The sequence below is a fragment of the Nonomuraea sp. NPDC049504 genome (genome assembly GCF_040676845.1).
Lineage (GTDB): Bacteria > Actinomycetota > Actinomycetes > Streptosporangiales > Streptosporangiaceae > Nonomuraea > Nonomuraea salmonea.
Window position 1 is genome coordinate 226887 of sequence record NZ_JBFAPT010000006.1, and the last position, 57671, is coordinate 284557.

The window sequence follows — 57671 nt, forward strand, 5'->3', positions numbered from 1 at the left end:
GGAAACTCGGGGATCGTGACCTACAGTGCTGTTGGGAGCGCTCCCATATCCCTTCTAGCCAGCCGGAGCAGCGTGCGATGAGCAGCAACCCGAGCAGAAAGAGGCCGGTGGTCGGTGCTGTGGTGGCCGCCCTCCTCGCCACGACCCTGACGGCGCCCTCCCCGGCGACGGCCGCTGTGATGGGCGCGGCCGCCCTGCCGTACCAGGATCCGAGCCTTCCTGTCGCCACCCGGGTCGACGACCTCATGGGCAGGATGTCGCTGGACGAGAAGCTGGGCCAGATGACGCAGGCCGAGCGCGGCTCGGTCAGCACGTCCGACGTCACCACGTACCGGCTCGGCTCGGTGCTGTCGGGCGGCGGCTCGGCCCCGTCGCCGAACACGGCCACCGGCTGGGCCGACATGTACGACAGGTTCCAGAACGCCGCCCTGGCCACCCCGCTCGGCATCCCGCTCGTCTACGGCGTGGACGCCGTGCACGGCCACAACAACGTGTACGGCGCCACGATCTTCCCCCACAACATCGGCCTGGGCGCCACCCGCGACCCCGATCTCGTCCAGCGCATCGGCCGCGCCACCGCCGAGGAGGTGGCCGGCACCGGCATCGACTGGAACTTCGCCCCCTGCCTGTGCGTGGCCCGCGACGACCGGTGGGGCCGCACGTACGAGTCGTACGGCGAGACCCCCGACCTGCCCTCGCAGATGGCCTCGATCATCACCGGCCTCCAGGGCGACACGCTGAACGGCCCCGCGTCCGTGCTCGCCACCGCCAAGCACTACCTCGCCGACGGCGGCACGCAAGGCGGCACCGACCAGGGCGACGCGCGCGTGTCCGAGTCCGAGCTGCGCGCGGTGCACCTGCCGCCGTTCGAGGCCGCCGTCGAGCGCGGCGTCGGCTCCGTGATGATCTCCTTCAGCAGCTGGAACGGCACCAAGCTGCACGGCCACCGCTACCTCATCACCGACGTGCTCAAGGGCGAGCTGGGCTTCGACGGCTTCGTGGTCTCCGACTGGAACGGCATCGACCAGATCGACGGCGCCCCCGGCACCTCGGCGCAGGACGTGCGCACCGCTGTGAACGCCGGGGTCGACATGGCGATGGTGCCCACCGAGTGGCGCCGCTTCATCGAGCTGCTGCGCGCCGAGGTGCAGGCAGGACGCGTCACCACCGCCCGGGTGGACGACGCCGTACGCCGGATCCTGACCAAGAAGTTCGAGCTCGGGCTGTTCGAGGAGCCGCTCACCGACCGGTCGTACACCTCGACCGTGGGCAGCGCCGCGCACCGGGCGCTGGCCCGCGAGGCGGTCGCCAAGTCGCAGGTCGTGCTGAAGAACGCGAACGACCTGCTGCCCCTCGCCAGGACCGGCGGCAAGATCTTCGTGGCCGGCAAGAGCGCCGACGACATCGGCAACCAGAGCGGCGGCTGGACGATCTCCTGGCAGGGCTCGTCCGGCGACATCACCCCCGGCACCACCATCCTCGAGGGCATCAGGGACACCGTCGGCTCCGGCGCCACCGTCACCTACAGCAGGGACGGCAGCGGCATCGACGGCTCCTACCGGGTGGCCGTCGCGGTCGTGGGCGAGACCCCGTACGCCGAGGGGCAGGGCGACCGGCCCGGCGGCCTCGGCCTCGACTCCACCGACCTCAACACGCTCGCCACCCTGCGGGCCTCCGGCGTGCCGCTCGTCGTGGTGCTCGTCTCGGGCCGGCCGCTCGACATCGCCGCGCAGCTGCCCGGCTGGGACGCCCTGGTCGCCGCCTGGCTGCCGGGCACCGAGGGGCAGGGAGTGGCGGACGTGCTGTTCGGCGCCGTCGAGCCGGCCGGGAAGCTGCCCATGACCTGGATGAGCAGCGCGTCCCAGCAGCCGATCAACGCCGGTGACGGCAAGACGCCGCTGTTCCCGCAGGGGTTCGGGCTGACGTACGAGCCGGGCGGCGAGGAGGACGACACCAGCCCGCCCACCGCGCCCGGCACGCCCGCCGCCTCCGGCGTCACCTCCACCTCGGCCACCCTCACCTGGGCCGCCGCCACCGACGACGTCGGCGTGACGGGGTACGACGTGGTCCGCTTACAGGGCTCCGCCGAGTCGCCGGCGGTCTCCGTGAGCACCACCTCCACCACCATCACCGGCCTGTCGCCGGACACCTCCTACACCTTCGCCGTCTACGCCAGGGACGCCGCGGGCAACCGCTCACCCCGCTCGGGCACGGTGACGCTGACGACGTCCGGCGGCGACACGGGCGGCGGTTGCTCGGTCACGCCGTCCACGCAGAGCCAGTGGGGCAACGGGTACGTCATCCAGGCCACCGTCACCAACGGCAGCGCCGCCAGGACCTCCTGGACCGCCACCTTCACCCTGCCCGCCGGGCACACGATCACCGGGTCGTGGAACGCCTCCGTGAGCGTCAGCGGCGGGACCGTCACGGCGCGCAACGCGCCGCACAACGGGACGCTGGGGGCGGGCGCGAGCACGTCCTTCGGCTTCCAGGCGAGCCGCCCCAACGGCGACGCCGCCCTCCCCTCCGGCTACACCTGCGACTGAACGCGAAGCCGCTCCCGCCTGACGGGGGAAGCGGCGGGGGAGGGGCGGCCCCGGTGGGCGGGGCCGCCCCTCCTGCCAAGGTCTCCGGCGCGCCACGGTCCCGGCGCCGGGCCGGGGGCGCCGCCCGGGTCAGCGGTTCACGTGGAGCGTGCCGAACTCGACCTGCGGGGTTGCGCCGGCGAAGTTGCGGTCCACCTCGGCGCGCTCGGCCGCGCTCGGGTTGGCGTTGCGGCAGCTCACCGGCGCGCTCGACCCGGACATCAGATCGGTGCAGCGGCCCGTGCGCCGGTCGGGCAGGCCGAGGATGTGGCCGATCTCGTGGGTGGCGATGCGCAGCGGGTAGTAGCCCTCGTTCACGGCCTGCCGTCCCATCCAGACCGTGCCGCGCCCGAGCCCGGTGGGCAGCGCGCGGGGCCAGCCGTTGTCGGCCAGCACGACGAAGTGCGCGGGCGTGCCGCGGACCAGCCGGACGTTCGACATGGCGGCGTTCCAGACCTGGGCCGCCTGGTCCACGGTGGCGCTGAACTCGGCGGCGCGGCTCGCGTCGTACCGGATGACCGTGACCAGGGCGGTGGCCTGGGCCGGCGCGGTGACGAGCAGGAACGCCAGGCTCAGGACGGCGGACAGGGCGATGCGAAGGCGTTTCGACACGGAGCCTCCTCCGGGGAAGTGGGGGTGTTTGTGACGGTATGCGCCCCACCAGCCCCGGAAGAGGTACCAGATTGCCCCTATCGCCGTGGTATGACCCTTCAGCAGATCGTCTGGCGGCTGTTGACCAGCGTGTTGTTCCTGAAGGTCGTGTTGGCGCCGCACGGGTTCTCGTTGATCGCGGAGTTGGTCACGGTGAGGTTCTGGATGATGACGTCGGAGGTGTTGGGGAACTCCGAGCGGGCCGCGAGCCTGATGTCGCCCGGCCCCTGCACGCTGCCGCCCTGGGCGGCGATGTTCACGTTGTAGCAGTTCTCGATGAGGATGGCGTTGCTGCCGGTCTGGGCGATGTCGACCCGGTTGATCACCGCGCCGCCGCTCTCCGAGACACAGAACACGCCCCGGCCGCCGCCCCGCGCGATGACCTGATCGACGCGGATGTTGGTGGGATAGCCCGACCCGATCCTGCCGTTCCTGTTGGCCATGCGGAAGGCGGCGTAACCCGTGCCGGTGCCCGCGTTCTGCGCGTCCACGGTGCCGACCGTGGCGTTGACGGTGTCGTTCAGGAGCAGGCCGGAGTGGCCGGTGTTCCTCGCCGTGACGGTGCCGACGGTGAGGCCGTCCACGCCGTACGTCTCCACGCCGTGCGTGCTGGTGCCCGAGACGTAGACGTTGTCGATGCGCACGTTCCTCGTCCGTACGCCGCGGTCGCCGTGGTTGTCGATGCGGATGCCGAGACCCCTGGACAGGCGCAGGTCGATCTGGCCGAGGGTGACGTTGACGCCGTTGCGGACGAAGATGCCGTACAGCGGGGCGCCGGTGACGTTGAGATGCTGGACCTCGACGTCGGTGACGCCTCTGGCGTACACGACGGCCTGGTCGCCCGACCCTGAGCCGGTCACGTTCACGGTGCCGCAGACGTCCAGCACCGTGTAGCTCGGCAGCGACAGGCGCGAGCCGGCGCTCATCGAGCCCGAGCCGCGCACGACGACGCGCTGCTTGGAGGTGCGGCCGGCGGTGAGGCTGTTCACGGCGGCCTGCATGGCCGACAGCATGCTGCCGCCGGTGTAGACGGTCCTGGAGCCGTTGCGCGCGGTCCAGGTGCCGCCGCTCAGCACGGCCTCGGCGTTGTACGAGCCGTCGCCGCAGGCCAGCGCCTTACTGGCGCGCGTCTCCGCGACGGCGGCCGGGCCGGACAGTGCGCTCGCCGCGAGCACGAGCGCGGCGAGACCGGTGAGAAGTTTTCTGCTGGACATACTCCGCTCCCATGAATCGATTCATGCGCATTTATGCAGTCGAAGGCGGGTGGAACGGGAGATGAATCGCACGGAGTATTACAACGTTCAAATCGGCCGTCAACCGGCGGTGAAACTTACATGACAAGTCCCCTGACCACCGTCGAACGCCTCACAAAAGCCGACCCTTGCCGCCACCGGAAACCGCCGGTGCCCGCGTGCACACTCAAAGCATGCAGAACGAGCCGCTCGACATCGGCGAACTCACCGTTCCCAATTGGAGCGCCCACACCGACAAGATGGCGGAGGTCGGCTTCCTGACCATCGCCAGACGGCTGCCCTCGCTCGTCGGCCAGGCGCTGCGCATGGCCTGGCAGGCGAGCCCCCGCGACACCCTGGCCACGGTCGCGCTCAGCCTGCTCGGCGGGCTGTTCACCGCGTTCGGCCTGCTGGCCACCACCGGCGTGCTGACCGCGCTGTTCAGCGAAGGCCCGACCCCCGACAGGGTCATGGCGGCGCTGCCCAGCCTCGCCCTCGTCGGCGCCGCCGCCGTGCTGCGCACCACCGTCCAGGCCGGGGCGGGCTGGGCGCAGTCCCGGCTCACCCCGCAGATCTCCCGGCTCACGGAAGAGCGCCTCTACGGCCTGACCAGCCAGGTCGAGCTCGTCGCCTACGACGACCCCGACTTCCACGACTCGCTCGAACGCGCCACCACGCGCGGCGTGACCGTGCCCGACTCCGTGGTCAGCTCGGCCGTCGACGTCGTCACCGCCGCCGTCGGCATCGCCGCCGCCGCGGGCGTGCTCGGCGTGCTGCACCCCGTTCTGCTCCCGCTGCTGCTGCTCGCCGTCCTGCCCGACGCCTGGGCGGCGGTGCGCACCGCCCGCATGCGCTACGCCGCCATGTACGCCCTGATCCCCGTACGCCGCCGCAAGTGGATCATGGCCGACCTGCTGGCCGAGCGCGAGTCAGCCGCCGAGGTGCGCTCGTTCACCATGCGCGGCTTCCTGCTGCGCCTCTACGACATCGTGGCCCGCTCCGAGCAGGACGTCATGCTCGGCCTCGCCCGCCGCCAGACCGTGGCCAGGCTGGTGGGCGAGGCGCTCGGCGGCATCGGCACCGCACTCGTCTACGTCGCGCTCGGCGTCCTGCTGGCCGTCGCCGCCATCCCGCTCGCCGTCGCCGGCACCGCCGTCCTCGCCATCCGCTCCGGCCAGAACTCCCTCGCCAACCTCATGTACGCCACCAACCGCCTCTACGAGCAGGGCCTCTACTTCACCGACTTCCTCGAGTTCTGCGCCGAGGCCGAGCGCCGCGTCACCCGCCCGCGCCCCCTTCCCGCCCCCGGCCGCTTCTCCTGCATCACCGCCGAACACGTCACCTTCACCTACCCCGGCGCCGACCGCCCGGCCCTGCGCGGGGTGTCGGTGGAGATCAAGCAGGGCGAAGTGATCGCGTTCGTCGGCGAGAACGGCTCGGGCAAGACCACCCTCGCCAAGATCCTGTCCGGCCTCTACGAGCCCGACACGGGCACCGTCCGCTGGGACGACGTCGACCTGCGCCAGGTCAGCCCCGACGACCTGCGGCTGCGCTCCGCCGTCATCGCCCAGGACCACACCCGCTGGCCGCTCGCCGCCCACTACAACATCACGATGGGCACCGACAAGGGCGAGGCCGCCCTCCGCGCCGCCGCCTCGGTCGCCGGCGCCGACGAGGTCATCGCCGAGCTGCCCCACGGCTACCGCACCCTGCTCGACCGCCGCTTCAAGGACGGCCACGAGCTGTCCGGCGGCCAGTGGCAGCGCATCGCCGTGGCGAGGGGCTTCCATCGGGACGCCGTCCTGCTCATCTGCGACGAACCCACCGCCGCCCTCGACGCCCGCGCCGAGCACGCCTTGTTCGAACGCGTCCGCTCCCACTCCGACGGCCGCACGGTCCTGCTCATCACCCACCGGCTGGCCAGCGTGCGTTACGCCGACCGCATCTACGTCCTCGACCACGGCGAGATCACGGAACAGGGCGACCACGACACCCTGATGACCCTGGACGGCCTGTACGCCGACCTCTACACCCTGCAGGCCACCGCCTACCGCTGACCTCAGGCCACGGTGACGTCAGGCCACGGTGACGTCAAGGAAGATGGGGCGCTTGTCGGCCATGAGCGGCGTGCCTTCCTTGTCGGTCATCTTCCAATAGATCTTGCAGCGGCCCGGCGCCTTGGCGGCCTTCACCCGTACGGTGATGTCCACCGACTCGCCCGGCCGCACCGGGCCGATCCCGACCCGCTTGGGGGCCTCGCAGGGGGTGTGTCGTTCATGCGGGTGAGTTGACGCGCTCCCCGGCCTGAAGAAGGCCGGGGATTCAGCCCGTGCCGCGTGTGCGGCACCTCTGTGGCTTCCTGTTTCACCGGGTCCTGCCCTCCGCTAGGCGGCGGGTCTTACGGTCCCTCCGCAGGCGTTTCGCCTCTCCGCCCGTCCGGCGGCGAGGATGTTGATCGCGGCGTTGACGTCCCGGTCGTGAACCGCCCCGCACGGGCAGGTCCACGACCGGACGTTCAGCGGCATGGACTCGGCGACCGCCCCGCATGCCGAGCACCGTTTGCTGCTGGGGAACCAGCGGTCGATCTTCACCAGGGTGCGGCCGTAGCGGGCGGCCTTGTACTCCAGCATGGTCACGAACGCCGACCATCCGGTGTCGTGCACACTCTTGGCCAGCTTCGTGCGGGCCAGGCCCTTCACCCACAGGTCCTCCACCATCACCGCTTGGGTCTCGCGGATGATCCGGGTGGAGAGCTTGTGGATGAAGTCCCGGCGCGCGTGGGCCACACGAGCGTGGGCGCGGGCGACCTTGACCACGGCCTTGGCGCGGTTGTTCGACCCTTTCGCCTTGCGGGACAGGGCCTGCTGCGCCTTCTTGAGCCGCTTCTCCGCCCGGCGCAGGAACCTTGGATTGCTGATCTTCCGGCCGTCCGACAGCACCGCGAAGTGCGTCAGCCCGAGATCGATGCCGATCTCGGCGGCCGTCTGCGGCAGCGGCTCGGCGGCGGCCTCGACCACGAACGAGGCGAAGTAGCGGCTCGCCGCGTCCTTGACCACCGTCACGCTGGACGGCTCGGACGGCAGAGGGCGCGACCAGCGCACCGTGACGTCGCCGATCTTCGGCAGGCGCAGTTTCCCGCCCGCCGTGACCTGGAAGCGGGCGTTGCGGGTGAAGCGGATCGCCTGCCGGTTGTCCTTGCGGGACCGGAACCGGGGCGGGGCGAGCTTCGGCCCTTTCCGCTTGCCGGACACCGACGCGAAGAAGTTGCGGTAGGCGGTGTTCAGGTCGGCCAGCGCCTGCTGGAGCACGACCGCCGACACCTCGCCCAGCCAGGCCCGCTCAGGGGTCTTCTTCGCCTCGGTGATGATGCGCTTGGACAACTCGCCGTCCGAGACGTACGGCAGGTCGTTCTCGTGGGCTTGCTGCCGTGCGCGCAGCCCGTCGTTGAACACCACCCGGGCGCACCCGAACGCCCGCGCCAGCGCGCTCTGCTGGCCCGGGGTCGGGTAGAGGCGGTAGTTGTACCGGAGCTGCACGCTCCGATCATACCCAACCTGGCACTACAATGGTGTCATGATCAGGATTACGCTCCGGCTTCCCGAGAACGTGCACGCCCAGGTGGTCGCCCGCGCCGAGACCGAGCGGCGATCCCTGAATTCTCAGATCGTGCACCTGCTTGAGATCGCGCTCACCGCCGACCAGGCATACGATGAATCGTCTTGACGGCGATTCACCCCTCCCTGCCCCGCTACGCGGGACGGCCCGCTTCACCCCCCCCGGCCTGACAGCCGGAGCACTGCGGGCATCATCGGTAGCGGTCGCGCCAGTGCACGCTGCCCGTGTTCCTGATCCGCCACGTCTTGTCGAACCTCTCGCCCGCCGGTACGACGGTGCCGTCGGGGTAGGTCACGTCCCGCTCGAACACCGAGTCATCCTGCGGCAAGGTGGTCGGGCCGGGTCCGGGGGTGGTGGCTTGTTCCCAGAGGGTGCGCCATTTGTGGCGGGTTTCCTCCTGGTCGTGGCCGAGGCGAAAGCTCGCAAAAGCACAAGCCGGTCCGGAAGCGGCCCCCCGGACGCTTCCGGACCGGCGACGGGCGCTCGTCGGCCGCAGTGCCTCGTCACCCACAGTGCGCTCGTCACATGACGATGTCCCCGGTTGTCATGTTCCTTCCGCCATTCACCATGCCGGCTAATCGGAAATGCGCCATGAGATGACCGTCCAGCAATTGTCCGGGCATTGTCCACATGGCCATCTGGACCATTGCTGAGGCAGGGAGGAAGGTCAGACCACCGCGTTCGCCGGTCCCGTCACCATCGTGACGCCGGCGCCGGCGAAATTGGCCAGATCGGCGACCGCCGCCTTGCCCTCCTCGCCCGCCATTCCCGCGTTGTAGGCGTCCTCGTCGTCGAACGTCAGGACGGCGATCAGGTGGTACGGCGGGCGCTCCCCGCGCACGGGGGCGGGCCGCATGACCGTGTACGAGCGCAGCCCCGGCAGGCGGGCGGCGATCGGGGCGTGGACCGAGTCGTAGTGCTCGTCGAACGCCGTGACGTCCTCGGGGTGGTGGTACATGACGATGAGCTGGAAAGCCATGGGTGATCCTTTCTGGTTGTGGAATGCCCTCCGATCCAACCGGGATCCGCCGCCGCGCGACAGGGGGCACGCGGCGGCGGCACCGGACCATCGCGCGGGTCAGCCGAGCCAGCCGGGCGCCACCAGCACCGCCCACGCCGCGAGCGGCCCGGCCAGCACGATCGCGCCCCCGTACGCCAGCAGCCCGCGGTAGAAGTCGTCCCTCGGCATGCCCCGCACGTTGGCGACCAGCAGCGCGCCGGTCGTGGAGAACGGGCTGACGTCCACGATCGCCGACGACACCGACAGCGCGGCGATCATCGCGATGGGGCCGAGCGTGCCCTGCGACAGCAGCGGCACGGCCAGCGGCACCAGCGCGCCCAGGATGCCGACCGTCGAGGCGAACGCCGACACCACGCCGCCCACGTAGCAGATGAGCAGCGCCACCAGCAGCGGGACGCCGATCGCGGCCACCGTGGCCCCGACGTAGTCGACGGTGCCGATCTCCTGGAGGACGCCGACGTACGTGACGACGCCGCAGATCAGCAGCACCGTCGGCCAGGCCACCCGCTCCACCGCGCCCTTGTCGGACTTGGGCGAGGTGAGGGAGAGCACGACGGCCACGGTGACGGCGGTCAGGCCGACGTCCAGCTTGAAGGCGAGGACGGCCACGCAGAGCGCGACGATGCCGGTCAGCGTGAGCGCCTGGTGCGCGGTCAGCCGCAGCCCGCCCCCGTCGCCGCCCGTGCCTCCGGCGGCCGGCGCCCCCGGGCTCTCGTCACCGGCGGGCGCCTCCGGCACGTACGTCCCGCGCCGGATCAGCTCCCGCCCGCCGAACAGGAAGAACACGATGAGGGCGGCGGCCGCGTTGAAGGCGAAGCTGGCCAGGAACAGCACGAGATGGTCCATGGGCAGCCCGGCGTCCTTGGCGACCCCGTTCACGATCCCGCCGAGCACGCTGATCGGCGAGAACGCGCCCGCCTGTGTCCCGTGCGCCACCATCAGCCCGATCAGCAGCGCGTGGATGCGGTACTCGGCGGCGAAGCCGAACGCGATCGGCGCGAGGATGGCCGCCACGGCGGGCGCCGGCGCGCCGACCGCCGTCAGCAGCGCCGAGATGACGAAGACGACGGGCGGGATGGCGGCCAGCCGCCCCCGTACGAGGTGCACGGCGGCCCGGACGAGCCAGTCCACGGTCCCGTTGTTGGTGGCGATGGCGAACAGCAGCGTCACCCCGACGAGGATCACGAACAGGCTGCCGGGGAACGCGCCGAGGATGTCGTCGGTGCTCATGCCGGCGGCCAGCGTCCCGACCAGGAAGGCGCCGACGAGGGCCAGCGCCCCGAGGTTCACGGGGAACATCGTGGCCACGACGAACATGAGGATGAGGGCGAGAATGGACAGGAGCTCTGCGGACACTGCTGACTCCGATCTCCCCCGAGCGTCAGGTCGGACCGGCCGCCTCGTGGACGAGCTCGACCGGGTGGCGCGCCGTGCGTCCCGCGCCGTGAGCGATCTGCTGGCGGCACGAGACCCCCGTGGCCGCGAGCAGGGTGTCGGGCGACGATGCGGCGATCGCCGGGAAGAGCCGGAGAGCGCCGATCTTCATGGACAGGTCGTAGTGCTCGGCCTCGAAGCCGAACGATCCGGCCATTCCGCAGCAGCCGGCGTCGATCTCGGTCACCTCCGCTCCTGGGATCCTGGACAGCAGCGCGCGGGTGGCGGCCGTGCCGGTGACGGCCTTCTCGTGGCAGTGGCCGTGCAGCAGGATCTCGCGCCCGCGCAGCGCGTCGCCGAGCACCAGCCGGCCGTCGTCGATGGCCTCGGTGAGCAGTTCGGGGACGAGCCTGGCGCGCGCCGCGACGCCCGCCACCCGGGGGTCCCCGGGGAGCAGGGCGGCGTACTCGTCCTTGAGCGTGAGCAGGCAGGACGGCTCGAGCCCGACGATCGGCGCGTCCGAGCCGGCCAGGCGGCCCACCATGTCGGCGGCCATCGTGCGGGCCCGGTCGAGCAGCCCCTTGGAGATGCTGGAGCGGCCGCAGCAGCCGGAGGCTTCCAGCCGTACCCGGTGACCGGCCCGCTCCAGCAGCTCGACGGCGGCGCGGCCGATGGCGGGCTCGGTGAAGCTGGTGAACGAGTCGGCCAGCAGGATCACGTCCCTGCCGTCAGCGGGCTTGCGGCGGGCGAACCAGCGCGGCAGGGTGTCGCGGCGGAACCGGGGGAGCGGGCGGCGCCGGCTCAGGCCGAGCGGGCCGCGTACGGCGCCGGCCAGCCAGTTCGACAGCGGCGCGGTGGCCGAGCCGAGCCGGTTGAGCGTCCTGATCGCGCCGAACGCGCGGGCGCGCAGCGGCACGCCGTGCTCGCTCTGGTACTGGTGCAGGAACTCGCTCTTCAGCGCCGCCATGTCCACGCCGAGCGGGCACTCCGACTGGCACGCCTTGCACTCCAGGCACAGGTCGAGTATGTCGTGCAGCCGCTCGTCGCCGAGCGCCCGCCGGGGGTCGGGCGACGACAGCGCCTTGACCAGCGCGTTGGCGCGGCCCCTGGTGGAGTGCTCCTCCTCCCTGGTCGCCATGTACGACGGGCACATGACGCCGGTGTCGTCCTTGCGGCACACACCCACGTTCATGCACCGGTCGGCCGCGGCGTGCATGCCGCCCTCGAACGCCAGCGTGGTGGCCAGCGGGCGCGGCTCCGGCAGGTTCGGGTCGCGCAGGTGCTCGGTCATCGGGGGCGCGTCCACGATCTTGCCGGGGTTCAGCCGCCCTTCGGGGTCGAAGATCCGCTTGACCTGCCGCATCGCCTCGTAGACGCGGTCGCCGAACAGGTGCCGGTTGAACTCGGAGCGGGCCAGGCCGTCGCCGTGCTCGCTGGAGTTGACGCCGCCGTAGCGGGCGGCGAGGTCGGCGACCTCCTCGGCGACGGCCCGCATCGTGGCGATCTCGCCGGGGACCCGCAGGTCGACGAACGGGCGGATGTGCAGGCACCCCACCGAGCAGTGGCCGTAGAAGCCGGCCTTCAGCCCGTGCCGGTCGAGGACGTGGGCGAACTCCTCGACGTACGGCAGCAGCCGCTCCGGCGGCACGGCGGTGTCCTCGACGAACGCCAGCGGCCTGCGGCTGCCCACACTGGACGCCATGAGCAGGCCGAGCCCCGCCTTGCGGACCTTCAGCACGGCCTCCTGCCCGGCCTTGGTGACCGCCTTGAGCGTGTGGTAGCCGTGCCCGCCGGCCTGCCACGTCATGGCCAGCTCGTCCACCCGGCCGGCCACCTCGGCCGGGCTGTCGCCGAAGAACTCCACGAACAGCAGCGCATCGGGGTCGCCCTCCAGGATGCCGGCCAGCGCCGCGTAGTCGACCCGCCGCCTGGACAGGTCGAGGATGGCCTTGTCCAGCAGCTCGACCGAGGCGGCGCCGGACGACAGCGCGTCGGCGGTGGCCGCGACGGCCGCCGCCGTCGAGGCGAAGTGGCCCACCGCGATGGCCTTCGCGCGCGGCAGCGGCACCAGCCCGACCGTGGCCTCGGTGACCACGGCCAGCGTGCCCTCCGAGCCGACGACCAGCTTCGTCAGGTCGAGCCCGCCGCCCGCCGTGGCCGCGTCCAGCCGGTAGCCGCCGGCGTGCCGCCAGAAGCGCGGGAAACCCGACAGATCGACGCCGTCCAGCACCTCGCCGACCGCCGCCCGCAGCCGGGCGTCAGTGGCGAGGTCGGGCGTGGTGGCGTCGGCGAGCACCACCTTCAGCGCCTGGACGTGGTCGATGGTGGAGCCGTACAGGACGGAGTGGCTGCCGGCCGAGTTGTTGCCGATCATGCCGCCGATCGTGGCCCTGTCGCTCGTGGAGGTGTCGGGGCCGAACATCAGGCCGTGCTTGCGCGCGGCCCTGTTGAGCTGGTCCTGCACCACGCCGGGCTGCACCCGGGCGGTGTCGCCGTCGATCTCCAGGATGCGGTTCATGTGCCGGGAGAAGTCCACGATCACCGCGGCGCCGACCGTCTGCCCGGCCAGGCTGGTGCCGGCGCCGCGCGGCAGCACCGGCACGCCCAGCTCGCCGCAGGCCGCCACCAGCGCCTGCACGTCGTCGGCGTGCCGGGGGAAGGCGACGGCCAGCGGCTCGATGGCGTACATGCTGGCGTCGGAGGAGTAGAGGTGCCGGGTGTACGGGTCGTCCCTGACGTCGCCGGCCAGCAGCGGGGCCAGCGTGCGTGCCAGGCTCACTCGGCGCCCTCCCCGCCCTCCGCGCCTACACTGCCCTCCGCGCCCTCCCTGCCCCTCATGCCCTCCAGGTAGGTCAGCGCCGCCCGCGTCCCGCCCTCCTTGATCGGCACCCCGGCCGCCGCCAGGCCCATCTCGACGCCGCTCAGCGTGCCGGCGAGCATCAGGTCGTTGAAGTGGCCGAGATGCCCGATGCGGAACACGCGGCCCGCCAGCCGGCCGAGCCCGGTGCCGAGCGACATGTCGTACCGGTCGAGGATCAGCTCCCTGACCGCGTCGGCGTCGTGGCCCGCGGGCAGCACCACGGCGGTGAGCGAGCTGGAGTACGCGCGCTCGTCCGCGCACAGCACCTCCAGGCCCCACCCGCGCACGGCCCGCCTGGTCGCCTCCGCGTGCCGGTCGTGGCGGGCGAACACCGCGTCCAGGCCCTCCTCCTCCAGCATGATCAGCGCCTCGCGCAGGCCGTACAGGAGATTGGTGGGCGGCGTGTACGGGAAGAAGCCGCGCCGGTTGGCGGCGATGACCGGCTCCCAGTCCCAGTAGGAGCGCGGCAGCCGCCCCCGGTGCGCCAGCGCCTTCTCACTGACCGCGTTGAACCCGAGGCCGGGCGGCAGCATCAGCCCCTTCTGCGAGCAGCCGACGGTGACGTCGACGCCCCAGTCGTCGTGGCGGTACTCCATCGAGCCGAGCGACGAGATCGTGTCCACCAGCAGCAGCGCGGGATGCCCCGCCCGGTCGATGGCGTCGCGGATCTCCGGCACCGGGCTGCGCACGCCGGTCGAGGTCTCGTTGTGCACCACCATGACCGCGGCCACGTCGGGGGTGAGCCGGTCGGCGAGCGCGGCGGGGTCGGCGGCGTGCCGCCAGTCGCCGGGCACGACGTCCACGACGAGGCCCAGCTTGGTGGCCATCTCGCACCACAGCGAGGAGAAGTGCCCGGTCTCGAACGCCACCACCTTGTCACCCGGCGACAGCGTGTTGACCAGCGCCGCCTCCCACGCGCCCGTACCGGACGAGGGGTAGCAGACCACCGGGCCCGACGTCCTGAACACGCCCCGCAGCCGCTCCAGCACCTCGCCCGCGAGCCGGGCGAACGCGGGCCCCCGATGGTCGATCGTGGGCTGCGCGATCGCGCGCAGCACCCGGTCGGGGACGTTGGTCGGCCCTGGGATCTGCAGGAAGTGCCGGCCCACTGATGGATCACCTCCGTGCCGCTAGACGGCACGGTGTGCCGCTTGACGGTTCATTAACATTAAGATCGGCCCGCAGAGGAGTCAATGCATGCAGAACGTGGTCAACGCCCTCCGAGCCCTCGAAGCGGTCGCCGCGCGCCAGCCCATCGGCGTCGGCGAGCTCTCCCGCGCGCTGGGGCTGCCCAAGAGCACCGTGCAGCGGTCGTTGCGGACACTGCACGACGCCGGGTGGATCAGGCGGGCGGGAGGCGAGGTCACGCGCTGGCAGGTGACGAGCAAGGTCTTACAGATCGCGCGGACGACCGAGCTGGGCCTGCGCGACGCGGCCATGCCCGTCATGGAGGAGCTGCGCCAGCGCACCGGCGAGACCATCCACCTGATGGTGCCCGAGGGCGACGGCGTCGTCCTGATCGAACGCCTGGAGACCGACAAGCCGCTGCGCATCGTGCTGCCGCTCGGCATCAGGCTCCCCCTCCACGCCTCCGCCAACGGCAAGGCCGTCCTCGCCCACCTCGACCGGCCACTCGGCGAGCTGCCCGGCTACACCGCCACCACCATCACCGACCCGGCCGCGCTGCGGGCCGAGCTGGAGCAGGTCCGCGCCCGTGGCTACGCCGACAACCGGGGCGAGTGGCGCTCCGACATCGCGGCCGTCGCCGCCGCCGTACTCGGCCCTGCCGGGCCCGTCGCCAGCCTCAGCATCTCCACCCCGGCCAGCCGCATGCCGGACGACCTGCGCGCCGAATACGGCGAGCTGGTCACGCGGGCGGCCGCCGCGCTCTCCGAGCACTCAGCCCGTCGGTGACGGGCTGCCGCTGATCGTGTCAGGGCTCGTCGGAGCCGTGGGCGGCGCGGTGGCGGGCGGCGAGGCCGACGGCGGCGCCGTCGGGGTGGTCGGCAGGTTCGCGTACTGGCCGGTCCGCGCCATGACCGGCACCATCACCCGCATCTTCGAACGGTCCTGGAACGTGAACGTCATCGGCACCGACGTGCCGCGCGCGCCCGAGACCGTGCCGATCGGCTGGTTGCCGGTGCCGATCGCATGGTCGGGCGGGATCTCGACGGGCCCGGCCAGCCGCACCTGGCCGCCGCCCTCGATCGTGACGTTCTCCAGCCGGTTCGCCCGGCTCGAGCTGTTGACCAGCACCACGAAGAGCGCCTGCTCGGGCGCCGGCGACGCCGGGTCGGCGCTGCCCAGCAGGAAGGCGTTGCGCAACTGCAGGCTCTGCCCCACGTTGGCGTTGGCCCCGTCGTTCTGCGGCGCCTGGTTCGCCCAGTCCTTCTCCGTCTTCGTGCAGCCCGTGACCACCAGGCCCACGACCACGGCGGCGATGATCGAACGACGCATCGCGCCGCCCCCCTTCCGGCATGTCCCCCTCGTGGTCCTCCCGCTACCCCGCGTGACCGGCCCGGAACCCGCCCGGTTCATGGAAAGCCGGGACCCCCGGCGAATCCGGCTGATGACCATCGATCAGCGTTCATGTACCGTCGCGGGAGACGCCAGACCTCCCCCAGGAGCGGCAGATGGTTGAGCAGCAAGGACTCGACGCATCAGGTCAGCTGAGAAGACGGCAACTGGTCCGTGCGGTGGTCGCCTCCGCCGTCGGCACCTCGATCGAGTGGTACGACTTCTTCCTCTACGGCTTCGCCGCCAGCACGTTGTTCGCGGAGCTCTTCTTCCCCACCAGCGACCCCACCACAGGACTCCTGCTCGCCCTCGGCACCTACTTCGGCGGGTTCGCCGCCCGGCCCATCGGCGCCGCCATCTTCGGCCACTACGGCGACCGCATCGGCCGCAAGGCCGCCCTCATCACCACGCTCGTCACCATGGGCGTGGCCACCGCCCTCGTCGGGCTCGTGCCCACGTACGAGCAGATCGGCATCTGGGGCGGCATCCTGCTCACGCTGCTGCGCCTGCTCCAGGGCATCAGCGTCGGCGGCGAATGGGGCGGATCCGTGCTCCTCGCCACCGAATGGGGCAAGACGCGCGGGGGCAAGCGCGGGTTCCTGGGCAGCTGGCCGCAGTTCGGTGTGCCCGTCGGGCTCGTGCTCGGCTACCTGGCGCTGCAGATCTTCGAGCCGCTGCACCCGTACTGGGGGTGGCGCATCCCGTTCCTGCTCAGCATCGTGATGGCCGCCGTCGGCCTCTACATCAGGCTCGGCATCCTCGAGACGCCCGTCTTCGCCAAGGTCATGAAGGAGAACAAGGTCGAGCGGGTGCCCGTCAAGGAGGTGCTGGTCAAGAACTGGCGGGAGATCGTGCTCAGCGCGCTGCTGCGCACCGGGCAGCAGGCGCCGTTCTACATCTTCACCGTCTTCATCCTCACCTACGCAACGACGGCGCTGGGGTTCGAGGCGAGCGACGTCTACACGTACGTGATCGTCGCCGGCCTCGTCTCCCTGGTCACCGTGCCGTTCTGGGGGTACATCTCGGACCTGGTCGGGCGGCGGCGCCTCTACATCGTCGGTGCCGCGCTCATGGTCGTCTGGTCGTTCGTCTACTGGCCGCTGCTCGACACCCGCGTGCCCGCCCTGGTCTTCCTCGCCATCGTGCTGGCCGCGCCCATCCACGACATCCAGTACGGGCCGCAGGCCACGTTCATCGCGGAGAGCTTCACCGGGCGGCTGCGCTACAGCGGCGCGTCCCTCGGCTACCAGCTCGCCTCTTTGACGGCGGGCGGGCCCGCGCCGCTGATCGCGGTGTGGCTGTACGCGACGTACAAGAGCTCGTTCGCCATCGCCGTGTACATGGCGATCTGCGCCGCGATCAGCGTGGTGGCGGCGTGGGCGTTGAAGGACCGCTCACAACAGGACTACGCCATCGAGTACGACGACCCGAAGGCGACGTCCTAGCCTTTCGCGGGGCTTTCCGCGGGCTCTTCGTGGGGCTTTTCGTGGGGCGCCTGGTGAGGAGGTCGCGGATCGCCTTGACCACCTTCGCCGGCGCCTCCTCGGCCATGAAGTGGCCGCTGGAGACCGTACGGTGATCCAGGTCGTCCGCCCACGCCCGCCACCGCCCCGCCGCGTCGAACCCCAGCGCCGAGCCCCAGTCCTGCTGCAGGACCGTGACCGGCATCCGCAACCGGCGGCCCGCCCGCCGGTCGGCCTCGTCGTGCTCGACGTCGATCGTGGCGGTGGCGCGGTAGTCGGCCACGATCGACGGCACGGCCGCTCGCGACGCCTCCAGGTAGGCGTCCCGCACGTCCTGCGGGATCGCGTCCCGGCTGGAGGCCCACAGGTCGAGGAAGTAGCCGAAGAACGCGTCCGCCGTCGCCTCGATCATCGCCTCGGGAAGTCCCTTGGGCTGCGCCATCAGGAACAGGTGGAACCCCACGGCGGCGGAGCGCCCCTGCATGACCTCCCACGAGTCCAGCGTCGGCAGCACGTCGAGGGCCGCCACGTGCGTGATCCGATCCGGGTGATCGAGCCCCGCCCTGACCGCGACCAGCGCGCCCCGGTCGTGGCCCACGAGCGCGAACCGCTCGAACCCGAGCGCCTCCGCCAGCGCCACGACGTCATTGCCCATCGTCCGCTTGGAGTAGGTCTCGCCGTCCACGTCCCCCGGCTTGTCACTGGCGCCGTAGCCGCGCAGGTCGGGGCAGATGACGGTGTGATCGGCCGCCAGGTCGGCGGCGACATGCCGCCACATGAGATGGGTCTGTGGGAACCCGTGCAGCAACACGACGGGATCCCCACTCCCACCGACGGCCACATTGAGCGCCACCCCATCGGCGACGGGGACGCGCCGCTCAGCGAATCCGGGAATCTCGGGAGCCATAAGGGCTCACCTCCTTGAGAGTTAGGTGTCATGACGTTCCGGGTGCCGGGTGCCGGGTGCCGGGTGCCGGGTGCCGGGCTCCGGGCTCTGGGCTCCCCGCTCCCGGCTCCCGGGCTCGGGGTCTCGGCTCCGAGCTCCGGGGCTCGGGCCTCGGGGTCCGGGGTTCGGGAACGGCCCCACCATGCCGTCCGCCGATCAGCAGTCACTCAGCGCTCACTCAGCAGTCCGATCAGCAGTCCGATCAGCGGCCGGATCAGCGGCCGGATCAGCGGCCGACTCGGCGGTCGGATCAGCGCGCCGGATCAACGCGGTTGATCGGCGTGTCGGGTCGGCGGCCGGATCAGCGGTATCCCTCAAGGGACCCCACCCCGTCGCGCCCCGTCGCGCCCCGTCCTACGTGGGGCGGGGCAGGCGGTCATGCCTGGTCAGAGGCCGGTTGAGGGGGAGCGGTCCCAGTCCGGTCCTGAGGGCGCATAGGTTGGGTGGCGCCATGGTGAGTTTCGGTGTGCTCGGCCCGTTGACGGCCGCCGGCGAGCGCGGCCCGATCCCGCTCAAGGGGCCGCGTCACCGGGCGGTCCTGGCCCGGCTGCTGGTCGCCAGGGGACGGGTCGTGCCGGTGTCATGGCTGGTCGGCGACCTGTGGGAGGAGCCGGGGCAGGGCGCGGTGGGGGCCGTGCAGACGTTCGTCGGGGCACTCAGGAAGGCACTCGAACCGGACCGCCCGCCCCGCACGCCGTCCCGCCTCCTGGTCACCTCACCCCCGGGTTACGCCCTGCGCGCCGAGCCGGACGCGGTGGACGCCTGGCGCTTCGAGTCCGCGCTCACCGACGCCACAAGCCGCCCGGCCGCCGAGGCGTACCGGCTGCTCGACGCGGCTCTGAAGTTGTGGCGCGGGCCCGCGTACGCGGAGTTCGCCGATCAGGACTGGGCGCGTGGCGAGGCCGCCCGCCTGGACGAGCTCCGCCTGCTCGCCGTGGAACGCCGCGCCAAGGCCGGCCTGGCCGCTGGGCTGGCCGCCGAGTGCGTCGCCGACCTGGAGGCTCATGTCGCCGCCCACCCCCTCCGCGAGGACGGCTGGCACCTGCTGGCCCGCAGCCTGTACGCGACAGGACGCCAGGGCGACGCTTTGGGAACGCTGCGCCGCGCGAGAAACACTCTGCTGACGGAACTGGGCGTGGACCCGGGGGAGCCCCTCCGCACCCTCGAATCCGACATCCTCTCCCAAGCCCCCCACCTCACCCCGCCCCCGGCGAAGAGACCCACCGGCCCTTCTGAACGAGCGGAGAAGACGTCCCGAAAGACACCGGCGATGGAGACGGCGGCGATGGAGGCCGAAGTGACGGCTCTGCCAGTGGCGCGCCTCGCGGCGGGGAAGACTGCGGCACCGGAAGCTCAAGCGACGGGCCTGGCCGCGGCGCACCTCGCGGCGGCGGAGCACCCCTTCGTGGGCCGGCACGCGGAACTGGCCGAGCTGGAACGTGCGGCGGCATCCGTCACCACGTCCGGCCGCCCGCGACTCGTCCTGATCTCGGGTGCGGCAGGCGCGGGGAAAACCGCCCTGGTGGACGCCTTGGCCCGCCGCCTGCGAGCAACCGGCTGGCAGACAGCCCGGCCCACCAGCGAAACCCACCAGACGGTGGTGGTCGCTGCGCGTGAGGCGCCGGTGTTGCTGGTGTTCGACGATCTGCACGAGGTTGACGAGGAGACGCTGGCCGTGTTCGCCAGGCTGGCGACCGGGCTCGGGCCCGCGCGCGTGCTGATCGTCGGCACGTACCGCTCCACCGACCTCACCGTCCCCCTCACCGAGGCCCTGGGCAGGGCGGCGCGGGCCGAGCCGGTGCGGGTGTACCTGGGCGGGCTGACTCAGTCCGAGGTGCGCGAGCTGGTGAGCGCCCTAGCCACCCGAGAGCCGGCCGACGCCCACATTAAGACGATTCAAAGGCGCAGCGCCGGAAACCCGTTCTTCGTCCGCGAGCTGACCCGCCTGTGGGAGAGCGACGGCGACGCCGCCCTGCACACCGTCCCCGCCGGGGTGCGGGACGTCATCCGGCACCGGCTGGCCGGGCTGCCCGGCGCGGCGCGTACGCACCTGCGCCAGGCCGCCGTCATCGGCCAGGAGGTCGATCTCGACGTGCTGACGGAGCTGGCCGGGGACGAGGACGCCGTCCTGGACTCGGTCGAGTTTGCCCTGCTCGCGGGCTTTCTCGTCGAGCGGGACGCCGACCGGCTCGGGTTCGCGCACGCGCTCGTCCAGGAGACCCTGTACGACGACGTCGCCCGTGCCCGCCGCGCCCGCTGGCACGCCGCCGTGGCCGGCATCGTGGAGCGGACACGTCCCGGCGACGTGGACACCATCGCCCACCATTGCGTGCGCTCCGAGGGCCGGGCCGGCGACCTCCGTACCGCCCGCTACGCCCGCGCGGCGGCCGAACGCGCCGAACGCCGCTCCGCCCCCCACGAGGCCGCCCGCCTCTGGCACGCCGCCCTCACCGCCCTCGACCGCGCCATCACGAAAACACCCACCCCTTCCCGCACCACCCCAGCCGTCCCTGGCAGGGATGCCGCCGGTGGGATGCCTTCGGCTCCAGCCGGCCCCGACCGGGATGCCGCCGGTCGCATGTCCTCGGACCGTGCGGCCCGCGACGAGGCCGGCGGCTCGGGGCTCGCTCGTCCGTCCGGGTGGGAGGAGACGGCATCCTCTGATGGCCCGGCCTCGGGCGGCGGGACGGTGGTCGCGCCCCACCCGGACGGGGCGGAGGGGACGCTGCTTGAGGAGCGGCTGGTGGCCGTCATGGGGCTCGGGCGGGCGTTGGCGGTGACCGGGCGGTTGCAGGAGTCGCGCCGGTTGCGGGCCGAGGCGGTGGATGCGGCGGAAGCGCTCGGCGACCCGCTGCTGACGGCCACCGTCATCGGCTCGTTCGACGTGCCGGCCAACTGGACCACCAACGACGACCCGGCCCTGTCAGAACGCCTGGTCGCCGCCGCCGAACGCACCCTCGCCGTCCTCCCCGACGACACCACGCCCACGTCCCTGGGGCGGTATGCGGCCGAGCGCGCCCGCCTGCTCATCACCGTCGCCATGGAACGCCGCGCCGACCCCGGCCGCCGCGCCGACCAGGCGGCCCGGGAGGCGGAGAGCATCGCGCGGCGGCTGGGCGACCGCACACTGCTGGCCTACGCCCTCAACGGCCGCGCCCTCCAAACCTTCCACCGAGCCGGCCTGGCGCCGGAACGAGCCGCGATCGGCGAGGAACTCCTGGCCCTCGCCGCCCCAGCCCCAACCCCAGCCCCAGCGAACGCCACGGCCCCGGATACGCGCGGGGGCGCGGGTGTGGGCCCGCGCAGGAGTGTGTGCGGGGGCGTGGGACCCACGGGTGCGGGTGCCGGTGAGGAGGCGGAGCGCGCGAATGCCACGGGTGCGGGCGCGCGCGGGGGCTTGGGCGCGGGGGCGGCGGAGTGCGTGGGCGCCACGGGTGCGGGTGCGGGGACGGCAGAGTGCGCGAATGCCACGGGTGCGGGCGCACGCGGGGGCGTGGGCGCGGGGGCGGGGGAACGTGCGGGGGCCGGGGTGGGGGAGGGCATGGTGACGTTTGCGGTGCTGGGGCATCTCATTTTGCTCCAGGCCAGGGCTGGGATGGGGGATCTCGCCACGGCCGACCGGCATGCTGCCGCTGCTGACCGGCTGGCGGAACAGTACGACCTGCCGCTTGTCGGCGTTTTCACCACCTGGTACGCCGCGCTCCGCCTGGCCATCACCTCCGGCGATCGGGACGCGGCCCGAGCTGCTTACCGGGCGGCCGCCGGCCGTCTCGATGGCGTGAGCATGCCCGGCGTCGAGCAGGGGCTGCTGCCTCTGGCTCTGGTGACGCTGGACGTCATCGATGCCGGGTCAGTCAAGCCCGGTCAAGCCCCGCCCGTCCCCACTCGACCGGGTCCCGCGCAGGGCGGTCTGGAATGGGGGCCGTACGAGGCGTGGGTGCGGCCGTTGGTGCTGCTGGCGGAGGGCCGTTCCGAGCAGGCTCGCGAGGCCGTGCGGATGGTGCCCGAGTCGCCGCGCGACCTGCTGTACGAGCTGAGGACCTGCCTGCACGCCACGGCGGCGCTGGCGGCCGGCGTGACCGATCACCTCCAAGACCTGTACGACCGCCTGCTCCCAGCCCGGGACGAGCTGGCCGGAGCAGGCAGCGGGCTGGTCACCCTTGGGCCGGTGGCGCTCTACCTCGGCCGCCTGGCCGCCGCGCTGGACCGGCCGGATCTGGCCGAGGAGCACTTCCGCCAGGCCACCGCCCTCGCGGCCCGCGCAGAATCCCCGCACTGGGCCGCCACTGCGCAGAGCGCCGTCACCGCGTCAGAAAGGGGGCAGGCCGGGCGGTGATGGGCGCTGACAGGTAAGAGGGGTGGTTGTAACCTTCTTGTCAAAACGGGCGGTCAGGAGCGCGGCCGTGGTGGGGCGGGATCGTGGCGAGGCGCCCTTCGCGCCCTTTGTCTTTCCGAAAGTTTCGGGCAACTTGTCGCCGGATGAAGCCGTCGCGAGGCCCGGAGCTCGCCGGGCGCGATAACCGGCTGGACCGGCAACACAGCAGTTGGCGGCACTCTTGACACGATTCAACCGGCCCCCTTATGTTGCCGCAATATTAACCGGAACTGCTTGAAACTTTCGGCGTCACTTTCGCGTAACACCCCGCTAGCGCTCGCGGGACGGCGCCGGCATAAGGGCATGGGCGAAGGGACGGCATGAGGGGCCACGAACCAGATGACACGCGCTCGGCGGAGTCCGGCGAGCGCGAGCAGTGGCGGGACACGCGGTTGACCCCCGCCCAGCGGGCCGAGGCCCTCATCCCTCTGATGACTCTGGAAGAGAAGGTCGCCCAGCTCGTCGGGGTGTGGGTCGGCGCCGACGCCTCGGGGGGCGGCGTCGCCCCGCACCAGACGGACATGGGCGGCGGCCCCGAGTGGCCCGAGGCCATCAGCCAGGGCCTGGGTCAGCTGACCAGGCCGTTCGGCACCGCGCCGGTGGACCCGGTGGCGGGCGCTCGCTCGCTCGCGGCCTCGCAGGAGGAGATCGTGCGGGCCAGCAGGTTCGGCATCCCGGCGCAGGTCCACGAGGAGTGCCTGACGGGCTTCGCGGCGTGGCGGGCGACGGTTTACCCGGCGCCGCTGAGCTGGGGCGCCTCGTTCGACCCCGAGCTGGTCGAGCAGGTGGCGGCCAGGATCGGCCGCTCGATGCGCGCGGCGGGCATCCACCAGGGCCTCGCGCCGGTGGTGGACGTGACCAGGGACTACCGCTGGGGACGCACCGAGGAGACGATCGGCGAGGACCCGTACCTGGTGGGGACGGTCGGCGCCGCCTACGTCCGCGGCCTGGAGGGCGCCGGTCTGGTGGCCACGCTCAAGCACTTCGCCGGCTACTCCGCCTCCAGGGGCGGCAGGAACCTCGCGCCGGTCCCGATGGGCGCCAGGGAGCTGGCGGACGTGGTGCTGCCGCCGTTCGAGATGGCGCTGCGGCTCGGCGGGGCGCGTTCGGTGATGAACTCGTACGCCGAGATCGACGGCGTCCCGGTGGCGGCCGACGAGAGCCTGCTCACCGGCCTGCTGCGGGACGAGTGGGGCTTCGACGGCACGGTGGTCGCCGACTACTTCGCCGTCCGGTTCCTGGAGCGGCTGCACGGCGTGGCCGCCGACGGCGGGCAGGCGGCGGGGCTCGCGCTGCGGGCGGGCATCGACGTGGAGTTGCCGACGGTGGACACGTTCGGCGCCCCGCTGGTGGACGCGGTCAAGGCGGGCGCCGTGGACGAGGCACTGATCGACCGGGCGCTGCGCCGCGTGCTGACGCAGAAGGCGGAGCTCGGCCTGCTCGACCCGGACTGGCAGCCGCTGCCCGGCCCGGCCGACGAGGTGCGGCTGGACGACGAGGAGAGCCAGGAGCTGGCGCTACGACTGGCGCGCGAGGCGATCGTGCTGCTGCGCAACGACGACGCCGTCCTGCCCCTGCGAACGGGACAAACCGGACGGGCGGCGGCGCACGCGGGCCAGGCCGCACAGGCGGCGGTGCAGGCGGGCGAGGCCGGACAGGCGGCAGGGCAGCGGGTGGCGCTGGTCGGACCGGTGGCCGACGATCCGATGGCGATGCTCGGCTGCTACGCCTTCCCCGCGCACGTCGGCCCGCACCCCGAGCACGGGCTGGGCCTGGAGATCCCGTCCCTGCGCGAGGCGCTCGCCGGACTGGTGCCCGATCTCGCCTACGCCCCCGGCTGCGACATCAGCGGCGCCGACACCTCCGGCATCGCCGAGGCGGTGGCGCTGGCCGAGGACAGCGACGTGTGCGTGGTGGCCGTCGGCGACCGCGCAGGGCTGTTCGGGCGGGGCACGTCGGGCGAGGGCTGCGATGCCACCGACCTGCGGCTGCCCGGCGTGCAGGCGGAGCTGGTCCAAGCGGTGCTGGCGACCGGTACGCCGGTCGTGCTGGTGCTGCTCGCGGGCCGCCCGTACGCGCTGGGCGAGGAGACGGACGCGGCCAAGGCCGTGCTGTTCGGCTTCTTCCCCGGCCAGCGCGGCGGCCAGGCGCTGGCCGAGGTGCTGACCGGCGCGGTGAACCCGACCGGCCGCCTGCCGGTCAGCGTCCCGCGCGACGCGGGCGGGCTGCCCGCCACCTATCTCGCGCCGCCGCTCGGCCGCCGCACCCAGGTGTCGTCGGTGGACCCGACGCCCGCCTACCCGTTCGGCCACGGCGTGGGCTACACCACGTACGAGTGGAGCGAGGCTCAGGTCGGCGACGGCGTCACGGACTGGCCGGTGGACGGCGAGGTGCGGGTCGAGGTCACCGTGCGCAACAGCGGCGACCGGGCCGGCGCCGAGGTCGTCCAACTCTACCTGCACGACCCCGTGGCGCAGACCACCAGGCCCGTGGTCCGCCTGATCGGTTACGCGCGCGTCCCGCTGGAGGCGGGGGAGAGCGCGCGGGTGAGCTTCACCGTGCCGGCCGACGCGACGTCCTTCACCGGGACGCACGGCCGGCGCATCGTCGAGCCGGGCGACGTCGAGCTGCGGCTCGGCCGCTCGTGCGCCGAGACCGTGGCGACCCTGCCGCTGCGCCTCACCGGCGACGTACGCGACATCGGCCACGGCCGCCGGCTCCAGGCGCCGGCGCAGATCGATCGCAACCCCCCGGAGGGCCGAGGATGAGCACACCCGACACGCTGAGTCCGGCCAGGCCGCAGCCGGCCAAGGAGAAACCCGCGCCGGGCCGCCGCCGCCGCGAGAAGAGCGGCTCGTGGCGGCGGGCGCTGCGCCGCGACTGGCAGCTCTACACGCTGGCGATCCTGCCCCTGCTGTTCTTCCTGATCTTCCGGTACGCGCCGATGATCGGCAACGTCATCGCGTTCAGGAAGTTCGAGCCGGGCGGCAGCATCTTCGGCGAGGAGTGGGTGGGCCTGCGCTACGTGAAGCTGTTCCTGAACGACCCCACGTTCTGGAACGTCTTCACCAACACCCTCGTCCTCGGCGCGCTGACGCTGATCTTCTGCTTCCCGCTGCCGATCGTGCTGGCGCTGCTGCTCAACGAGGTCAGGCGGCGCACGCTGAAGCGGTTCCTGCAGTCGGTGACCTACCTGCCGCACTTCCTGTCGATGGTGATCGTGGCCGGTCTGGTCATGCAGATCACCGCGCTGGACGGGCCGATCAACGCCTTCCTCGACTTCGTCGGCAGCGAGAAGGTCTCCTTCATGCAGGACCCCGACTGGTTCAGGACGATCTACGTCGGCTCGGAGGTCTGGCAGACGGTCGGGTGGGGCACGATCCTCTACCTCGCCGCGCTGACCACCATCGACGACCAGCTCTACGAGGCGGCCAGGATCGACGGCGCCGGCCGCATGCGGCAGATCTGGCACGTGACGCTGCCCGGCATCCGGCCGACGGCGGTCACGCTGCTGATCCTCAACATCGGCACGTTCATGGCGGTGGGCTTCGAGAAGGTCTTCCTGCTCTACAACCCGCTGACCTATCCGACGGCCGACGTCATCTCGACGTACCTGTACCGGATGGGCCTCGAGGCCAGCAACTTCAGCTACGCGGCGGCGATCGGCCTGTTCGAGGCGCTGGTCGGCCTGGTGCTGATCCTCTCGGCCAATGTGATCTCCCGTCGCACAGTTGGGACGAGCCTGTGGTGACTACGCACGACCTGACCCGGGGCTACCGCGTCTTCCAGTGGTTCAACGCTCTCATCCTGACCGTCGTCGTGATCGTGACGCTCTATCCGTTCGTCAACATCCTGGCGCGCTCGTTCAGCAGCCAGAGCGCGATCAGCGCGGGCGAGGTGAACCTGCTGCCCAAGGGGTTCAACCTGACCACGTACAAGATCGTCGCCTCTGACCCGATGTTCTGGACGAACTACCGCAACACGATCGTCTACACGGTCGTCGCGACGTTCATCGCGATCGTGATGACCACCTGTTACGCGTACGTGCTGTCCAAGAAACACCTCAAGGGCCGGACGTTCCTCATCGGCGTCGCGGTCTTCACCATGTTCTTCACCGGCGGCCTGATCCCCAACTACGTGCTGATCACCAGCCTCGGCATGAAGAACTCGATCTGGGCCATCGTGCTGCCCAACGCGATCAGCGTGTTCAACCTCCTGGTCATGAAGGCGTTCTTCGAGAACCTGCCCCAGGACCTGGAGGAGGCCGCCGCGATCGACGGCCTGAACACGTACGGCATCCTGTGGAAGATCGTGCTGCCGCTGTCGAAGGCGGTGATCGCCACGATGATCCTGTTCTACGCGGTCTCGTTCTGGAACTCCTGGTTCCCCGCGTTCCTCTACATGAACGAGTCCGAGCTGTTCCCGGTCACCGTCTACCTGCGCAACCTCATCGCGGGCGCGACCGGCGCCGACTCCTATGGAGCGGTGGCGAGCGACGTGACCCAGGCGGCGGCCAACATCCAGGCGGTGACGATCGTGCTCACCGTCCTGCCCATCCTCCTGATCTACCCGTTCGTCCAGCGGTACTTCGTCTCCGGCGTCATGCTCGGCGCGGTCAAGGGCTGACGTCCCCGCCCCCCTCTACCCAGCAGAATCACGGGAAGGAATCCCCCCAATGCGCGACATCTCGCGGCGTCAGGCGATCATCGGTCTCGGTGCCTTCGCCTCCCTCGCCCTGACGGCCTGCGGCAGCGACGGCGAGACCCCGGCGAAGGGCGCGGAAACGGCGGCCAACAAGGCCGGCTCGATGGCGGGCTTCGCCGTCGGCCAGCAGTTCAAGGCCACCGAACCGGTGTCGTTCAGCATGCTCTACAACAACCATCCGTTCTACCCGCTCAAGAACGACTGGCTGTTCTGGCAGGAGCTCACCAAACGCACGAACGTCACCATCCAGCCGACGACCGTGCCGCTCAGCGACTACGAGAAGAAGCGCAGCCTGATCATCGGGGCCGGCGACGCCCCGCTGATCATCCCGAAGACCTATCACCCGCAGGAGGAGGCATTCGTCTCCTCCGGCGCGATCCTGCCGGTCAGCGAGTACTTCGACCTCATGCCGAACTTCCAGGACAAGGTCGCCAAGTGGCAGCTCCAGCCGGAGCTCAACTCGATCATGCAGTCGGACGGCCGCATCTACCTGCTGCCCGGCCTGCACGAGGCGGCCTGGGCCGACTACTCCTTCGCGGTGCGCACCGACATCCTGGAGAAGCTCAAGCTCGAGGTCCCGAAGACGCTCGACGACTTCTACAACATGCTCAAGGCGATGAAGGCGGAGTACCCCGACCTCTACCCGATGACGGACCGGTGGGGCGTGCCGAACCCGGGCGGCAACCTGATCAAACTGATCGCCCAGGCGTACGGCAGCAAGGGCGGCTGGGAGTACCAGCACGCCACGTTCGACCAGGCGCAGGGCAAGTTCGTCTACACCGGCACCATGCCGGGCTACAAGCAGACGATCGAGTACCTGAACAAGCTGGTCAAGGAGAAGCTGCTCGACCCCGAGAGCTTCACCCAGCAGGACGACGCGGCCAAGCAGAAGTTCGTCTCCGGCAAGTCGTTCGTGATCAGCACCAATGCGCAGACGCTGATCAACGACTACCGCGGCCCGCTGGTCGAGAACATCCCCGACGCCAAGATCGTCAAGATCCCGGTCCCGGTGGGCCCCATCGGCGAGTACAAGATCGCCACCCGGCTGGAGAACGGCATCATGATCTCCAAGAAGGCCGTGGAGAACAAGAACTTCGTCGCCATGATGCAGTTCATCGACTGGCTCTGGTACTCCGACGCCGGCCAGGAGTTCGCCAAGTGGGGCGTCGAGGGCGTCACCTTCACCAAGGAGTCCGGCAAGTACAAGCTCGCCAAGGACGTCGACTACGTCGGGCTCAACGCCGGCGCGCCCAAGCACCTGCAGAAGGACTTCGGCTTCGGCAACGGCGTCTTCGCCTACGGCGGCGCCACCCAGCTCCTGCAGTCCACGTTCTCCGATGAGGAGATCGAGTTCCAGAACGTGATGAACGCCAGGAAGCCCTGGCCGGTCGAGCCCGCCGCGCCGCTCACCGAGGAGGAGCGCGAGCAGGCCTCCCTGTGGGAGACGCCGCTGAAGGACCACGTCACCCAGAACACGCTCAAGTTCATCCTCGGCCAGCGCGACCTCAGCGAGTGGGACGCCTACGTCAAGGAGGTCGAGGGCAAGGGCGCCACCCAGTACGTCACGCTGGTCAACGGCGCGTACGAGCGGTTCAAGAAGGAGCACGGCAGCTGACGCGGCCGACCTCCCCGCCGGCCGGGCCGTCCGCACCGCACCAGGACGGCCCGGCCACCCCCGCTCCCGCGCCCGCTCCCGGACGCCCGGCCACCCCCGCTCCCGGACGGCCCGGTTGCCCGGGCGCGAGCGCCGGGGCGGTCCCGGCCGCCCGCGCGCCCGAATCCGGAGGGATCGGTATCCTCCGGGAAAGTCTCGCCTCGGAGGACCACACGCGATGAGCGACCTGACGACCTCGCGGAAGTTCGGCACCGGCCCGCTGTCGCGCGGCTCCGCGCTGATCTACACGCTGCTGATCGTCGAGCTGCTCGTCCTGCTCACCGCCGTCCCAGGACTGGTGGCGCTGGTGCTGCTCGACCGCGACGCCAGCAACGTCCCGCTGATGGCGGCCTGCCTGCTGCCCGCGGGCCCCGCGCTGTCCGCCGCCCTCTACGCCCTGCGCCACCGCAGCGGCGACCTCGCCGAGCTGAGCCCGGCCACCGCGTTCTGGCGCGGCTACAGGCTCAACTTCGGCGCCGCGCTCAAGATCTGGGTGCCCTGGCTGCTCGTGCTGGCCCTGGCCGGCACCAACCTGGCCAACTTCGCCGCCGCCGGGGTGCCCGGCTGGTGGGGCGCCCTGCTGATCGTGCTCGCCGCCGGCGGCACGCTGTGGGTGGCCAACGCGCTGGTCATCACCTCGCTGTTCGCCTTCAGGGCGGTGGACGTCGCCAAGCTCGCGGCGTACGCCCTCGGCCGCTTCCCCGCCGCCACCCTCGCCAACGCCTGCCTGCTCATCGTGGCGGGCGGCGTGGTGCTGGTCGCGTCGGAGGCGGTGCTGGCGCTGCTGGCCTCGGTGCTCACCGCGACGCTCCTGTGGAACAGCCGCGCCATGATCACCGAGGTGCGACAGCGCTTCACCCGCCCCTAGGAGCCAGCCCTTAGGAGCCAGCCCCTAGGAGCCCGCCCTAGTGGATCGTCCTGCCGTGCGCGTCGGGCACGCCCGACTTGCGGAAGAAGTAGGTGTTGATCTGGTCGCGCCACTCCTCCGCCGAGCGCACCTGCTCGTCCAGCCGCTCGCGTACGCGGGCGTACAGCGCGGGATCCACCACGTCGTCGCCCTCCAGCTTCGCCCACAGCGCCCTGACCTCGGCGGCCTCCTCGGCGCCGGCGAAGTGGGTGTCGTAGATGTGCTGGATGACCGTGGTGCCGCTCTGCAGCACGTGCTCGTACGGCACGTGGTGGAAGAACAGCAGCAGCTCGTCGGGGCACTCAGCGCGTGACTCGTACACCTGCGACCACGGCGCGGGATACTGGCCGGTGTAGCCGGTGCCGGTGGACCTGGTGCGGTCGACGCCGACGCCGTCGCGGTCGGCGAAGTGGTAGGTGCCCCACGGCGTGTACTCGTAGCCGTCCACGTCAGGGCCGTAATGGTGGCCTGGCCTGACCATGAAGCCGACGCCCAGCGGCGCGGTGTAGCGCTCGTACGTGCGCCACGAGCCGTCCATCATGCCGTGCAGCGTCTCCCGCAGCCCTTCGCCGCCCTCGGGGAACGTGAGCCCGATCCACTCGTCCAGGATCGCCGCCGGGTCGAGGCCGGGGTTCCAGGCCAGGCGGCCGAAGGCGTACAGGTTGGCCTGGGCCAGCGGATGCCCGGTCCAGTAAGGGTCGTCGCCCACGTTCGACACCGCGACGAGACCGCCGCTCGTCGTCACGTCAGCCACCGCCCGCTCGCCGGGGCCCCAGAAGCGGAACCCGAGCACCTCGCTCCACATCGGCGCGAGATAGCAGACGTGCCGCTGCTGGCCGGTGTACTCCTGCGTCACCTGCAGCTCCACCGCGAGCTTCGTGGCCGGCATGGCGGCGATCACCGGGGAGATCGGCTCGCGCGTCTGGAAGTCGATCGGGCCGTACTTGACCTGGAGGATCGCGTTGTCCCTGAACCGGCCGTCGAGCGGCGAGAAGTGGTCGTGGGCGGCGCGGGCGCGGTCGGTCTTCCGGTCGCGCCAGTCCTGGCGGTGGTTGTAGACGAAGGCCCGCCAGTGCACCACGCCGCCGTGCGGGGCGAGGGCGTCGGCCAGCATGTTCGCGCCGTCGGCGTGGTCGCGCCCGTACGCGAACGGTCCGGGCTGGCCCTCCGAGTCGGCCTTGACCACGTAACCGCCGAAGTCGGGGATCGTCTCGTAGACCCGCTCCGTCGTCCGCGCCCACCACGCGCGCACGTCCTCCTCCACCGGGTTCGCCGTCTCCAGGCCGCCGAGCACGATGGGGGAGGCGAAGGTGACCGACAGGTGCACGCGGATGCCGTACGCGCGGAACTCGGCCGCCAGCGCGGCCACCTCGCCGAGCCGGTCGGTCAGCAGGCGGGCCTCGGTGGCGTGCACGTTGACGTTGTTGACCGCGACCGCGTTGACGCCGGTGGCCGCCAGCAGCCGGGCGTAGGCGCGTACCCGGGTCAGGTCCTCGCGCAGGACGCCCTCATGCCAGAAGATCGAGCCGCCCGAGTAGCCGCGTTCCACCTGGCCCATCACGGGGTGCACGCCGATGTTGTCCCAGTGGTCGAGCATGCGCCTGGCCAGCGCGGGCCGGTGCGTTTCGGCCGGGCGGTCGCCCTCGAACGCCGCCTCGCCGAGCCTGACCACCGCGAAGAACCCGTACAGCAGGCCCGCCGGCTGATCTGCCAGCACCACGGTCACGCCGCCGGAGCGGGCCAGCAGGAAGCCCTCAGCACCCGGTTCGGGGCCCTTGACCGCCTGCGCGGCCGCGGGCAGCGAGCCGTCGGAGGTCAGCGCGAGCACGAGGTCGTACGGCTCGCCCGGCGCGGCCACGGCGCCGCCGTGCCGCGCGCAGGCGTCCGCCACCTCGGCCCGGACGGTCTCCGCGACCTCCGAGGCGTCGGCGAGCACGAGCACGCGGCGCGCGCCGAGCGCACGGAACGCCTCGGGGGGCAGCCAGGCCGGATGGACGTCATCGACATGGGGAACGGTCACGGGGGGCTCCTTAGGTCAAACTCCAAGGAGCGAATCTATCGCCGCCCCGCGAACCGCCCTCAGGCAGCGTCGTTGAAGGGCGTCAGCCGGAGCCTGATCGCGGTGGGCGCGGTGTCCTCGATGTAGGTGGAGCCGTCGGCCACGTCGTCGTAGGGGTAGCCGTACGCCTTGCCGCTGCGGGTGTTGGCGTGCAGGACGCGGGCGTAGTGGTTGGTGAGCGAGGTGCGGTAGTACTGCGACCGGTCGGTGACCGGCTGGTCGGGGTGGCTGAGCAGGGTCGTGCGGTTGAACGCGGCCCCGAGGATCGCCGCGATCGGCCCCGAGATCCCCTCGGAGTGCAGGGCGCCGTTGCAGTAGAACACGTCGCGGGTGCTCGGCCTGGCGAACGAGCGGATGCCCCTGTCGAAGACGAACTGCCCGCCCTGCACCCGCCCGGTGTAGGTGACGCCGTTGGCCACCACGCGCAGGTTCCTGCCGGTGTAGGAGTTCCACACGTCGTTGATGTACGGGTCCAGGTAACTGCCGGAGAACAGGCCCGAGTCGATGCCGTGGCCCGGCGCGATCACCCGCAGGTCGCCCACGACGAGGTTGCGGAACGCCGGCTGCGCCGCCACGCCCGCGAAGATCTGGTCGCGGCCGTTCGGCACGAGCGTGCCGGAGACCTGGCTGGTGCGGCCGTCCAGCTTGAGCTCCATCGGGATGGAGAACATGTCGACCATGGTCGTGTTGCAGAACATGCCGCCGCTGTTGAAGGTGAACTCCATGAAGTCGTGGAGCACGTTGTAGCTGGGGTCAGAGCTGACCCAGCCGGCCGGGTGCTGGAGCGCGGGGCGGCCGTTGCCGTCGATGACGACCCTGAACCTGATCTTCTGGCCGATGGAGACGTACACGCGGCCGGACATCCAGGGCAGCGTGATGCGGGTGTCGCCGCCGGCGGCCAGCGGGATCGACAGGTCGGCGAAGCCGTCGGGGCCGTTGTGCGACAGCGAGACCGGCACCTTGGTGCCGTCGGCGCGGGCGAAGACCTGGTTGCCGGTGGCCTGGTCGGTGCCGACGACGTACAGCCAGATCTGGCTGTTGGCGTAGCGGAAGGTGTGGTTGACGACGGTCATGGGCAGCGACGTGGCCGCCTGGGCGGGCTTGGCGAGGGCCAGTACGGGAGTGGCCGCCGCGCCGGCCAGCAGCGCCCTTCTGGTGATCATCGTTCGACTCCTCGGGGGGTGCGCTTCGAGAGAGCGAAGGGTCGAGAGAGCGCTCTCTCGTTAGTTTCGGTTAAGTTTCTTTCCTGTAATGGCACACTGTCAAGACCGGCATGAAGGGTCGTCACCGATTCGCGGGGCCGCGCCCTGCTCCGCCCTCCGCCGGGCCTCCCGCCGGCCCGCGCTAGCGGCCGGCGGCGGGTGCTGCCTGGTGGCCCTGGACCAGGCCGGATGGGGCCTGGGTGCGCCACGGGCGCGGCGTCCTGGCCGGGCGGCGGCCGGCGACCAGCGGCGGCGTCTCAGGGGCCAGCACCGAGACCTCGCGGGGCGACGTACGCGCCGCACGCGGCGGCACCGCCTCGCCCTCGCGCGACCGCGGCCGGGCCGAGCCGCCGTCCCGCGTGGACGGCTTCGGGCCGGCGGTGGCGGGGGAGGACGGCGCTGATGTGATCGCGCCGATACGCGGGCCGCTTGTCGGGCCGCCGGTCGGGCCGCCGGTCGGGGCGCTCGTCGGGGCACCGTTCTGGCCGTCGCTGGGGGCGCCGCTGGGGGCGCCGCTGGGGGCGCTGGTCGGGGTGGCGATCGGGCGGGGGCTGAGGGCGGACAGCGGGCGCCGGCCGCGCGCGTCCTCCTCGTACGGGAACGTCAGCGGATCGAGCGTCGGCGAGCTGCCCGGGACGCCGATCAGCACCCCGGCCACCGCCAGTTGCAGCACGCCCGCCAGCAACGCCGAGACGCCCAGCACCCGCCGCCGCCGCGCACCGGCCGGACCGGGCCGCTCGCTCAGCACGGCGTACGCGTTCGTGCCATGAGTGTCCTCCGGGGGGTGGGGGGACGAACGGGTTTCTCGATCTAGGCACGAAAGATGATCGCGGTCAAGCGGGGACGAACGACGCAGGGGCCGTTCGGGGGTGCTGCGCTATGATCGCACCGACGACGGGCTCACGACCTGGAACGATCCGCACCGGCCCGGACACGTCGTTCAGGTCGCGGTTCAGGTCGCGCCGCTCACGGGACACGAGGAACGATGTCGAGCATCAAAGAGGTCGCCCGGCTCGCCGGGGTGTCCGTAGGTACCGTGAGCAACGTGCTCAACCGGCCCGACCTGGTCGCCCCCGACACCAGGCGCCGGGTGCAGGCGGCCATCGAGCGGCTCGGCTACGTCCGCAACGGCTCGGCCCGCCAGCTCCGCGCCGGCCGCAGCCGCACCATCGGGGTGGTCGCGCTCGACCTCGGCAACCCGTTCTTCATCGACGTCCTGCGCGGCGTCGAGACGGCGGCCCAGCAGTCCGACCTCACGGTCATGGTGTTCAACAGCAACAAGGACGCCTCCAGGGAGGCGGGGCTGCTCGACACGTTCGAGGAGCAGCGGCCGCTCGGCGTGCTGATCACGCCGGTCAACGACAGCGGCGAGGAGGAGCGGCTCGGCAGGCTCGTCGCGCGCGGCATCCCCGTGGTGCGCTTCGACAGCTCGGCCGGCCACGGCAACGGCTGCTCCGTCGCGGTGGACGACGTGCTCGGCGGGCGCCTGGCGGGCAACCACTTACGCGCGGCCGGCCATCGCCACATCGCCTTCGCCGGCGGCCCGTTCACCGTCCGCCAGGTGCGGGAGCGGCGCGACGGGCTGGCCGCCGCGCTCGGCCCCGGCGACACGCTCACCGAGATCCCGCTGCCCGACCTGACGGTCGCCACCGGCCGCACGGTCGGCCAGGAGATCGCCGCCCGGCCGCCCGCCGACCGGCCCACGGCGGTGTTCTGCGCCAACGACCTGGTCGCGATCGGCGTGCTGCAGGAGATGACGCTGCGCGGGCTGAAGGTCCCCGACGACCTGGCGATCATCGGCTACGACGACATCGACTTCGCGGCGGCGGCCGCCGTGCCGCTGTCGTCGGTCCGCCAGCCGCGCGAGCAGATCGGCCGCACGGCCGCCATGCTGCTGCTGGAGGAGGCCAACCGGCCGGGCGAGCACGAGCACCGCCAGGTCATCTTCCAGCCCGACCTGATGGCCCGCGCCTCCACCTCCGCGACCGCGCGCTAGCGGGCGCCCAGCCGGAGCGGGAGGGTGCGGGGGCCGCGTACCTGGCCGGTGGACCACGTCACCGCTGCCGGGTCGGCCAGTTCGAACGACGGGATGCGGGCCAGCCACACCTCCAGCGCGACCCGCAGTTCCATGCGGGCCAGGTGGGAGCCGACGCAGCGGTGGATGCCGAGGCCGAAGGCGGCGTGCCGGTTCGCCTCGCGGTCGATGACCACCTCGCCGGCCCGCTCGAACTGGGCCGGGTCGCGGTTGCCCGAGGGGAACGACAGCAGCACCCAGTCGTCGGCCCGCATGCGCACGCCGTTCCAGGTCATGTCCTCCTTGACCAGCCTGGCCATGGTGACCGGCGCGTACGCCCGCAGGAGCTCCTCCATCGCGGTCGGCAGCAGCTCGGGCTCGGCGACCAGCCGCTCGCGGTCGGCCGGCGTCCTCGCGAGGTGCCACAGCGAGGCGCCGATCGCGCTCCACGTCGTGTCGATGCCCGCGATGAGCAGCAGCGCCATCGTGCCGGCGACGTGCGCGGCCTCCAGCTTGTGCCCGCCCAGCTCGGCCTTCACCAGGTAGGTGGTCAGGTCGTCGCGCGGGTGGTCGACGTGGTCGCGGATCTGGTCGAGCAGGTAGTCGTACAACTCGTCCAGGGCCGCCGTACGCTCCTCGGCCGGCTTGTTGACGCCTTCGAGCACGTTCTCGATGAAGCGCCGGAACCGGGGCCCGTCCTCGGGCGGGAAGCCCAGCATGTCGGCGATCACCCGGACCGGGATGTGCTGGGCGTAGTCGCGGGCGGCGTCCACGACCGGCAGACCCTCCAGGGTGTCCACGAGGGCGTGGCAGTAGGCGCGCGTCGCGGCCTCCCGCCGGGCCACCGCCGACTTGGTGAACGCCGGCAGCAGCAGCTTCCTCGCGTGGTGGTGGAACGGCGGGTCGGACGAGATCGGCGGCGAGTCGCCCATCGGGGCCAGCTCGCGCGGCGGCCGGACGTTGCCCATGATGATCGCGCGCGAGGAGAACCGCTCGGTGTCGTACGCGACCGCGGCCACGTCCGCGTACCGCGTCGGCAGCCAGCCGCCGCCGAACCGCTCCGTGCGGGCGATCGGGCAGCGCTCGCGCAGGTCGTCCAGGATCGGGTACGGGTCGGCCGCCCATTCGGGCTCCAGGTGGGAGAAGTCGGTCGCCCAGTCGGAGACCGGGCCGGTGACGATCTCGCTCCGCGTGCCCTCAGGCACCTCGGACGCCTCCTGCGGGCCCGCCGTGAAGCGGTCGTCCACGGTCACCGTCAGGATCCCTCACCGGTGTCGATGGCGTGCTCGGGGCAGTTGGAGACGGCCAGGCGGGCCGCCCGCTCCTGCCCGGACGCCACCAGGCCGTCGCCGAGCACCGTGCCGTAGCCCTCGCCGTCCTCCCCGAACAGCTCGGGTGCGAGGTCGTAGCAGCGGCCGTGGCCCTGGCAGCGCTCCGGGTCGATGTGCAGTTTCACGGGGTGGCCTCCGTCTGTGGTGTCGGGTCGGTGGAGCCGGTCGGTGCGAGGGCGGCGATGATGCGGACGAGCAGCGCCGTCCACTCCTCGTCGTCCACGGGATGCAGGTCGGAGGTGACGAGCGCGCTGCCCATCGCGAGCAGGGTGCAGAAGTGGGCGAACGCGTCGGCGGAGACGCCGGGGTCGATCTCGTCGTCGGCCTGCGCCACGCGTACGAGGTCGGCGATCCAGCCCGCCCGCTCGCCGAGGTAGTCGCGCATCGAGGCGGCCACGTCGTCGTCCCTGCGGGCGGCGACCAGCGCCTCCACGATGAGGTTGCCCTGCGCGTCGCGGCGGCGCGGCAGGCCGCGCCCCAGGGCGAGCAGCAGGTCGGTGGCGGACCTGTCGGGGTCGGCGGCGAACAGCCCGGCCAGCATGCGCCGCCCGTGCGCGCGCAGCGCGGCCACCATCAGGTCGGCCTTCGAGCCGAAGTGGGCGTACAGGGCGCCGTTGCTGACGCCCGCCGCGGCGGAGATGTCGGCCACGCGGGTGCCGTCGTAGCCGCGCTCGGCGAAGGCGTCGGCGGCGGCGCGCAGCAGGCGCTCACGGGTCTCGGCGGCGGTCACTCCGGGGATGCGTCCCATGAACGAATTTAAAAAGTCGTTCATTTGCCGCGTCAAGTGCACCGGGGCCGGGGGTGGCCCGGGGTCCTGATCTCATCTACGCTGAACGCGGCGAGGGGAGTACTTCGCAAGAGTCGGCCCGGTCAGTACGGACGTCCGCGCGTCCCCGGGCGGCCACCCCCAGGGTGAAGGAGACCTCGAACGGGAGAAGTACGTTCGAGGGAGGTTTCCCATGTCCGCGGGGTTGTTCTCGCATGTCGTCGAGCTGCGCACCATCGCCTCACCGGCCCTATGGTCGATCACGGTGGCGGCCCTGGTGCTGCTGCTGGCGCTCGATCTCCTGCTGACCCGCAGGCCGCGCGAGGAGAGCGTGCGCGCGGCGGCCGGCTGGTCGGTGTTCTACCTGCTGCTGCCCGTGCTCTTCGGCTTCTACCTGTGGGCCGGTCACGGGGGCGGCGTGGCGGTGGAGTTCTTCACCGGGTTCGTGGTGGAGAAGTCGCTGTCGGTCGACAACCTGTTCGTGTTCATGCTGCTGCTGGCCGCCTTCGCGGTGCCGTCCGCGCTGGCCAGGCAGGTGCTGCTGTACGGCATCGTCGGCGCCCTCGTCCTGCGCGCGATCTTCATCGGGCTCGGCGCCGCCGCGCTGCAGAGCGGCACGTGGGCGTTCCTGCTGTTCGGCGGGATCCTCATCCTGACCGCCGGCAAGATCGTCAAGGACGTGATGGCGGGGGAGCAGCAGGAGGTGGACATCTCCTCCATGCGCACGGTCCGCCTGGTACGCCGGTTCGTCCCCGTCACCGAAGGCTACCGGGGCTCGCGCCTGGTCGTCCGGGAGAAGGGGCGCATGGCGCTGACCCCGCTCGCGCTGGCCGCGGTCGCCATCCTGGCCACCGACATCGTCTTCGCCGTGGACTCGGTGCCCGCGGTGTACGGCGTCACCGAAGACCCTTTCCTGGTGTTCGCCACCAACGCGTTCGCCCTGCTGGGCCTGCGCGCGCTGTACTTCGTGCTGCAGGGCGTGCTGGCCAAGCTGCGCCACCTCAACCACGGGCTGGCCGTCATCCTGGCCTTCATCGGGGTCAAGCTGATCCTGCACTGGGCGCACGGCGTCTGGCCCGGCGTGCCGGAGATCCCGACGCCGCTCTCGCTCGGCGTCATCGTCTGCGTCCTGGCCACGGTCACCGCGACCAGCCTGCTCGCCAACCGCCGCGAACGGCGGCGTGCGCCGCGGCAACCGCTCGAAGAGGCCGAGCGGCACGTCTAGGGGGCGGTCAGTGACCGGTTAGTGGGCGGCGCGGGCCTGGAGGAGGTCGGCGAGGAAGTGCAGCAGGGCCGCCGAGGTGGTGGCGGAGGTGATGGCCTGCTCCTCGATGAGCCCCTGCACGCGCAGCATCGGCACCCACTCGGCCCGCCCGCGCTCCTCGTCGCCCTCGCCCTTCTCCGGGCCGCCGGGCAGCTCGGTGGCCTGGTGGGCGGCGAACACGACGTGTTCGCAGTCGGCGACGTCGCCGGCCGGCCTGGTGCGGATCAGCGGCACCAGCGGGCCGGGCCGCCAGCCCGTCTGCTCCTCGACGTGGCGGGCCGCCGCCTCCGCAGACTCCTCGCCCGGGCCGACGTCGCCGAGCGGGATCTCCCAGCCGCGGGTGTCGGTGATGGGGCTGTGCCGCCACAGCAGCAGCACCCGCCCGTCGTGGAAGACGACCGCGCCGGCCGCCTGCGGCGTCCTGATGAAGGGCCGCTCGACGCGCTCACCACCGGTCAGCTCGACGTCGGCGACCCCGAGGCCGACCCCGTTCGCCGCGTAGAGCAATCGCTCCGACCGCCGTCGCATGGGATTCTCCTCACCGCTCACCGCTCCTATCCCCACTCTCCTCGTCGATACGCACCGGTAGGGCTAGAGCCGGGCGCTCGGGGGAAACGTCAGTGGGGGAGGCTACCCTGGGCTGCGCCGTTTCGCGGAGGGGCGGCACGGGGGTCCGGGGCGTCCCGGCGTCCGACCGGAGGGGAAGCGATCGTGGGGTCATGCGCAGGCGGAGGGCTGCCACCTGACGAGGTCGTCGTCACGGCCCTGCGCGCGGGCGACGAGGCGATGTTCGCGGTGCTGCTCGACACCTGGTCACGGGGCATGCTCCGGGTCGCCAGGTCCTACGTGTCCACCGACCACTCGGCGGAGGAGGTCGTCCAGGACACGTGGCTGGCGATCATCGACGGCATCGACGGGTTCGAGCAGCGGTCGTCGGTGAAGACGTGGGTCTACCGCATCCTCGTCAACACCGCGAAGAAGCGCGGGGTGCGGGAGAGCCGCACGCTGCCGTGGAGCACGTTCGGGGCCGACGGCGAGCCCTATGAGCCTGGGGCGTTCGGGCCCGGGCCGCTGCCCGGCGGCTGGGGCGACCCGGGCTGGTGGCCGACGCCCGAGGGCGAGGCGCTGGCCGCCGAGGTGCGCACGCTGATCGCGGAGGCCCTGGCGCGGCTGCCGCCGCGGCAGCGGGTGGTCATCACGTTGCGCGACGTCGAGGGGTGCACCTCCGACGAGGTCTGCGAGATCCTGGAGATCTCCGCGGCCAACCAGCGGGTGCTGCTGCACCGCGCCCGCACGGCCGTACGCGGCTGGCTGGCCGACTACTACGACTCGGTCAAGCAACCGGAATGACGTCGCCTGTCCCATCTGGCGCGAAGAGCGGCGACAATGAAGTGAAGCGGTTCATCTCAATGACAAGGGCGGTCCACGTCGTGAAGCGGTTCACCTGCGACGAGCTGGCGGAACTCCTCACCGCCTACCTTGACGGGGCCCTCGATCGGCTCGCCCGCGACGGCATCAAGGCCCATCTGGCCGGGTGCGAGTGGTGCGAGCGCTACTTCGAGCAGTTCCGCGCCACCATCAGGGCGCTCGGCGACCAGCCGCCGGAGAAGCTGTCGGCCGGGGTCCGCGACCGTCTCATGGTCGCCTTCCGCGAGCGCCGCGGCGTCTAGCGGGATTTCGTTCGCGCTCGCGGGCGAATCCGGCGTGCAGGGCGGCGAGCACGGCCGGGGTGAGCGTGCCGGCGCGCAGGCAGCCGAGCGCGGCGATCGTGGCGCGCAGCTGGTCGAGCCGGCGCGCGCAGCCGGGGCAGGCGTTCAGGTGCCGCATCACGGCGCGGTGCCGGGCCGGCGGGAGCGCACCTTCCAAGTAGTCGGTCAGCGAGGCGAGCACGTGCTCGCACGTCCGCGTTCCTCCTCCTCGCCGTCGCTTCATGCCCATGTGACCTAGTTCTCAGCCCGCTTTATCCGTTACACCCCGATTTGTGCGTAACGTTCTCGCGCCTCGCGGATCTGTAGCTCCGTACTGACCGGCGAGGGGAGGACGATGATCGGTGTCACGGCCGAGAGCGCACCGTTGCGGGACGCCTCAGAGGTGGCCGACTTCGCGCGCAACAGCTTCCGTCCATCGGCGGGTGACCGCGTGGGCGTGGAACTCGAGTTCCTGGTCTTCGACCGTACGGACGTCACGGGGCAGGTGCCGGTGTCCAGGGTCGAGCGGGCCCTGCCGGCCCGGCTGCCGGGCGGGAGCAAGGTGACGTTCGAACCCGGCGGCCAGCTTGAGCTGTCCGGGCCCGCGGGATCGCTCCCGCTGATGCTGACCGCGCTGGCCGCCGACGTGGCGGCGGTCCGCGACGCCCTCGACGCCGAAGGGCTGGCGCTGGCCGGGGTCGGGCTCGACCCGGTGCGCCCGGCCCGCCGCCAGCTCACGCTCCCCAGGTACGACGCCATGGCGGAGTTCCTCGGCCGCCCGTACGGGGCGCTGATGATGTGCTCGACCGCCTCCATCCAGGTCAACCTGGACCTGGGGGACCGCCCCGCCGCTCGCTGGGAGCGTGCCCATGCGCTCGGCCCGATGCTGCTCGCCGCCTTCGCCAACTCGCCGCTGAGCGACGGACGGCCCAGCGGCTGGATGTCCGGCCGCCAGGCGGTCTGGGACAACCTCGACCCCACCAGGACCGCCCCCGTCCCCAGAACCGGCGACCCCGCGGCCGACTGGGCGGAATACCTGCTCGACGCCCGCCTCATGCTGGTACGCGAGGGCGACGACCACTACCGCACGATCCGCGACGGCTCCACGTTCCGCGACTGGCTGGACGGCGCCGGCCCCCGCCGCCCCACGGCCGAGGACCTCGCCTACCACGCCACCACCGTCTTCCCCCCGGTACGCCCCCGGGGCTGGCTGGAGATCCGCTACCTCGACGCGCAGCACCCGTCGGCCTGGCCGGTGTGCGCGGCGGTGACGTACGCGCTCGTCACCGACGACAGGGCCGCCGACACCGCGATGGCCGCCGTCGAGCCGCACCGGCAGGCGTGGGAGGCGGCGGCGCGGTGCGGGCTGGCGGACTCGCGCATCGGCCGGGCCGCCGAGACCTGCTTCAGGGCCGCGCTGGAGGCCCTGCCCCGGCTCGGCGCGGACGCCGCCCTGGCCGGCGCGGTGGCCGCGTTCGCCGACCGGCACGTGACGACCGGCCGCTCGCCGGCGGCCGACCTGACCCTCGAAGGACTGCTATGACCGACGCCAAGGAACGCATCGCCGCGCAACTCCTCGCGGTCCGCGACCGCTCGCTCGCCTACACCGAGGCCGACGACGACCTGCTCGTCCGCCAGCACTCCCCGCTGATGTCGCCGCTCGTCTGGGACCTCGCGCACGTGGGCAACTACGAGGAGCTGTGGGTGCTGCGGGCCGCCGGCGGCATCACGCCGCTGCGCCCCGAGATCGACGACATCTACGACGCGTTCAAGACCCCGCGCAAGGACCGCCCGAGCCTGCCCTTCCTGGGCCCCGCCGAGGCCCGCCGCTACATCGAGGGCGTGCGCGGGCGCGTCCTCGACGTGCTGGACGCCATCGACCTGGACGACCCCAGCCCGCTCAACCGCGACGGCTTCGTCTTCGGCCTGGTCATCCAGCACGAGCACCAGCACGACGAGACGATGCTGGCCACCCTGCAGTTGTCCGGGCAGCCCGGCCTCGTCCAGGACGGCGAGCTGCCCAAGGGACGTGCGGGCGGGCCCGAGGAGGTGCACGTGCCGGCCGGGCCGTTCCTCATGGGCACCGACACGCTGCCCTGGGCCTACGACAACGAGCGCCCCGCCACCTGGGTGGACCTGCCCGGCTACTGGATCGACCGGCTGCCCGTCGGCAACCGCGCGTACGCCGACTTCATCGAGGACGGCGGCTACGACGACCCCCGCTGGTGGACCCCCGAGGGCTGGCACTGGCGGCAGACCAGCGGCGCCACCGGGCCGCTCTTCTGGACCAGGGACGGCGGCACCTGGTACCGCAACCGCTTCGGCCGCACCGAGCCGCTCCCCATGGACGAGCCCGTCCAGCACGTCTGCTGGTACGAGGCCGACGCCTACGCCCGCTGGGCGGGCAAGCGGCTGCCCACCGAGGCCGAGTGGGAGAAGGCGTGCGGCTGGGACCCCGAGCGGCGGCGCTCCCGGCGCTACCCGTGGGGCGAGACCGAGCCCACGCCCGCCCTCGCGAACCTCGGCCACCGCGCCTCCCACCCCGCACCGCTCGGAGCCTACCCGGGCGGAGCCTCGGCGTACGGGGTGGAGCAGATGGTGGGGGACGTGTGGGAGTGGACCGGGTCCTGGTTCAACGGCTACCCGGGGTTCCGCAGTTTTCCGTACAAGGAGTACAGCGAGGTGTTCTTCGGCGAGGAGTACCGGGTGCTGCGGGGCGGCTCGTGGGCGGCCGACCCGGCGGCGGTGCGGACCACGTTCAGGAACTGGGACTACCCGATCCGCCGGCAGATCTTCACCGGCTTCCGCTGCGCCAGGCCGGAGACCTGAGGTGTGCAGGCACGCCGCCTGGCTGGGCGCCGCACGGCCGCTCACCTCGCTCATCCACCAGCCGCCGCACGGGCTGCTCACCCAGTCGTACGCGCCGCGCCGGCAGCGGCACGGCACGATCAACGCGGACGGCTACGGCATGGGCTGGTACGACCCGGCCCGCGCCGAGCCCGTCCGCTACCGGCGGTCCGTCCCCATGTGGACCGACGCCAACCTGACCGCGCTCGCCGAGATCGCCCGCTCGACCTGCCTGCTCGCGGCCGTCCGCTCGGCCACCGTGGGCATGCCGATCGAGGAGAGCGCCACCGCGCCGTTCGCCGACCGCAGGTGGCTGCTCAGCCACAACGGCCGGGTCGACCGCGACGCGGTCAAGGACCTCGCCGACGGCGCCGAGTCCACCTGTGACGCCGCCTGGCTCGCCGCCGCCGTGTTCCAGCGCGGCCGGGCGGGGGCCGGGCTGGGCGAGGCGCTGGCCGACGTCGTCGTACGGGCGGGGGAGAAGGACCCCGCCGCCCGGCTCAACCTGCTCGCCTGCGACGGCGCGTCCATCGCCGCGACCGTGTGGGGCGACACCCTGTTCCATCACCGACTCCACGACGGCGTGCTGGTCGCCAGCGAGCCGCTCGACGACTCGCCGGGCTGGCAGGCCCTGCCCGACCGCGTCCTGCTGACCGTGTCAGGCGACGACGTCCAGGTCCAGCCGTTGTGAACTCACCTCAGGAGGCCTCGTGCCCGCCACCCAGTCAACCGTCCGCCTGATCAACCACCTTGACCGCGACTACCTGCGCCAGGCGCTCGAGACCGATGTCAGGAACGGCCTGACGGCCACGCCGAAGTGGCTGCCGCCCAAGTGGTTCTACGACGCCAGGGGCAGCGAGCTGTTCTCGGAGATCACCCGGTTGCCCGAGTACTACCCGACCCGCCGCGAGCTGACGATCCTGCGGGCGCGGGCCAAGGACCTCGCCGCGGCGGGCCGCGCCGACACGCTGGTCGAGCTGGGCTCCGGCACCAGCGAGAAGACCGTGCTGCTGCTCGACGCGCTGGCCGCGGCCGGCACGCTGCGCGGCTACACGCCGGTGGACGTGGACGCGGTCACCCTGGAGAGCGCCGCCAGGCGGCTGGCCGCGCGCTATCCCGGGCTGGCCGTGCAGGCGGTGTGCGCCGACTTCGAGCGGCATCTGGTGCTGCTGCCCCGCGACGGGCGGCGGATGGTCGCCTTCCTCGGCGGCACCATCGGCAACCTCGAACCGGGGGCGCGGGCCGCGTTCCTCGCCGGGCTGCGCGAGACGCTGCGGCCGGGGGAGACGTTCCTGCTCGGGGCCGACCTGGTGAAGGACACCGGGCGGCTGGTGGCGGCGTACGACGACGCGGCCGGGGTGACGGCGGAGTTCAACAGGAACGTGCTGCGGGTCATCAACAGGGAGCTGGACGCCGACTTCGAGCCCGAGTCGTTCGCGCACGTCGCCCGCTACGACGGGGAGCACGACTGGATCGAGATGCGGCTGCGGGCCACGCGCGCCATGCGGGTGCGGGTCGGCGGGCTCGGCCTGTCCGTGGACTTCGCCGAGGGGGAGGAGATGCGCACGGAGATCAGCGCCAAGTTCCGCCTCGAAGGGCTGCGCGCCGAACTGGAGACGGCCGGCTTCACCCCGCTCCGCGACCACACCGACCCGGCCGGCGACTTCGCCCTCCTCTTGGCCGGCGCATGACAACCGACCTCGTCGAAGGGCGCCGGTCGTCCGTCGGGGAGGTGTGGCGGGCGGGGCGGTCCGTGATGCCGGGCGGGCACCTCGACGCGGCGGGGTGCAACGTGCCCGCTGACCGGGTGCTCGACGCGATGGCCGCCCACCTGGCGCTGGAGCGCGAGCGCGGCGGGTACGGCGCAGTCCCCGACCTCACCGGGCCGCGGCGGGCGCTGGCCGCGCTGGTGGGGGCGGGGCCGCGGGACGTGGCGTTCCTGGAGAGCGGCACGGCGGCGATGGCGGCCCTGCTCGGCGGCTGGCGGCTCGGCCCCGGCGCCCGGGTGGGGCGGGCCCGCACCGAGTACGGGAGCACGCTCATGCTCCTGCACCGCCTCGCCGAACGGAACGGCTGGCGGCTGGTGGACCTGCCGGTCGGTGGCGACACCAGGATCGACCCCGACGGGCTCAGGGTGGCGCTGGCGGCCGGGCTCGACCTGGTCGTCGTCTCCCACATCGCCTCCCACCGGGGCGTCGTGCAGCCGGTGGCCGAGCTGGGCGCGCTGTGCCGGGCCTCCGGGGTGCCGCTGGTGCTGGACGTCTGTCAGTCGCTCGGCCACGTGGACGCCCTGGGCGCCGGGGCCGCCGCGTACGTGGGGACGTCCAGGAAGTGGCTGGCGGGCCCGCGCGGCGTCGGCTTCCTCATCACCCCCGGCCTGACCCCCGCCATGGACGCCCCGGCGCCCACCCTCAGCGGCCACACCTGGGACGACCCCGCCGAGGACCCGGAGCCCGTGCCGGGCGCGGCCCGCTACGAGAGCTCGGAAGGCGTCATCGCGGCCCGCGCCGGGCTCGGCGCCGCCGTCCTCGAACACCACGAGCTCGGCCCCGCCGCCGTCCACGAGCACCTGGCGGGACTGGGCCGCACGGCCCGCGAGCTGCTGGACGGCGCCGGCGGCTGGCGCGTCGCGGAACCCCTGGACGAGCCGTCCGCCCTGATCACCCTCCGCCCGCCGCCCCACGACACGGTGGAAGGGGCCGCCGCCCGCGCCGCCGCCGCGTCCCTCCTGGTCGGCACGGTCCCCGCCGTCCGCGCCCCGCTGGACCTCCAGGGGCCGCTCCTCCGCGTCTCCCCACCGCCGGGCACCTCGCCGGAGACCCTGGAGTCTCTCGCCGAGGTCCTCAGGGGGCGGCGGGGGTGAGGAGCCGGTGCACGGCGGCGGCGACGCGGCGGGTGAAGGGGGAGGCGCTCGCCGGGCCGTGGAAGGGCTCCGTCGCGCCCTCCGTGACCGCCTCGATCGTCGCCAGATCGGCGCCGGGGTGGCAGAGCACGTCCGGGCCTGGGAGACCCGCGAGCAGGAACTCGCCCTGGTCGGCCGGCGCCTCGGCCGGGTGGGCGGCGCGGCGGACGAAGCGGGGCCGGTCGGCCTCGTCCAGCCGGTAGACGCCGGGGCCGCGGCCGGCCGTCACCCGCACCGGGGTCTCGCCGGTCACCCGCAGCCGGATCGTGAACGGCCCGCCCGCCCGGGTCGCGCGCAGCAGGCTGAGCTGGTTGAACTCCTGCGGATCTGGCAGCCAGGTGACCCGCCCGCCGAGCAGCACCGTCAGGTGCGCGGCGGTGAACGGGGGCACGCCCATCGCCTGCTGGTTCGCCGCCGACACCTCGGTGGCCGCGTCGTACCGCCACCTGATCGCCGACAGGAAGACCCGCTCGGCCGGGGTCAGCAGCGCGCGCACGGTGAACAGGCCGGTCACGCCGTAGCGGCGCCAGCCCCACACCGCGAGGCGTTCCGCGCACTCGATGAGCAGCGCCGCCGCCGGCAGCGGCCAGGGGCGCGACCAGTCGTGGCCGGCGCCGTCCAGCGGGCCCGCGCCCGCCTCGGGGACGCCGGTGGCGGCGTGCGCGGGGCGGTCCACGTACACGGAGACGCCGCCCGCGCCGTCCGGCACGCTGAGCGCGGTGACCGCGCAGGGCAGGCCGTCCACGTACGCCGCCACCCGGTACGGCCCCAGCAGCCGCGCCGCGCGCCCCATGTCGTCCTCGCCCGACACCACGACCGTGCCGCGCCCGCCTCCCGCCCCGCCCGCCTGCACCACGACCCGCTCGGTGCCGACCGCCCGCCGCAGCTCGGCCAGGCCGGGCAGCCGCTCGACCGGCACGCTCCTGATCCGCGCCGCCGGCGGCACCCCCGCCGCGCGCAGCAGGTCGTCGAAGAGGTGCCTGGCCTCGATGGTGGCCCTGACGCCCGGGTCGACGGCCGCGATCGTGCCGCCGTGCGCCAGCTCCTGCAACTGGGCGCCGGCGATGCAGGTGGCGACGACCGGCGGCCGGTCCAGCTTGACGAGCTGCCTGGCCGCGTCGTGGCGGACCCGGCGCAGCCAGCCGTGCCGCTCGGCCACCGACCGCACCCCGGTACGCTCCTCGGCCGACACCGTCACACCGGGCAGCGCCGGGTCCCACGCCGCGTAGCAGCCGACGGCCAGCGCCGGCCGCAACGCCTCCACGGGCGCGGGACCGGTGTAGCCGGTGCGGAGCACGGTGCCGTACCGGTCGATCGCGACCAACGGCCGGCCGTCGAGCGCCGCCAGCAGCTCGGCATGCGCCACCTCGAACGCCGCGTCCTTGGACGTCGCGCCCTCGTATGCGGCGCCCTGGCATGCCGCGTCCCTGGACGTCGCGCCCTCGTATGCCGCGCCCTCGTAGGCCGCGCCCTCGTAGGCCGCGCCCTCGTAGGCCGCGCCCTCGTATGCCGCGCCCTCATATGCCGTCCCCTCCATGTGCCGCCTCCTCTCGCTCGCCGGCCGGCCGTGGCAGAACGTCACCGTCCGCACTATTGACGGTGCTTTGCGTGGAGCGGAGAGTCGAGGGCACGGCGATGTGAAGCGATGTGAAGATGCGATGCCGCCACGACGCACCCGCCCCGTCGCGAACCGGGCGCTCGCCGCGCTCATCGAGCAGGCCGGCTGGACGCACGCCGCCACCGCGCGGCAGGTCAACGCGGTCGCCGCGGAGAGCGGGGAACGGATCCACTACGACCGGTCCGCGGTGGGGCACTGGCTGACCGGTACGGTGCCGCGGCCCGAGGCCGTGCACGCGGCGGTGGAGGCGTTCCGGCGCCGGCTCAACCGGCCCGACCTGCGACCCGCGCACCTCGGCTGGCCGGACCCCGGGGTGCCGCCGCCGCCCGACGACCCGTGGCGCGGCGACCCGGTCGCCCGGCTGGCGGGGCTGGGAGAGGACGACCTGCTCAACCGCCGTACGGTCCTGACGGCCGGCACGTTCACGCTGGCCGCGCTGTCCGGCCTGGCCGACGCGGGGACCAGGGGGCCGGCCCGGCGCCCCGTGGGCCGTCCTGGCGCGGGCGACGTGGTCCGCGTCCGCGCCGTCACCGCGAGCTTCGCCGACCTCGACGACCGGTACGGCGGCGGCCACGCCAGGCAGGCGGTGGCGGCGTACCTGTCGCGCGAGGTGACGCCGCTGCTCGCGAACGCGACCGGGCGCAGCAGGCCCGACCTGTTCACGGCGGCGGCCGAGCTGAGCTACCTGGCGGCGTACATGGCGATGGACGCCGGCGCGAACGCCCTGGCCCAGCGCTACTACATCAGCACCGTGCGGCTCGCCGACGAGGCGGGCGACCTGGTGCTGCGCGCGACGGCGCTGCGCAGCATGGCGGTGCAGGCCGCCGAGCTGGGTCACGACGGCGAGGCGCTGGCGCTGGCCGACGCCGCCGCGTCCGTGCTCGGCGGGCGCGGCCCCGGCCGGACCCTGGCCTGGATCACCGGCATGCGCGCCGAGACGCACGCGGCGGCCGGCACCCGCTGGGACGCGCTCAACCTGCTGCGCAGCACCGAGACGCAGCTCGAACGCGCCGACTCGGCGCCTGAGTCGGAGTGGACGGGCAACTACCGGCGCGAGTCGCTGGAGCACCAGATCGGGCTGACCCTCACCAGGCTCGGCGACCACGCCACCGCCGCCCGCCATTTCGCCGCCTCCATGCGCGCCCGCCGCCCGGTCGAGACCCGCACCCGCGCCCTCATCGGCCTGCGTACCGCCCACGCCTACCTGCGCGCGGGCGACCCGGAGCAGGCCGCCGTCACCGCGCTCCTCCTCCGCGACGACGTCCCGCTGATCTCCTCGGCCCGCGTGGGCGACGAGCTCCGCCGCCTACGAGCCGGCTGGCAGCGCCACCGCTCCAACCCGCTCGTGGCCGAGGCGGACCTCGCCATGGCGGGAAGGAGCTGAGAGCGGTCAGGAGCGTGCGGGCCGGACCTGGCGGGGGAGGGGTCGCGCGCGGTCAGGGGTGCACGATCGTGCGGGCCGCCACCAGGTCGCCGCCGGCGAAGCCCTCGACTCTGACGACATGTGCGGAGGCCACGCCCGGGACCCGCAGCGTGGTCGTCTCGCCGGTCACGTCGGCCGACACGCTCGGCCGGCCGTCCAGGTAGACGTCCGCGCGGTCCACCAGGCGGGTGTGCAGGGCCAGGCCGTCGGCCGTCCGCTGGACGTCGAGGCGCCGCACCGGGCGTGCGGCCAGCAGCTCGCCGGCCCGGGCGAGCAGGTCGGGGTTGTCCTCCATGACGTCCCTGCGGGTCATCATGTGCCGGTGGCCGGGCACCACGCCGAGGTCCTCGACCGGCGTGCCGGCCAGGTCGTGGGTGCGCAGGCTGCGCCGGATCGCCACCCGCATGCCGGCCTCACCCGGCAGCGTCCTGTACGGGCTGTCCCGCAGCGGCGACGGCAGTTCGAGCAGCAGCTTGAGCAGGCTGTGCGTCCAGACGTTGGCGCCGCCCGCGCCCGTGTTGTCGTCGGTGCCGAGGATCTCGCCGATCCGGTGGTCCTGGAAGCCACCGGCGAAGATGTCGGTCGCCGAGTAGCACAGGGCGTTCGTGACGAGCACGACCGGGCCGTGGTACTGCTGGCCGAGCGCGTTCGCGCCGCCAGCAGGCGTGATCGGGAAGCTGCCCGAGTAGACCGCGCCCGTCTCCAGCGCCTGCTCCATCGACGGGAACCAGGGGCCGAGGTCGATCTGGCCGGTCGGATCCTCGCGGTGCTGGGCGCAGATCCGCAGGTTGAGCGCCGTCGTCACGAACTGGGTGGGCTCCGGCACGATCGGGCGCGGCGTGAGCGTCTGCAGCAGGAACTCCGAGGCGTAGATGTGGCCGCCGCCGTTGCCGCGCACGTCCACGATCAGCCCGCTCTGCGGCAGCAGCCCGATGAGGCGGACGAACTCCCCTACGAACGCGTCGGGGTCGTTGACGTTGAAGCTGAAGACCCTGATGTGGCCGAACGTGCCCGACCGCGTGGTGACGCTCCTGGCCTTGAAGAAGCCGGGCATCGACGTCGGGACCACGCCGTCCTGCTCCGTCGGCAGTCCGGCGAGTTCGGCCCCGCCGAGCGTCTCGTGCGGGGTGACGGCCTCGGGGACGTACAGCGTCTTGAGCGCCCGGCCGATCTCGTCGGCGCCGAGGTCGAGGCCCTGCGCGACGGCGGCCACGCTGAGCCGGTCGGCGTCCACGAACGACGGCTGGTTCTCGGTGACCCGCCAGCTCTCCCGCAGCTCCCTGCTGATCCCGTCGTCCCCGACGTACGTCAGCACCACCCACGCCTCGTCCGGCGGGACGTGCAGGCGCAGCGGCCTGATCGTCATGGACTGCAGGCCGCGCGCGTGCCTGGCCGCCGGGTTGCCTCCGGCGAACCTGGCCGCGTTGACGTCCACGGCCCGGTCGATGGGGACGCCGTTCCAGTGCGTCACCTCCACGCCGGGGCCGAAGCCGGGCGCGGAGTAGCCCTCGACGGTCCTGGTGACGACGTAGTGCCGCTCGCCGCCCTCGTAGTACTCCTCGATCAGGTACGGCAGGTACGCGATCTTGCCCGCGTACGGCTGGGGGAGCACGTAGTTGGTGTGCAGGTCGCGTACCGAGTGGAAGATCTCCGACAGCTCCGCGTGGAAGCGCCACTCCGGCCCCATGGTCGCGGGCGTCTGCCGGCTCAGCCGCAGGGCGAGCAGGCGCAGCCGCTGCACCGGGTTCACGGCGTGCATGGCGGCCTTGAGCGGCAGGTGCACGTAGTTCTGCTCGATGAGCAGCAGCGCCTGCTGGACCAGGAGCCTGCGGTCGTCGAGCGTCAGCCCGCCCCGGTCCGCCGCCCGCAGGAAGTCCTGCAGCTGCTGCTTGCCCACTCCGCCCGATGGCTCGCTCATCATCACACCCGCCCCTGGTCGTCGCCGGATACGGGCACGGTGCCACCGGCGCCCTGGCGCCCGCCACGGGGACCGGCCCAGGGATGTCCCTAGTGGGCCCCGGGGAGGGGGAGCGCGGCGAAGGTGTGCGCGGCCCACAGGCGGCGCGAGGTCTCCTCCGGATAGGGCGCGACCGCAGGCTCGGCGTCGAAGAGCCGCGTCAGGCGGCTCCCCTGCTCGTACGGGGCCCAGCCCGGTCCCTCGCCGCGCGCGAACGCCGTCCACGCTCGCCGGAAGTCCCGTGAGACGGCCACGGCCTCGTCAGGAGGGGGATCGCCGAGGAGGAAGCGGGCCATGCCGCCGTCCAGGTTCCCGAACACCAGCGGCACGTCGAGCGCGTGACAGGCGCCCAGCCCGGGGACGCCCCAGGTCAGCTCGTACACGTACGCCCGCCCGCCCCCTGCCGCGTGCGCGTCGGCCAGCCGCAGGCTCGGCATCCGGAACAGCCAGTCGGACCGCACCAGCTCCGCCAGGTCCGCGTCCGGGAAGGCGTCCGGGAAGGCGTCCCGGAAGGCGTCCCGGTACGGCAGCCCCGGCGCGAACGCCGCCAGCACCGCGTCGGTCGGCTCGGCGGGAGCGTCGTGCGTGAACAGCCGGTATTCGTCCCTGTTGTGGCCCACGATCAGCTCGACCTCGCGGGCGGCCCCGTCGGACAGCGCGGACCAGGGGTCCCGGGGCAGCACGTCGCCGTCCACGACGGGCGAGAACGGGGTGGGGGTGTGGGCGACGACGCCCCAGCGGTCCTCGTACGCGAGCATCTTGGCCGCCAGCGCGTCCGCGGCGCCCACGAGCCGCTCAGGGGTGACGGGCGCGAGGGCGTCGGCATGGGGCGGCAGGCCCAGCTCGCCGGCGAGCGCGGCGGCGACGTCGGCGGCCAGCGGCGCCGAGAAGTACGTGCCCGGCACGCTCTGCGCGATCGCCCGCCCGAACAGCCCGGCCGCCCGGGGCATGGCCATGAGCGCGGCGATCGACCCCGCGCCGGCCGACTCGCCGAACACCGTCACCCGGGCCGGGTCGCCACCGAAACGGGCCACGTTGTCACGCACCCACTCCAGCGCGGCCACCTGGTCGAGCAGCCCCCGGTCGGCCGGCGCGCCCACCAGCTGGGCGAACCCCTCGGCGCCCACCCGGTAGTTGAAGGTCACCACGACGACGCCCTCCCCGGCCAGCGTCGCGCCGTCATAGACGGAGTCGGCGGCGTCGCCGCTCCGGTACGCGCCCCCGTAGACGTACACCATCACCGGCAGCCGCCCCCCGAGGCCGGGGGACCACACGTTCACCGTCAGGCAGCTCTCGGTCAGCGACTCGGTCGCGCCGTGCTGCGGCGGTGGCGGGCCGAACGCCGCGCAGTCGCGGACGCCGTCCCACGGCTCAGGGCGTACGGGGGCGGCGAAGCGCAGGTCACCGAGGGGCGGCCGGGCGTACGGGATGCCACGGAAGACGGCCACCCCGTTCTCGCGGTGGCCCCGCACACGGCCGGTCGTGATCGTGGCCTTCGGCTCCGTCAAGGTCGCCTCCAAGATTCCCCGCCGTTCGCCGACAGGATCTGACCGCTCGTCGTAAAGGTCGTACAACTTTTAAATACTGCATACCGTATGTGGTAGCCGTGATGCGTGGCAGACAGTACGAGGTCCGCGAGTCCCCCAGCCTTCCTCAGTCGTTCCCGTATTGTGGCGGCGCCCACCTGGAGCCGTTGGCTCGTGCCGCCCGCTGCGCTCTCCGTGCACCTCGCCATCGGCCAGGCGTACGCGTGGAGCGTCTTCAAACCTCCGCTGGAGTCGGCGCTCGGCCTGTCGGGCACCCAGAGCGCGCTGCCCTTCCAGCTCGGCATCGTCATGCTCGGCCTGTCGGCCGCCTTCGGCGGCACGCTCGTCGAGCGCAACGGCCCTCGCTGGGCCATGTTCGTCTCGATGACCTGCTTCTCCTCCGGATTCCTGCTGTCGGCACTGGGCGTGATCACCCGGCAGTACTGGCTGGTCGTGCTCGGCTACGGCTTCGTCGGCGGCATCGGGCTCGGCATCGGCTACATCTCCCCGGTCTCCACCCTCATCAAGTGGTTCCCCGACCGGCCCGGCATGGCGACCGGCATCGCGATCATGGGCTTCGGCGGCGGCGCGCTCATCGCCTCGCCCTGGTCGGCGCAGATGCTCTCCTCCTTCGGCACCGGCACGACCGGCATCGCCACGACGTTCCTCGTGCACGGCGTCGTCTACGCCGTGTTCATGTCGATGGGCGTGCTGCTCGTCCGCGTCCCGCCGGACGGCTGGACGCCCAAGGGCTGGAAACCGCCCACCACCCGGCTGCGGCCGCTCATCACCACCGCCGACGTCTCCGCCCGCAACGCCATCCGCACCCCGCAGTTCTCCTTCCTGTGGGTCGTGCTGTGCTGCAACGTCACGGCCGGCATCGGCATCCTGGAGAAGGCCGCCCCGATGATCACGGACTTCTTCGCCGGCACCACGGCCGCCGTCGCGGCGGGCGCCGCCGCCGGGTTCATCGCGCTGCTGTCGCTGGCGAACATGGCCGGCCGCTTCGTCTGGTCCTCCACCTCCGACCTCATCGGGCGCAAGAACATGTACCGGGTCTACCTGGGCGTCGGCGCGCTGCTCTACCTCGCCATCGCCCTGGCGGGCGACGCGTCCAAGCCGCTGTTCATCCTCTGCGCGCTCGGCATCCTGTCCTTCTACGGCGGCGGCTTCGCCACCGTGCCCGCGTACCTGAAGGACCTGTTCGGCACGTACGAGGTCGGCGCCATCCACGGCCGGCTGCTCACCGCCTGGTCCACCGCGGGCGTGCTCGGCCCGCTGATCATCAACGCCATCGCCGACGCCCAGGAGAACGCCGGGCGCTCCGGCTCCGACCTCTACACGACCTCGCTGTTCATCATGATCGGCCTGCTCGCCATCGGCTTCCTCGCCAACGAGCTGATCAGGCCGGTCCACGAGAGGTTCCACGAACGCCCCACGCAGCCGGTGCAGAAGGGACAGACCGTATGAGCGAGCGGCGTACCTGGCTGATGGCGCTGGCCTGGCTGTGGGTGGGCGTGCCCTTCGCGTACGGGGTGTACGAGCTGCTCCTCAAGCTCACCCAGCTCTTCTCCGGCTGACCGCTCGTCACAGGGCGCGCCGCACCGCCGACGCCACCATCGTCAGTGCGGCGTCGCCGGCGGGCAGCACGTTCACCATCGTGAAGAACACGTGCGTCTGGCCGTCGAACCGCTTGAACTCCACCGGCACCCCGGCCTGCGCCAGGCGTTCGGCGTACGCCTCGCCCTCGTCACGCAGGACGTCGTGCTCGGCGGTCAGCACCACGGCGGGCGGCAGGCCGGACAGGTCGGCGCGCAGCGGCGAGGCGTCGGGGGCGGCGCGGCGCACGTGGTCGGGCGCGTAGTGGTCCCAGAACCAGATCATGGAGTCGCGGTCGAGCAGGAGCTGGTTGGCGGGGTCGAGGTAGGAGTCGGTGTCGAGCAGGCAGTCGGTGACCGGGTAGACGAGCACCTGGAGGGCGATCTCGGGGCCGCCCTCGTCCCGCACTCGCTGGGCCACCACGGCCGCCAGGTTGCCGCCCGCGCTGTCGCCCGCCACCACGATCGGCAGGCCGGGCAGGGCGGAGGCAGTCCAGAGCAGGGCGGCGTACGCGTCGCGCGCCGCCGCCGGGTAGCGGTGCTCGGGCGCGAGGCGGTAGCCGGGCAGGACGACCGTGCATCCCGTACGCGCGGCCAGCTCCCTCCCGACCGTGTCGGTCTCGTCGATGGAGCCGATGACCCAGCCGCCGCCGTGGTAGTAGACGATGACGCCGCGCGGCTCCTCACCCGGCACGAGCACGCGGGCCGGGAAGGAGCCGCCGTCCTCCGCCGGGATCGTCACGTCCTTGACCTCGGCCATGTCAGGGCCCTCGCCGCACAAGGCCGCCAGCCCCGCGCTCACGGCGCGCGCCTCGGCCACGCTCATCTCGTGGATCGGTTTGCCGCCGGCCTCCGCCAGCTGCGCGAGAAACCGGGTCGTGGCCTCGTCCAGCGCCATGCGACGTCACCTCGTCAAGGAGGAGTGATCGGGATCACTCGACCGTAGGATCCGCGCCGGGCCTTGTCCAGACCCGGAACCGGGAGTGCGGCCGGTCGTGACGAGGGCAGGTGTGGAGGGCGTGAGCTGGGGCAACGCAGGGGTGATGGAAGTGGTCACGGTGTCGTCGTGGCGCGAGCTGGACGACGCGATCGGGGAGGCGGGCCGGCGCGAGGGGTGCGGGCCGGCGCACACCTCGCTGGTCTTCCGCGGGCTCGCGCGCAGCACGTACTCGCACATGTCGGGGCTCGCGCGGCTGCGCGGCCATTACCGGCAGGTCGAGTCCCATCTCATACGAAATTTCCGGAAATATGCGCATAGACAGGCCCCCGGGCCGACCGTCTGGGACTGGCTGGCGCTCGGCCAGCACCACGGCCTGCCCACCCGCCTGCTCGACTGGACGTTCTCCCCGCTCGTCGCCCTCCACTTCGCCACCGCGACCTGGCCGGAGGACGACGGCGTGCTGCTGTCCGTCGACTGCGCCGCCACCCACCGGCTGCTGCCCGACCCGCTGCGGGCCCCGCTCGCCGCCGAGGGCGCGCTGGTGTTCACCACCGAGATGCTCGCCGGGGTCGCCCCCTCGCTCGACCGCTTCGACCGGCTCGGCGACGGCGGGCCGTTCCTGGCCTTCTTCGAGCCGCCGTCGCTGGACGATCGGGTGATCAACCAGTCGTCGGTGCTGTCGGTGCTGTCGGACGTGACGTACCAGCTGGAGGACTGGCTGGCCGACCACCCCGGGCTGGGGCGCCAGTGGGTGATCCCGGCCCCGGTCAAGGCCGAGATCAGGCAGCGGCTCGACCAGGCCAACATCACCGAGCGCGTACTGCTGCCCGGCCTCGACGGGCTGGCCGACTGGCTGCGGCGCTACTACTCGCCCGGCTCCATCGAGAACGGGCGCGGCCTCCAGGACGACGGCTCCTCGATGGCCGGCCTGGAGAACCGCCACAGCCAGGACGGCCGCATGGGCGGCTGACCAGGTCAGCGGCCCGGGCCCGAGACGGCCTTCCAGGGGCCGGGCAGCCGGGTGGGCAGCCGGGTGGGCAGAGGTGTCGTGCCGTCGAGGACGTGGGCGCGCGCCTTCGCCCTGGCGGCCTTCACTGCCCGGTCGGTGCGTCCTGGAGGGTGAAGCGCCGGTCGAGGCCGGTCATCCGCATCAGCCGGCTCACCCTCGGCTGCAGGCCGCTCAGGCGCAGCCGCCCGCCCGCGGCCTCCACCGTGTTCGCCGCCCAGATCAGCGCGTTCAGCCCCGAGGAGTCGCAGAAGTCCACCTCGTGCAGGTCCACGACGACGAGCGGCGGGCGCAGGCACGACATCGCCTCCGCCAGGCCGCTGCGGAACTCCTCCATGGACGACAGGTCCAGGTCCCCGCAGGGACACAGGACGGCGGCGTCATCACGTTGCGTGACCACCCAGGAGAAGCCGGCACGATCGATGCTGCCCATTCCACCCCTCCGCATCCCTACGGTTCGCCCCTCTTATCTTTGCATGGTGCAATCGCCCGCTACGGGTTTCGCAGTGATCGTTTACAACACGGTGATCGTGTACAACGGTCGCGGGCTGTTGACGGGACCCGTGCAGGCTGGCAGTGTCCTCGGCGTGGGGCGGGATCGGCTCGACGGCGGCAACGACGGCGGCGCCGTGCGGATCGGCCACACCGTACGCCGTCAAGTACGCCCCTGGACCCCGTCCGTCCACGAGTTGCTGCGGCACCTCGAACGCAAGGGGTTCGCGGGCGCCCCCCGCGTGCTCGGCATCGACGACGAGGGCCGCGAGATCCTCACCTACCTCGAGGGCGAGACCATGGGCGGCGAGGTCGTGTGGCCCTGGTGGACCCGTACGGAGGAGTCGCTCGTCCAGGTCGCCGAGTGGACGCGCGCCTACCACGAGGCGGTCGCCGACTTCGTGCCGTCCGCGGGCGCGCGCTGGCGGATGGGCGGCAGGTGGGCGCCCGGCCTGATCATCGCGCACAACGACGCCAGCCCGTTCAACGCCGCCTGGCACGACGGCCGCATCACCGGCTTCTTCGACTGGGACTTCGCCGGCCCCGTCACCGCCGACTCCGACGTGAGCTGGATGGCGCACGGCTGGGTGCCGCTGCACGCCCGCTGCACCGCCGAGCTGGACGGCTTCACCGACTTCGACGCGCGCCCCCGCAGGCTGCGGCTGTTCCTCGACACCTACGGCTGGGACGGCAGCACCGACGCGCTCATCAGGGAGCTGCAGTCGCGCATGACCGCCCGCGCGGCCCGCATCCGCCGCTACGGCGCGGCCGGCGAGGGCCTGTACGGGCGGCTGCTGCGCGACGGCGTCGCCGACGACCTCGACCAGGCCGTCCGTGAGCTCGACGACTTTCCCCGCTGAGCACGCGGGACGGGTCACAGCACGTCCTCGATGAGGATCGGCAGGCGGCGGACGCGGCGGCCGGTGGCGTGGAAGACGGCGTTGGCGATGGCGGGGGCGACGCCGACCAGCGCCACCTCGCCGAGGCTCTTGACGCCCATCGGGTTGAGCGCGAAGTCGGGCTCGCCGATGAAGTCCACCTCGATCGTGCCGACGTCGGCGTTGACCGGGATCACGTAGTCCGCGAGATCGCTGTTGACGAAGCCGCCGTAACGGGGATCGACCTCGCTGTGCT

The 57671-nt window shown here is 72.4% G+C and carries 47 protein-coding genes and 2 pseudogenes (1 of these 49 only partly in view); 24 read left to right on the top strand and 25 right to left on the bottom strand.

The features are described 5' to 3' along the window. Positions 1-77 precede the first annotated feature (77 nt). Positions 78-2546 carry a glycoside hydrolase family 3 N-terminal domain-containing protein gene (locus AB0K28_RS14590; protein WP_364369390.1) on the top strand — a complete coding sequence of 823 codons (2469 nt, stop codon included), beginning with the start codon at positions 78-80 and terminating at the stop codon, positions 2544-2546. Between the two features lie 129 nt (positions 2547-2675). Here AB0K28_RS14590 and AB0K28_RS14595 read toward each other — a convergent pair whose 3' ends face one another. Next, a complete protein-coding gene (locus tag AB0K28_RS14595; RefSeq protein WP_345400070.1) occupies positions 2676-3197 on the bottom strand; it encodes a snapalysin family zinc-dependent metalloprotease in 522 nt (173 codons plus the stop codon). 98 nt (positions 3198-3295) lie between these two features. Next, positions 3296-4450, bottom strand: a complete 1155-nt coding sequence (locus tag AB0K28_RS14600) for a right-handed parallel beta-helix repeat-containing protein (RefSeq protein ID WP_364369394.1) — start codon at positions 4448-4450, stop codon at positions 3296-3298. A gap of 212 nt (positions 4451-4662) precedes the next feature. Between AB0K28_RS14600 and AB0K28_RS14605 the strand changes: the two genes are divergently transcribed. Further along, on the top strand, positions 4663-6525 hold the full coding sequence (locus AB0K28_RS14605; RefSeq protein ID WP_364369397.1) for an ABC transporter ATP-binding protein: 1863 nt from the start codon (positions 4663-4665) through the stop codon (positions 6523-6525). A gap of 18 nt (positions 6526-6543) precedes the next feature. On the opposite strand, the pseudogene AB0K28_RS14610 reads toward AB0K28_RS14605, so the two are convergent. Further along, positions 6544-6741: pseudogene (locus AB0K28_RS14610) on the bottom strand (NBR1-Ig-like domain-containing protein); the annotation flags it as partial. A gap of 111 nt (positions 6742-6852) precedes the next feature. Then, positions 6853-8004, bottom strand: coding sequence for a transposase (locus AB0K28_RS14615; RefSeq protein ID WP_364369400.1), 1152 nt, complete (start codon positions 8002-8004; stop codon positions 6853-6855). 37 nt (positions 8005-8041) lie between these two features. On the opposite strand from AB0K28_RS14615, the gene AB0K28_RS14620 reads away from it, so the two are divergent. Next, positions 8042-8191: an Arc family DNA-binding protein gene (locus tag AB0K28_RS14620; RefSeq protein WP_345400087.1), complete on the top strand. Its 150-nt coding sequence runs from the start codon at positions 8042-8044 to the stop codon at positions 8189-8191. Between the two features lie 82 nt (positions 8192-8273). Here AB0K28_RS14620 and AB0K28_RS14625 read toward each other — a convergent pair whose 3' ends face one another. The 5 genes from AB0K28_RS14625 to AB0K28_RS14645 form a co-directional block, all read right to left on the bottom strand. Then, entirely contained in the window at positions 8274-8393 is a 120-nt protein-coding gene (locus AB0K28_RS14625) for an NBR1-Ig-like domain-containing protein (protein WP_345400090.1), read from the bottom strand. Between the two features lie 357 nt (positions 8394-8750). Continuing rightward, positions 8751-9062 carry an EthD family reductase gene (locus AB0K28_RS14630; protein ID WP_364369404.1) on the bottom strand — a complete coding sequence of 104 codons (312 nt, stop codon included), beginning with the start codon at positions 9060-9062 and terminating at the stop codon, positions 8751-8753. A 99-nt stretch (positions 9063-9161) separates the two neighbouring features. Beyond that, positions 9162-10460 carry an SLC13 family permease gene (locus AB0K28_RS14635; RefSeq protein WP_364369407.1) on the bottom strand — a complete coding sequence of 433 codons (1299 nt, stop codon included), beginning with the start codon at positions 10458-10460 and terminating at the stop codon, positions 9162-9164. A gap of 25 nt (positions 10461-10485) precedes the next feature. Continuing rightward, positions 10486-13257 carry an FAD-linked oxidase C-terminal domain-containing protein gene (locus tag AB0K28_RS14640; RefSeq protein WP_364369410.1) on the bottom strand — a complete coding sequence of 924 codons (2772 nt, stop codon included), beginning with the start codon at positions 13255-13257 and terminating at the stop codon, positions 10486-10488. Next, positions 13254-14447 (bottom strand): aminotransferase class V-fold PLP-dependent enzyme, encoded by a 1194-nt coding sequence (locus AB0K28_RS14645; RefSeq protein ID WP_364369413.1) that lies wholly within the window; start codon positions 14445-14447, stop codon positions 13254-13256. Before AB0K28_RS14645 ends, AB0K28_RS14640 begins: the two co-directional genes overlap by 4 nt. Before the next feature lie 88 nt (positions 14448-14535). Between AB0K28_RS14645 and AB0K28_RS14650 the strand changes: the two genes are divergently transcribed. Further along, positions 14536-15252 carry an IclR family transcriptional regulator gene (locus AB0K28_RS14650; protein ID WP_364369416.1) on the top strand — a complete coding sequence of 239 codons (717 nt, stop codon included), beginning with the start codon at positions 14536-14538 and terminating at the stop codon, positions 15250-15252. On the opposite strand, the gene AB0K28_RS14655 is transcribed toward AB0K28_RS14650, so the two are convergent. Beyond that, positions 15238-15795: a hypothetical protein gene (locus tag AB0K28_RS14655; protein WP_345400108.1), complete on the bottom strand. Its 558-nt coding sequence runs from the start codon at positions 15793-15795 to the stop codon at positions 15238-15240. The two genes, AB0K28_RS14650 and AB0K28_RS14655, sit on opposite strands and share 15 nt — an antisense overlap. A gap of 176 nt (positions 15796-15971) precedes the next feature. Here AB0K28_RS14655 and AB0K28_RS14660 point away from each other — a divergent pair, with 176 nt between their 5' ends. Further along, positions 15972-17300 (top strand): MFS transporter, encoded by a 1329-nt coding sequence (locus tag AB0K28_RS14660; RefSeq protein WP_364369419.1) that lies wholly within the window; start codon positions 15972-15974, stop codon positions 17298-17300. A 49-nt stretch (positions 17301-17349) separates the two neighbouring features. Here the strand turns inward: AB0K28_RS14660 and AB0K28_RS14665 are convergent. Then, a pseudogene (locus AB0K28_RS14665) lies at positions 17350-18225 on the bottom strand (alpha/beta hydrolase); the annotation flags it as partial. Positions 18226-18715: 490 nt separating this feature from the next. On the opposite strand from AB0K28_RS14665, the gene AB0K28_RS14670 reads away from it, so the two are divergent. From AB0K28_RS14670 to AB0K28_RS14695, 6 genes are all read left to right on the top strand, one after another. Then, positions 18716-22600 carry a BTAD domain-containing putative transcriptional regulator gene (locus AB0K28_RS14670; protein ID WP_364369422.1) on the top strand — a complete coding sequence of 1295 codons (3885 nt, stop codon included), beginning with the start codon at positions 18716-18718 and terminating at the stop codon, positions 22598-22600. Positions 22601-23070: 470 nt separating this feature from the next. Further along, positions 23071-25407, top strand: a complete 2337-nt coding sequence (locus tag AB0K28_RS14675) for a glycoside hydrolase family 3 N-terminal domain-containing protein (protein ID WP_364369425.1) — start codon at positions 23071-23073, stop codon at positions 25405-25407. Then, positions 25404-26390: an ABC transporter permease subunit gene (locus AB0K28_RS14680; protein ID WP_364369428.1), complete on the top strand. Its 987-nt coding sequence runs from the start codon at positions 25404-25406 to the stop codon at positions 26388-26390. Before AB0K28_RS14675 ends, AB0K28_RS14680 begins: the two co-directional genes overlap by 4 nt. Beyond that, the gene (locus tag AB0K28_RS14685) at positions 26387-27265 is read left to right on the top strand and encodes a carbohydrate ABC transporter permease (RefSeq protein WP_345400121.1); all 879 of its coding nucleotides are present in this window, start codon (positions 26387-26389) and stop codon (positions 27263-27265) included. The genes AB0K28_RS14680 and AB0K28_RS14685 overlap by 4 nt, the downstream gene beginning before the upstream one ends. Before the next feature lie 49 nt (positions 27266-27314). Then, positions 27315-28958, top strand: a complete 1644-nt coding sequence (locus AB0K28_RS14690) for an extracellular solute-binding protein (protein ID WP_364369431.1) — start codon at positions 27315-27317, stop codon at positions 28956-28958. A gap of 217 nt (positions 28959-29175) precedes the next feature. Further along, positions 29176-29865 (top strand): DUF624 domain-containing protein, encoded by a 690-nt coding sequence (locus AB0K28_RS14695; protein WP_364369434.1) that lies wholly within the window; start codon positions 29176-29178, stop codon positions 29863-29865. A gap of 37 nt (positions 29866-29902) precedes the next feature. Here AB0K28_RS14695 and AB0K28_RS14700 read toward each other — a convergent pair whose 3' ends face one another. The 3 genes from AB0K28_RS14700 to AB0K28_RS14710 all read right to left on the bottom strand — a co-directional run bounded on the left by AB0K28_RS14700 (position 29903) and on the right by AB0K28_RS14710 (position 33913). After that, complete coding sequence (locus AB0K28_RS14700) at positions 29903-31924, bottom strand: alpha-glucuronidase (RefSeq protein ID WP_364369437.1); 2022 nt, start codon at positions 31922-31924, stop codon at positions 29903-29905. A 59-nt stretch (positions 31925-31983) separates the two neighbouring features. Continuing rightward, positions 31984-33126 (bottom strand): beta-1,3-glucanase family protein, encoded by a 1143-nt coding sequence (locus AB0K28_RS14705; RefSeq protein ID WP_345400133.1) that lies wholly within the window; start codon positions 33124-33126, stop codon positions 31984-31986. Between the two features lie 181 nt (positions 33127-33307). After that, the gene (locus AB0K28_RS14710; protein ID WP_364369440.1) at positions 33308-33913 is read right to left on the bottom strand and encodes a hypothetical protein; all 606 of its coding nucleotides are present in this window, start codon (positions 33911-33913) and stop codon (positions 33308-33310) included. 237 nt (positions 33914-34150) lie between these two features. Between AB0K28_RS14710 and AB0K28_RS14715 the strand changes: the two genes are divergently transcribed. Continuing rightward, positions 34151-35161: a LacI family DNA-binding transcriptional regulator gene (locus AB0K28_RS14715; protein WP_364369443.1), complete on the top strand. Its 1011-nt coding sequence runs from the start codon at positions 34151-34153 to the stop codon at positions 35159-35161. Here the strand turns inward: AB0K28_RS14715 and AB0K28_RS14720 are convergent. The 3 genes from AB0K28_RS14720 to AB0K28_RS14730 are packed head-to-tail and all read right to left on the bottom strand — an operon-like array spanning position 35158 to position 37258. Continuing rightward, the gene (locus AB0K28_RS14720) at positions 35158-36432 is read right to left on the bottom strand and encodes a cytochrome P450 (protein WP_364369446.1); all 1275 of its coding nucleotides are present in this window, start codon (positions 36430-36432) and stop codon (positions 35158-35160) included. The genes AB0K28_RS14715 and AB0K28_RS14720 overlap by 4 nt on opposite strands. 2 nt (positions 36433-36434) lie before the next feature. Continuing rightward, entirely contained in the window at positions 36435-36635 is a 201-nt protein-coding gene (locus tag AB0K28_RS14725) for a ferredoxin (protein WP_345400139.1), read from the bottom strand. Then, positions 36632-37258 (bottom strand): TetR/AcrR family transcriptional regulator, encoded by a 627-nt coding sequence (locus AB0K28_RS14730; RefSeq protein WP_345400142.1) that lies wholly within the window; start codon positions 37256-37258, stop codon positions 36632-36634. The genes AB0K28_RS14725 and AB0K28_RS14730 overlap by 4 nt, the downstream gene beginning before the upstream one ends. A 211-nt stretch (positions 37259-37469) precedes the next feature. On the opposite strand from AB0K28_RS14730, the gene AB0K28_RS14735 reads away from it, so the two are divergent. Continuing rightward, complete coding sequence (locus AB0K28_RS14735) at positions 37470-38501, top strand: TerC/Alx family metal homeostasis membrane protein (RefSeq protein ID WP_364369451.1); 1032 nt, start codon at positions 37470-37472, stop codon at positions 38499-38501. Positions 38502-38519: 18 nt separating this feature from the next. On the opposite strand, the gene AB0K28_RS14740 is transcribed toward AB0K28_RS14735, so the two are convergent. Then, positions 38520-39068, bottom strand: coding sequence for an NUDIX domain-containing protein (locus AB0K28_RS14740; RefSeq protein WP_364369454.1), 549 nt, complete (start codon positions 39066-39068; stop codon positions 38520-38522). 183 nt (positions 39069-39251) lie between these two features. Here AB0K28_RS14740 and AB0K28_RS14745 point away from each other — a divergent pair, with 183 nt between their 5' ends. Both AB0K28_RS14745 and AB0K28_RS14750 read left to right on the top strand, forming a co-directional pair. Beyond that, the gene (locus AB0K28_RS14745; RefSeq protein WP_345400154.1) at positions 39252-39890 is read left to right on the top strand and encodes a sigma-70 family RNA polymerase sigma factor; all 639 of its coding nucleotides are present in this window, start codon (positions 39252-39254) and stop codon (positions 39888-39890) included. An 80-nt stretch (positions 39891-39970) separates the two neighbouring features. Further along, on the top strand, positions 39971-40210 hold the full coding sequence (locus AB0K28_RS14750) for a zf-HC2 domain-containing protein (RefSeq protein ID WP_345400157.1): 240 nt from the start codon (positions 39971-39973) through the stop codon (positions 40208-40210). Here AB0K28_RS14750 and AB0K28_RS14755 read toward each other — a convergent pair. Then, positions 40176-40472, bottom strand: a complete 297-nt coding sequence (locus AB0K28_RS14755) for a zf-HC2 domain-containing protein (protein WP_364369458.1) — start codon at positions 40470-40472, stop codon at positions 40176-40178. The genes AB0K28_RS14750 and AB0K28_RS14755 overlap by 35 nt on opposite strands. Before the next feature lie 111 nt (positions 40473-40583). Here AB0K28_RS14755 and egtA point away from each other — a divergent pair, with 111 nt between their 5' ends. The 5 genes from egtA to egtE are packed head-to-tail and all read left to right on the top strand — an operon-like array spanning position 40584 to position 45938. Beyond that, positions 40584-41771 carry an ergothioneine biosynthesis glutamate--cysteine ligase EgtA gene (egtA, locus tag AB0K28_RS14760; RefSeq protein ID WP_364369460.1) on the top strand — a complete coding sequence of 396 codons (1188 nt, stop codon included), beginning with the start codon at positions 40584-40586 and terminating at the stop codon, positions 41769-41771. Beyond that, on the top strand, positions 41768-43057 hold the full coding sequence (gene egtB / locus AB0K28_RS14765) for an ergothioneine biosynthesis protein EgtB (protein WP_364369463.1): 1290 nt from the start codon (positions 41768-41770) through the stop codon (positions 43055-43057). Before egtA ends, egtB begins: the two co-directional genes overlap by 4 nt. Position 43058: 1 nt before the next feature. Next, a complete protein-coding gene (gene egtC, locus AB0K28_RS14770) occupies positions 43059-43766 on the top strand; it encodes an ergothioneine biosynthesis protein EgtC (protein WP_364369466.1) in 708 nt (235 codons plus the stop codon). Positions 43767-43785: 19 nt separating this feature from the next. After that, a complete protein-coding gene (gene egtD, locus AB0K28_RS14775) occupies positions 43786-44766 on the top strand; it encodes an L-histidine N(alpha)-methyltransferase (protein WP_364369469.1) in 981 nt (326 codons plus the stop codon). Beyond that, positions 44763-45938: an ergothioneine biosynthesis PLP-dependent enzyme EgtE gene (gene egtE / locus AB0K28_RS14780; RefSeq protein ID WP_364369472.1), complete on the top strand. Its 1176-nt coding sequence runs from the start codon at positions 44763-44765 to the stop codon at positions 45936-45938. The genes egtD and egtE overlap by 4 nt, the downstream gene beginning before the upstream one ends. Here egtE and AB0K28_RS14785 read toward each other — a convergent pair. Next, complete coding sequence (locus AB0K28_RS14785; RefSeq protein WP_364369475.1) at positions 45919-47514, bottom strand: hypothetical protein; 1596 nt, start codon at positions 47512-47514, stop codon at positions 45919-45921. The two genes, egtE and AB0K28_RS14785, sit on opposite strands and share 20 nt — an antisense overlap. A gap of 121 nt (positions 47515-47635) precedes the next feature. Here AB0K28_RS14785 and AB0K28_RS14790 point away from each other — a divergent pair, with 121 nt between their 5' ends. Continuing rightward, positions 47636-48979: a hypothetical protein gene (locus AB0K28_RS14790; RefSeq protein ID WP_345400178.1), complete on the top strand. Its 1344-nt coding sequence runs from the start codon at positions 47636-47638 to the stop codon at positions 48977-48979. Positions 48980-49031: 52 nt separating this feature from the next. Here AB0K28_RS14790 and AB0K28_RS14795 read toward each other — a convergent pair whose 3' ends face one another. Further along, positions 49032-50939, bottom strand: a complete 1908-nt coding sequence (locus AB0K28_RS14795) for a S41 family peptidase (protein ID WP_364369478.1) — start codon at positions 50937-50939, stop codon at positions 49032-49034. Between the two features lie 86 nt (positions 50940-51025). Beyond that, positions 51026-52483, bottom strand: a complete 1458-nt coding sequence (locus AB0K28_RS14800; protein ID WP_364369481.1) for a carboxylesterase family protein — start codon at positions 52481-52483, stop codon at positions 51026-51028. Between the two features lie 192 nt (positions 52484-52675). Between AB0K28_RS14800 and AB0K28_RS14805 the strand changes: the two genes are divergently transcribed. Next, positions 52676-53971 carry an OFA family MFS transporter gene (locus AB0K28_RS14805; protein WP_345400184.1) on the top strand — a complete coding sequence of 432 codons (1296 nt, stop codon included), beginning with the start codon at positions 52676-52678 and terminating at the stop codon, positions 53969-53971. Between the two features lie 117 nt (positions 53972-54088). On the opposite strand, the gene AB0K28_RS14810 is transcribed toward AB0K28_RS14805, so the two are convergent. Beyond that, a complete protein-coding gene (locus tag AB0K28_RS14810; RefSeq protein WP_364369484.1) occupies positions 54089-54997 on the bottom strand; it encodes an alpha/beta hydrolase in 909 nt (302 codons plus the stop codon). Positions 54998-55094: 97 nt separating this feature from the next. Between AB0K28_RS14810 and AB0K28_RS14815 the strand changes: the two genes are divergently transcribed. Further along, positions 55095-56009 carry an FRG domain-containing protein gene (locus tag AB0K28_RS14815; RefSeq protein ID WP_364369487.1) on the top strand — a complete coding sequence of 305 codons (915 nt, stop codon included), beginning with the start codon at positions 55095-55097 and terminating at the stop codon, positions 56007-56009. A 121-nt stretch (positions 56010-56130) separates the two neighbouring features. On the opposite strand, the gene AB0K28_RS14820 is transcribed toward AB0K28_RS14815, so the two are convergent. Next, positions 56131-56478, bottom strand: a complete 348-nt coding sequence (locus AB0K28_RS14820; protein WP_345400193.1) for an STAS domain-containing protein — start codon at positions 56476-56478, stop codon at positions 56131-56133. Positions 56479-56632: 154 nt separating this feature from the next. Here AB0K28_RS14820 and AB0K28_RS14825 point away from each other — a divergent pair, with 154 nt between their 5' ends. After that, the gene (locus tag AB0K28_RS14825) at positions 56633-57397 is read left to right on the top strand and encodes a phosphotransferase (RefSeq protein WP_364369490.1); all 765 of its coding nucleotides are present in this window, start codon (positions 56633-56635) and stop codon (positions 57395-57397) included. A gap of 14 nt (positions 57398-57411) precedes the next feature. On the opposite strand, the gene AB0K28_RS14830 is transcribed toward AB0K28_RS14825, so the two are convergent. Then, positions 57412-57671: the 3' end of a xanthine dehydrogenase family protein molybdopterin-binding subunit gene (locus AB0K28_RS14830; RefSeq protein WP_364369493.1), read on the bottom strand. 1900 nt of this gene lie beyond the right edge of the window; 260 of the gene's 2160 nt are visible here — the last part of the coding sequence; the start codon falls outside the window, past its right edge; the stop codon is at positions 57412-57414.

Coding starts and splice junctions, on each gene's coding strand:
- AB0K28_RS14590 (WP_364369390.1), top strand. CDS start 78: ATGAGCAGCAACCCGAGCAGAAAGAGGCCGGTGGTCGGTGCTGTGGTG.
- AB0K28_RS14600 (WP_364369394.1), bottom strand. CDS start 4,450: ATGTCCAGCAGAAAACTTCTCACCGGTCTCGCCGCGCTCGTGCTCGCG.
- AB0K28_RS14605 (WP_364369397.1), top strand. CDS start 4,663: ATGCAGAACGAGCCGCTCGACATCGGCGAACTCACCGTTCCCAATTGG.
- AB0K28_RS14620 (WP_345400087.1), top strand. CDS start 8,042: ATGATCAGGATTACGCTCCGGCTTCCCGAGAACGTGCACGCCCAGGTG.
- AB0K28_RS14630 (WP_364369404.1), bottom strand. CDS start 9,062: ATGGCTTTCCAGCTCATCGTCATGTACCACCACCCCGAGGACGTCACG.
- AB0K28_RS14650 (WP_364369416.1), top strand. CDS start 14,536: ATGCAGAACGTGGTCAACGCCCTCCGAGCCCTCGAAGCGGTCGCCGCG.
- AB0K28_RS14655 (WP_345400108.1), bottom strand. CDS start 15,795: ATGCGTCGTTCGATCATCGCCGCCGTGGTCGTGGGCCTGGTGGTCACG.
- AB0K28_RS14660 (WP_364369419.1), top strand. CDS start 15,972: ATGGTTGAGCAGCAAGGACTCGACGCATCAGGTCAGCTGAGAAGACGG.
- AB0K28_RS14670 (WP_364369422.1), top strand. CDS start 18,716: ATGGTGAGTTTCGGTGTGCTCGGCCCGTTGACGGCCGCCGGCGAGCGC.
- AB0K28_RS14675 (WP_364369425.1), top strand. CDS start 23,071: ATGACTCTGGAAGAGAAGGTCGCCCAGCTCGTCGGGGTGTGGGTCGGC.
- AB0K28_RS14680 (WP_364369428.1), top strand. CDS start 25,404: ATGAGCACACCCGACACGCTGAGTCCGGCCAGGCCGCAGCCGGCCAAG.
- AB0K28_RS14690 (WP_364369431.1), top strand. CDS start 27,315: ATGCGCGACATCTCGCGGCGTCAGGCGATCATCGGTCTCGGTGCCTTC.
- AB0K28_RS14695 (WP_364369434.1), top strand. CDS start 29,176: ATGAGCGACCTGACGACCTCGCGGAAGTTCGGCACCGGCCCGCTGTCG.
- AB0K28_RS14705 (WP_345400133.1), bottom strand. CDS start 33,126: ATGATCACCAGAAGGGCGCTGCTGGCCGGCGCGGCGGCCACTCCCGTA.
- AB0K28_RS14715 (WP_364369443.1), top strand. CDS start 34,151: ATGTCGAGCATCAAAGAGGTCGCCCGGCTCGCCGGGGTGTCCGTAGGT.
- AB0K28_RS14730 (WP_345400142.1), bottom strand. CDS start 37,258: ATGGGACGCATCCCCGGAGTGACCGCCGCCGAGACCCGTGAGCGCCTG.
- AB0K28_RS14735 (WP_364369451.1), top strand. CDS start 37,470: ATGTCCGCGGGGTTGTTCTCGCATGTCGTCGAGCTGCGCACCATCGCC.
- AB0K28_RS14740 (WP_364369454.1), bottom strand. CDS start 39,068: ATGCGACGGCGGTCGGAGCGATTGCTCTACGCGGCGAACGGGGTCGGC.
- AB0K28_RS14755 (WP_364369458.1), bottom strand. CDS start 40,472: ATGAAGCGACGGCGAGGAGGAGGAACGCGGACGTGCGAGCACGTGCTC.
- egtA (WP_364369460.1), top strand. CDS start 40,584: ATGATCGGTGTCACGGCCGAGAGCGCACCGTTGCGGGACGCCTCAGAG.
- egtB (WP_364369463.1), top strand. CDS start 41,768: ATGACCGACGCCAAGGAACGCATCGCCGCGCAACTCCTCGCGGTCCGC.
- egtE (WP_364369472.1), top strand. CDS start 44,763: ATGACAACCGACCTCGTCGAAGGGCGCCGGTCGTCCGTCGGGGAGGTG.
- AB0K28_RS14785 (WP_364369475.1), bottom strand. CDS start 47,514: ATGGAGGGGACGGCATATGAGGGCGCGGCATACGAGGGCGCGGCCTAC.
- AB0K28_RS14790 (WP_345400178.1), top strand. CDS start 47,636: ATGCCGCCACGACGCACCCGCCCCGTCGCGAACCGGGCGCTCGCCGCG.
- AB0K28_RS14795 (WP_364369478.1), bottom strand. CDS start 50,939: ATGATGAGCGAGCCATCGGGCGGAGTGGGCAAGCAGCAGCTGCAGGAC.
- AB0K28_RS14810 (WP_364369484.1), bottom strand. CDS start 54,997: ATGGCGCTGGACGAGGCCACGACCCGGTTTCTCGCGCAGCTGGCGGAG.
- AB0K28_RS14820 (WP_345400193.1), bottom strand. CDS start 56,478: ATGGGCAGCATCGATCGTGCCGGCTTCTCCTGGGTGGTCACGCAACGT.